Annotated in this window: 47 protein-coding genes (2 of these 47 cut by a window edge); 35 read left to right on the top strand and 12 right to left on the bottom strand. The window is 67.0% G+C overall.

What is annotated here, in order from left to right:
* Nucleotides 1-916, top strand: the 3' portion of a protein-coding gene (gene thrC / locus AC5P9F_RS06570; protein WP_049461202.1) for a threonine synthase. 371 nt of this gene lie to the left of the window's left edge; only the last 916 of its 1,287 coding nucleotides appear in the window; its start codon lies beyond the left edge, outside the window; the stop codon is at nt 914-916.
* Between the two features lie 102 nt (nt 917-1,018).
* On the opposite strand, the gene AC5P9F_RS06565 is transcribed toward thrC, so the two are convergent.
* The gene (locus AC5P9F_RS06565) at nt 1,019-1,771 is read right to left on the bottom strand and encodes a Crp/Fnr family transcriptional regulator (protein ID WP_005409422.1); all 753 of its coding nucleotides are present in this window, start codon (nt 1,769-1,771) and stop codon (nt 1,019-1,021) included.
* Between the two features lie 126 nt (nt 1,772-1,897).
* On the opposite strand from AC5P9F_RS06565, the gene hisS reads away from it, so the two are divergent.
* From hisS to cueR, 18 genes are all read left to right on the top strand, one after another.
* Complete coding sequence (hisS, locus tag AC5P9F_RS06560; protein WP_005413164.1) at nt 1,898-3,292, top strand: histidine--tRNA ligase; 1,395 nt, start codon at nt 1,898-1,900, stop codon at nt 3,290-3,292.
* A gap of 404 nt (nt 3,293-3,696) precedes the next feature.
* On the top strand, nt 3,697-4,005 hold the full coding sequence (locus AC5P9F_RS06555; protein WP_005416326.1) for a YerC/YecD family TrpR-related protein: 309 nt from the start codon (nt 3,697-3,699) through the stop codon (nt 4,003-4,005).
* 34 nt (nt 4,006-4,039) lie between these two features.
* A complete protein-coding gene (gene hisG / locus AC5P9F_RS06550) occupies nt 4,040-4,951 on the top strand; it encodes an ATP phosphoribosyltransferase (RefSeq protein ID WP_010482592.1) in 912 nt (303 codons plus the stop codon).
* Nucleotides 4,948-6,243: a histidinol dehydrogenase gene (hisD, locus tag AC5P9F_RS06545; protein WP_099497635.1), complete on the top strand. Its 1,296-nt coding sequence runs from the start codon at nt 4,948-4,950 to the stop codon at nt 6,241-6,243. Before hisG ends, hisD begins: the two co-directional genes overlap by 4 nt.
* Nucleotides 6,240-7,334: a histidinol-phosphate transaminase gene (gene hisC, locus AC5P9F_RS06540; RefSeq protein WP_099479038.1), complete on the top strand. Its 1,095-nt coding sequence runs from the start codon at nt 6,240-6,242 to the stop codon at nt 7,332-7,334. The genes hisD and hisC overlap by 4 nt, the downstream gene beginning before the upstream one ends.
* Nucleotides 7,331-8,404: a bifunctional histidinol-phosphatase/imidazoleglycerol-phosphate dehydratase HisB gene (gene hisB / locus AC5P9F_RS06535; RefSeq protein WP_099497636.1), complete on the top strand. Its 1,074-nt coding sequence runs from the start codon at nt 7,331-7,333 to the stop codon at nt 8,402-8,404. Before hisC ends, hisB begins: the two co-directional genes overlap by 4 nt.
* The gene (gene hisH / locus AC5P9F_RS06530; protein ID WP_164173555.1) at nt 8,401-9,003 is read left to right on the top strand and encodes an imidazole glycerol phosphate synthase subunit HisH; all 603 of its coding nucleotides are present in this window, start codon (nt 8,401-8,403) and stop codon (nt 9,001-9,003) included. Before hisB ends, hisH begins: the two co-directional genes overlap by 4 nt.
* Nucleotides 9,000-9,734, top strand: coding sequence for a 1-(5-phosphoribosyl)-5-[(5-phosphoribosylamino)methylideneamino]imidazole-4-carboxamide isomerase (gene hisA, locus AC5P9F_RS06525; RefSeq protein WP_005409430.1), 735 nt, complete (start codon nt 9,000-9,002; stop codon nt 9,732-9,734). Before hisH ends, hisA begins: the two co-directional genes overlap by 4 nt.
* Nucleotides 9,728-10,504: an imidazole glycerol phosphate synthase subunit HisF gene (gene hisF / locus AC5P9F_RS06520; RefSeq protein ID WP_005409431.1), complete on the top strand. Its 777-nt coding sequence runs from the start codon at nt 9,728-9,730 to the stop codon at nt 10,502-10,504. Before hisA ends, hisF begins: the two co-directional genes overlap by 7 nt.
* Nucleotides 10,494-11,114, top strand: a complete 621-nt coding sequence (hisIE, locus tag AC5P9F_RS06515) for a bifunctional phosphoribosyl-AMP cyclohydrolase/phosphoribosyl-ATP diphosphatase HisIE (RefSeq protein WP_005409432.1) — start codon at nt 10,494-10,496, stop codon at nt 11,112-11,114. Before hisF ends, hisIE begins: the two co-directional genes overlap by 11 nt.
* A 154-nt stretch (nt 11,115-11,268) precedes the next feature.
* Nucleotides 11,269-12,858 (top strand): calcineurin-like phosphoesterase C-terminal domain-containing protein, encoded by a 1,590-nt coding sequence (locus tag AC5P9F_RS06510; RefSeq protein ID WP_164173553.1) that lies wholly within the window; start codon nt 11,269-11,271, stop codon nt 12,856-12,858.
* Between the two features lie 35 nt (nt 12,859-12,893).
* Nucleotides 12,894-13,178 (top strand): hypothetical protein, encoded by a 285-nt coding sequence (locus tag AC5P9F_RS06505; protein WP_012480039.1) that lies wholly within the window; start codon nt 12,894-12,896, stop codon nt 13,176-13,178.
* Nucleotides 13,179-13,262: 84 nt separating this feature from the next.
* Nucleotides 13,263-14,285 (top strand): glucokinase family protein, encoded by a 1,023-nt coding sequence (locus AC5P9F_RS06500; protein WP_087803378.1) that lies wholly within the window; start codon nt 13,263-13,265, stop codon nt 14,283-14,285.
* Nucleotides 14,286-14,336: 51 nt separating this feature from the next.
* Complete coding sequence (locus AC5P9F_RS06495; protein WP_274850199.1) at nt 14,337-15,335, top strand: glycosylasparaginase; 999 nt, start codon at nt 14,337-14,339, stop codon at nt 15,333-15,335.
* Nucleotides 15,332-16,063: a copper homeostasis protein CutC gene (locus tag AC5P9F_RS06490; RefSeq protein ID WP_012480042.1), complete on the top strand. Its 732-nt coding sequence runs from the start codon at nt 15,332-15,334 to the stop codon at nt 16,061-16,063. Before AC5P9F_RS06495 ends, AC5P9F_RS06490 begins: the two co-directional genes overlap by 4 nt.
* A 400-nt stretch (nt 16,064-16,463) precedes the next feature.
* Nucleotides 16,464-19,421 carry a TonB-dependent receptor plug domain-containing protein gene (locus AC5P9F_RS06485; RefSeq protein WP_060381152.1) on the top strand — a complete coding sequence of 986 codons (2,958 nt, stop codon included), beginning with the start codon at nt 16,464-16,466 and terminating at the stop codon, nt 19,419-19,421.
* A 173-nt stretch (nt 19,422-19,594) separates the two neighbouring features.
* Complete coding sequence (locus tag AC5P9F_RS06480; protein ID WP_164173547.1) at nt 19,595-22,096, top strand: heavy metal translocating P-type ATPase; 2,502 nt, start codon at nt 19,595-19,597, stop codon at nt 22,094-22,096.
* Nucleotides 22,097-22,107: 11 nt separating this feature from the next.
* Nucleotides 22,108-22,563 (top strand): Cu(I)-responsive transcriptional regulator, encoded by a 456-nt coding sequence (gene cueR / locus AC5P9F_RS06475; RefSeq protein ID WP_043035085.1) that lies wholly within the window; start codon nt 22,108-22,110, stop codon nt 22,561-22,563.
* A 79-nt stretch (nt 22,564-22,642) separates the two neighbouring features.
* Here the strand turns inward: cueR and AC5P9F_RS06470 are convergent, their stop codons facing one another.
* Both AC5P9F_RS06470 and AC5P9F_RS06465 read right to left on the bottom strand, forming a co-directional pair.
* Nucleotides 22,643-22,837: a heavy-metal-associated domain-containing protein gene (locus AC5P9F_RS06470; protein WP_005409441.1), complete on the bottom strand. Its 195-nt coding sequence runs from the start codon at nt 22,835-22,837 to the stop codon at nt 22,643-22,645.
* 204 nt (nt 22,838-23,041) lie between these two features.
* Entirely contained in the window at nt 23,042-26,119 is a 3,078-nt protein-coding gene (locus tag AC5P9F_RS06465) for a TonB-dependent receptor (RefSeq protein WP_495231899.1), read from the bottom strand.
* 1,036 nt (nt 26,120-27,155) lie between these two features.
* Here AC5P9F_RS06465 and AC5P9F_RS06460 point away from each other — a divergent pair.
* The 6 genes from AC5P9F_RS06460 to AC5P9F_RS06435 all read left to right on the top strand — a co-directional run bounded on the left by AC5P9F_RS06460 (nt 27,156) and on the right by AC5P9F_RS06435 (nt 37,076).
* A complete protein-coding gene (locus tag AC5P9F_RS06460; protein WP_049459806.1) occupies nt 27,156-29,621 on the top strand; it encodes a GH92 family glycosyl hydrolase in 2,466 nt (821 codons plus the stop codon).
* A gap of 96 nt (nt 29,622-29,717) precedes the next feature.
* Nucleotides 29,718-30,767, top strand: coding sequence for a LacI family DNA-binding transcriptional regulator (locus AC5P9F_RS06455; protein ID WP_043035613.1), 1,050 nt, complete (start codon nt 29,718-29,720; stop codon nt 30,765-30,767).
* A gap of 60 nt (nt 30,768-30,827) precedes the next feature.
* Entirely contained in the window at nt 30,828-32,141 is a 1,314-nt protein-coding gene (gene fucP, locus AC5P9F_RS06450) for an L-fucose:H+ symporter permease (RefSeq protein ID WP_043035614.1), read from the top strand.
* A 7-nt stretch (nt 32,142-32,148) separates the two neighbouring features.
* Nucleotides 32,149-33,144 carry a carbohydrate kinase family protein gene (locus tag AC5P9F_RS06445; protein WP_005409447.1) on the top strand — a complete coding sequence of 332 codons (996 nt, stop codon included), beginning with the start codon at nt 32,149-32,151 and terminating at the stop codon, nt 33,142-33,144.
* Nucleotides 33,141-34,367: an AGE family epimerase/isomerase gene (locus AC5P9F_RS06440; RefSeq protein ID WP_099561859.1), complete on the top strand. Its 1,227-nt coding sequence runs from the start codon at nt 33,141-33,143 to the stop codon at nt 34,365-34,367. Before AC5P9F_RS06445 ends, AC5P9F_RS06440 begins: the two co-directional genes overlap by 4 nt.
* A 90-nt stretch (nt 34,368-34,457) precedes the next feature.
* Entirely contained in the window at nt 34,458-37,076 is a 2,619-nt protein-coding gene (locus AC5P9F_RS06435; protein WP_100438481.1) for a beta-mannosidase, read from the top strand.
* Between the two features lie 652 nt (nt 37,077-37,728).
* Here AC5P9F_RS06435 and mtnC read toward each other — a convergent pair.
* The 3 genes from mtnC to AC5P9F_RS06420 all read right to left on the bottom strand — a co-directional run bounded on the left by mtnC (nt 37,729) and on the right by AC5P9F_RS06420 (nt 39,719).
* The gene (gene mtnC / locus AC5P9F_RS06430; protein ID WP_033833463.1) at nt 37,729-38,424 is read right to left on the bottom strand and encodes an acireductone synthase; all 696 of its coding nucleotides are present in this window, start codon (nt 38,422-38,424) and stop codon (nt 37,729-37,731) included.
* Nucleotides 38,425-38,427: 3 nt separating this feature from the next.
* Nucleotides 38,428-38,985 carry a 1,2-dihydroxy-3-keto-5-methylthiopentene dioxygenase gene (locus tag AC5P9F_RS06425; RefSeq protein ID WP_005409451.1) on the bottom strand — a complete coding sequence of 186 codons (558 nt, stop codon included), beginning with the start codon at nt 38,983-38,985 and terminating at the stop codon, nt 38,428-38,430.
* A gap of 92 nt (nt 38,986-39,077) precedes the next feature.
* On the bottom strand, nt 39,078-39,719 hold the full coding sequence (locus tag AC5P9F_RS06420) for a methylthioribulose 1-phosphate dehydratase (RefSeq protein ID WP_032967162.1): 642 nt from the start codon (nt 39,717-39,719) through the stop codon (nt 39,078-39,080).
* Between the two features lie 252 nt (nt 39,720-39,971).
* Here AC5P9F_RS06420 and AC5P9F_RS06415 point away from each other — a divergent pair, with 252 nt between their 5' ends.
* Together AC5P9F_RS06415 and AC5P9F_RS06410 are read left to right on the top strand one after the other, a co-directional pair.
* Nucleotides 39,972-40,346, top strand: coding sequence for a hypothetical protein (locus AC5P9F_RS06415; protein WP_032957971.1), 375 nt, complete (start codon nt 39,972-39,974; stop codon nt 40,344-40,346).
* Between the two features lie 220 nt (nt 40,347-40,566).
* Nucleotides 40,567-40,926: a hypothetical protein gene (locus AC5P9F_RS06410; protein WP_099497671.1), complete on the top strand. Its 360-nt coding sequence runs from the start codon at nt 40,567-40,569 to the stop codon at nt 40,924-40,926.
* 269 nt (nt 40,927-41,195) lie between these two features.
* Here the strand turns inward: AC5P9F_RS06410 and AC5P9F_RS06405 are convergent, their stop codons facing one another.
* Both AC5P9F_RS06405 and AC5P9F_RS06400 read right to left on the bottom strand, forming a co-directional pair.
* On the bottom strand, nt 41,196-42,623 hold the full coding sequence (locus tag AC5P9F_RS06405) for an amino acid permease (protein ID WP_043035619.1): 1,428 nt from the start codon (nt 42,621-42,623) through the stop codon (nt 41,196-41,198).
* An 82-nt stretch (nt 42,624-42,705) separates the two neighbouring features.
* Nucleotides 42,706-44,181, bottom strand: coding sequence for an amino acid permease (locus AC5P9F_RS06400; protein WP_005409456.1), 1,476 nt, complete (start codon nt 44,179-44,181; stop codon nt 42,706-42,708).
* 133 nt (nt 44,182-44,314) lie between these two features.
* Here AC5P9F_RS06400 and AC5P9F_RS06395 point away from each other — a divergent pair, with 133 nt between their 5' ends.
* Nucleotides 44,315-44,929 (top strand): NUDIX hydrolase, encoded by a 615-nt coding sequence (locus tag AC5P9F_RS06395; protein WP_012480055.1) that lies wholly within the window; start codon nt 44,315-44,317, stop codon nt 44,927-44,929.
* A 79-nt stretch (nt 44,930-45,008) separates the two neighbouring features.
* Here AC5P9F_RS06395 and serA read toward each other — a convergent pair whose 3' ends face one another.
* On the bottom strand, nt 45,009-46,250 hold the full coding sequence (gene serA, locus AC5P9F_RS06390) for a phosphoglycerate dehydrogenase (protein WP_005409458.1): 1,242 nt from the start codon (nt 46,248-46,250) through the stop codon (nt 45,009-45,011).
* Between the two features lie 169 nt (nt 46,251-46,419).
* On the opposite strand from serA, the gene AC5P9F_RS06385 reads away from it, so the two are divergent.
* From AC5P9F_RS06385 to AC5P9F_RS06375, 3 genes are all read left to right on the top strand, one after another.
* On the top strand, nt 46,420-47,808 hold the full coding sequence (locus tag AC5P9F_RS06385; RefSeq protein WP_024958330.1) for an FAD-binding oxidoreductase: 1,389 nt from the start codon (nt 46,420-46,422) through the stop codon (nt 47,806-47,808).
* 62 nt (nt 47,809-47,870) lie between these two features.
* A complete protein-coding gene (locus tag AC5P9F_RS06380; protein WP_005409460.1) occupies nt 47,871-48,170 on the top strand; it encodes a DUF2388 domain-containing protein in 300 nt (99 codons plus the stop codon).
* A gap of 34 nt (nt 48,171-48,204) precedes the next feature.
* Nucleotides 48,205-50,001, top strand: a complete 1,797-nt coding sequence (locus AC5P9F_RS06375; protein ID WP_062605893.1) for an Lnb N-terminal periplasmic domain-containing protein — start codon at nt 48,205-48,207, stop codon at nt 49,999-50,001.
* On the opposite strand, the gene AC5P9F_RS06370 is transcribed toward AC5P9F_RS06375, so the two are convergent.
* A complete protein-coding gene (locus tag AC5P9F_RS06370) occupies nt 49,979-51,055 on the bottom strand; it encodes an ATP-binding protein (RefSeq protein WP_111105429.1) in 1,077 nt (358 codons plus the stop codon). The two genes, AC5P9F_RS06375 and AC5P9F_RS06370, sit on opposite strands and share 23 nt — an antisense overlap.
* Entirely contained in the window at nt 51,055-51,771 is a 717-nt protein-coding gene (locus tag AC5P9F_RS06365) for a response regulator (RefSeq protein WP_005413196.1), read from the bottom strand. Before AC5P9F_RS06365 ends, AC5P9F_RS06370 begins: the two co-directional genes overlap by 1 nt.
* Nucleotides 51,772-51,900: 129 nt before the next feature.
* On the opposite strand from AC5P9F_RS06365, the gene AC5P9F_RS06360 reads away from it, so the two are divergent.
* The 4 genes from AC5P9F_RS06360 (at nt 51,901) to AC5P9F_RS06345 (ending at nt 57,381) form a co-directional block, all read left to right on the top strand.
* Complete coding sequence (locus AC5P9F_RS06360) at nt 51,901-53,046, top strand: efflux RND transporter periplasmic adaptor subunit (protein WP_099523812.1); 1,146 nt, start codon at nt 51,901-51,903, stop codon at nt 53,044-53,046.
* A gap of 36 nt (nt 53,047-53,082) precedes the next feature.
* Entirely contained in the window at nt 53,083-56,232 is a 3,150-nt protein-coding gene (locus tag AC5P9F_RS06355; RefSeq protein ID WP_012480062.1) for a multidrug efflux RND transporter permease subunit, read from the top strand.
* A complete protein-coding gene (locus tag AC5P9F_RS06350) occupies nt 56,213-56,605 on the top strand; it encodes a nuclear transport factor 2 family protein (RefSeq protein ID WP_005413199.1) in 393 nt (130 codons plus the stop codon). Before AC5P9F_RS06355 ends, AC5P9F_RS06350 begins: the two co-directional genes overlap by 20 nt.
* An 83-nt stretch (nt 56,606-56,688) precedes the next feature.
* Nucleotides 56,689-57,381 (top strand): COG3650 family protein, encoded by a 693-nt coding sequence (locus tag AC5P9F_RS06345; protein WP_005413200.1) that lies wholly within the window; start codon nt 56,689-56,691, stop codon nt 57,379-57,381.
* Nucleotides 57,382-57,535: 154 nt separating this feature from the next.
* Here AC5P9F_RS06345 and yeiP read toward each other — a convergent pair whose 3' ends face one another.
* Nucleotides 57,536-57,671, bottom strand: the end of a protein-coding gene (yeiP, locus tag AC5P9F_RS06340; RefSeq protein WP_005409468.1) for an elongation factor P-like protein YeiP. Its footprint extends 431 nt past the window's final position; only the last 136 of its 567 coding nucleotides appear in the window; the start codon falls outside the window, past its right edge; the stop codon is at nt 57,536-57,538.

The following is a 57,671-nucleotide window of genomic DNA, read 5'->3' as shown; positions in this document are numbered from 1 at the left end:
CCTGACGATCGTTGTCGCCACCTCTGGCGATACCGGTGCCGCCGTGGCGGCAGCCTTCCACCGCCAGCCGGGCGTGCGTGTGGTGGTGCTGTACCCGGATGGCCGCGTGTCACCGCGCCAGGCGCATCAGCTTGGCTGCTTCGGCGACAACATCCAGGCGCTGCGTGTGGCCGGGGCGTTTGACGATTGCCAGGCCATGGTCAAGCAGGCGCTGGCCGACCGTGACCTGCAGGCGCAGGTGCCGCTCAGCTCGGCCAACAGCATCAGCCTGGGCCGGCTGCTGCCGCAGATGAGTTACTACGCACATGCGGCGTTGACCCATTACGCAGCGCATCGTCGTCGGCTCAACCTGGTGGTGCCGACCGGCAATCTGGGCAATGCGATGGCCGCAGTGCTGGCGCGCGCGCTGGGCGTTCCGATCGGGCAGATCGTGCTGGCGACCAATGCCAATGCGGTGCTGCCGGCGTACTTCAACGGTGGCGACTATCAGCCGCAGGCCAGTGTGGCCACGGTTGCCAACGCAATGGATGTGGGGGCGCCCAGCAACTTTGAACGCCTGCGCTGGCTTTACCTCGGAGATGACGCCGAGCTGCGCGCTGCGTTCCGCGCGTTCGCGGTGGATGACGTGACCATCCGCGCGACGATTGCGGCGGCGCATGCCAGCAACGGCGAACTGTTCTGCCCGCATACGGCCACAGCGGTGAAGGTGCTGCAGGACCTGCGTGCGCGCGGCGCCAAGGGCGACTGGGCGGTGGTGGCCACGGCGCACCCGGCTAAGTTCGAGGCCGTGGTCGAGCCGCTGATCGGCGAAACGGTGGCGGTGCCGCCTGCGCTGGATGCGTTGCTGCAGCGGCCCGCGCACGCGGAACCGTTGGCCGCGGAGTATGCGGCGTTGCGCGAGGTGTTGCTGCGTTGACCGGAGATGGACGTGGTTGCCGGCCAGCGGCCGGCACTACCCGTGCTGCGTCCACCTGGTAGTGCCGGCCGCTGGCCGGCAACCCAGCCAACCGCGATGCGGTCAGATCAACCCTTCACCGGCCAGCGTGCGCAACCCGTCCTCGTCGAGGATCTCCACCACGTTCAGGTGGGGCAGGGCGATCAACCCCTGCTGGCGCAGCTTGGTGAAGGTACGGCTGACCGTTTCCATGGTCAGGCCCAGATGGTCGGCGATGTCGCCACGCCCCATCGGTAGCGAGACGCGCAGGCCATCGCCACCCAGCTTGGCCTCGCGCGCGGCCAGGCGCAGCAGGAAGTCGGCCACTTTCTCGGCCGGCTGCAGCCGCGCCAGTGCCAGCGCGGCATCCTGGGCGGCGTCCAGCTCCTGGCAGGCACGCTGCAGCAGCTTGCGTTCCAGGTGCGGGAAACGGCTGCGAAGCGCCTTCATCTGCGGCAGCGCGACACGGCATACGCGGCTGTCTGCGATGGCCTCGATATCGTAGCGGTGGTGGTCACTGCCGCTCAGGCCCAGGTAGTCGCCAGGAAGCACGAAGCCATTGATCTGGCGGCGGCCATCGGCCAGGGTGCGCACCAGGCGCAGGGCACCGCCGGTCAATGTATAGACATGGTCGCGCTCTTCGCCGGTGCGGGCCAGGGTACTGCCCATGCTGACCTGCTGGGAAACGGTGACCTGTTCCAGTGCCTGCACTTCATCGGGCGACAGCGCCGAGCACACCGCAAGGTGGCGAACCGAGCAGTGCAGGCAGTCCAGCGTGTTGCAGGACGGCGAGGCGGGATCGTTGGTGGCGGGCGGAGCGCCGGAAGGCCGTGACATGTTGCGGGGGCGTATCGCGGGCGGGGAGGGCCTTATGATACTTCAAGCGGCCGTTCGACCCTGCCCGAGGCGGGGGCGCTAGAATGTCGCCCCCTCCCACGTCCCGTTCCAGCAGGAGTTCCGCCCGTGATCAAGCCCCGTACCCCGCCCGGCACCCTTGAACTGTTGCCGCGCGAGCAGATTGCGTTCCAGCGCATGCTGGACGTGATCCGTCGCAACTACGAGCGCTTCGGGTTCCTGCCGGTGGAGACGCCGGTGTTCGAGCTGTCCGACGTGCTGCTGACCAAGTCCGGTGGCGAGACCGAGCGCCAGGTGTATTTCGTGCAGTCCACCGGTGCGCTGGCCAACGCCGCCGAATCGGGTGACCGTTCGCTGCCGGAAATGGCGCTGCGCTTCGACCTGACCGTGCCGCTGGCGCGCTACGTGGCCGAGCACGAGCATGAACTGACCTTCCCGTTCCGTCGCTACCAGATGCAGCGGGTGTACCGCGGCGAGCGCGCCCAACGCGGCCGCTTCCGTGAGTTCTACCAGTGCGACATCGACGTGATCGGCAAGGACAGCCTGAGCGTGCGATACGACGCCGAAGTGCTGGCGGTCATCCACGCGGTGTTCTCGGAACTGCGCATCGGTGACTTCAGCATCCAGCTGAACAACCGCAAGTTGATGCGTGGCTTCTTCGAGAGCCTGGGCGTGGCCGAGGGCGAGCGCCAGCTGGCAGTGCTGCGCGAAGTGGACAAGCTGGACAAGCGCGGCGCCGATTACGTGCGCGAGACGCTGGTGGGCGAGGGCTTCGAGATTCCGGCCGAGCAGGTCGAGAAGATCCTGGCGTTCGTGGCCGTGCGTTCGCAGGGCCATGCCGATGCACTGGCGCAGCTGGCCACGCTTGAAGCCGACGCCGGTTCTTCGGAGATCCTGCGTACCGGCGTCGCCGAACTGCGCGAAGTGCTGCAGCTGGTGCAGGCGCTGGGCGTGCCGGAAACCGCGTACTGCCTGAATTTCTCCATTGCGCGCGGCCTGGACTACTACACCGGTACCGTCTACGAGACCACGCTGACCGACCACCCGCAGATCGGTTCGATCTGCTCGGGCGGCCGCTACGAAGACCTGGCCAGCCACTACAGCAAGTCGAAGCTGCCGGGCGTGGGCATCTCCATCGGCCTGTCGCGCCTGTTCTGGCAGCTGCGCGAAGCCGGCCTGATCGATGGCATCGAGGGCAGCAGCGTGCAGGCGCTGGTGGCGCTGATGGACGAGCAGGGCATGCCGCAGTCGCTGGACATCGCGCGCCGCCTTCGCGCCGGTGGCATCAACACCGAAGTGCAGATGGAGCCGAAGAAGATCGGCAAGCAGTTCCAGTACGCCGCCAAGGCCGGCATCCGCTTCGTGGTGCTGGCCGGTGAGGACGAGCTGGCGCGCGGCGTGGTGGCAGTGAAGGACCTGCTGCGCGAGCAGCAGTTCGAAGTCTCCCGCGACGAGCTGGCCAGCACCCTGCAGGTCGAGCTGGAGCAGTCGAAGGTGATGTAACGGCCGGTTGGCCGCACGCCGACACGCCACGAAACGCCCACCACCCGGTGGGCGTTTTCGTTTCCGGGCCGCGTTCCGGGGTCAGAGCCGTTTTCCTTCGGAAAACGGATCCGACCCCTTGCTGTTCCAACAGCTCGCAGGAAACTGTCGACGGCGGGGTGGGGCCGGAGGCAGGGGTGTCCGCGGCATGGATGCCGCGGACAAGCCCCCATGGACGGGTTTACGGCGTCCCCTGCCACCGGACCCACCCCGCCAACCCTCAGCCATCCAGCATTTGACGTCGCTTCGGCATCTAGCGGGTGCAGGGCGCAGCCCTGCCCACAAATCCCCCCAGATTTGACGCAGTGCGCAAGAATGCGCTAATGTACTAACGCGCTATTACATTGATGCATGGAAACGACCCCGTGAAAGCCCGCCCCGAAATTGCCGCCAAAGACCCGAAGGCCGACCTTGAGGCCCTGGCCCGGGCCTTTGCCGCCCTGCGCGAGCCGGAACAGGTCGAGGCCTTCCTGCGCGATCTGTGCACACCGGCCGAGCTGGAAGCCATGGCCGACCGCTGGAAGGTGGTGCCGCTGCTGCAGCAGGGCGTGCCGTACCGCGAGATCCACGAGCGCACCGGCGTCAGCGTGACCACCACCGGACGGGTGGCACGCACCCTTGAGCATGGCCATCGAGGCTATGCCGCCGCCATCGACCGCCTTGCCTCGCGCTGATCCGCGCCCCGTTCCGAACTTCGAGACCTCCCCCATGAGTGCAACCCAGGCAGCGCCGGCACGAGACCGGCTGCGTATCGCCATCCAGAAGAGTGGCCGGCTGGCCGAACCCGCGCGCAACCTGCTCAGCGCCTGCGGCCTGAGCTGGCGCGAGAGCCGCGACAAGCTGTTCTGCTACGGCGAATCGCTGCCGGTGGACCTGCTGCTGGTGCGCGACGACGACATCCCCGGCCTGATCGCCGACGGCGTCTGCGACCTCGGCATCGTCGGCCGCAACGAGCTGGACGAGCAGGCTGCGGCACGTCGCCAGATCGGCCTGCCGGATGCCTACCAGGCACTGCGCGGACTGGGCTTTGGCCAGTGCCGGCTGATGCTGGCGGTACCCGAGGAGTGGCAGTGGCAGGGACCGGCGCAGCTGGCCGGTACCCGCATCGCCACCAGCTACCCGGCCATCCTCAAGCAATGGCTGGCCGAACAGGGCGTGGACGCACAGGTGGTCGAGCTGTCCGGGTCGGTGGAAATCGCCCCGCGCCTGGGTACCGCCGACCTGATCTGCGACCTGGTCTCCAGTGGCGCCACGCTGCGCGCCAACCAGTTGACCCCGGTGCACAACCTGCTCGACAGCGAGGCGGTGCTGGCCGGTGCGGTGCGCGTGCCGGATGACGCACGTGCGTCGCTGCGCGCGATGCTGCTGCGCCGCCTCGACGGCGTGGTGCAGCGCCAGGATCGCAAGCTGTTGATGTTCCGCGCCAGCGAGGATCGCGTCGACGCGCTGGCGCAGCTGCTGGCCGATGCCGAGCCGCTGGTGCGGCTGCCGGCCGACGGCGGCGCACTGCGCCTGCAGACCATGTGCCCGGGCCCGCTGAGCTGGCAGCGCATGGAGGAACTCGAGCGCGCCGGCGCGCAGGGCTTGATGGTACTGAGCGTGGAGCGGTCGCTGGCATGAACCGTCTGATCTGGTCCCGACTTGATGAGACCGCGCGCAGCGCGGCGCTGACCCGCCCGGTGCAGACCGTGGCGCAGCAGACCCGCGACGCGGTGGCGACGCTGATTGCACAGGTGCGCACACAGGGCGACGACGCGCTGCGCGCGATCACCGCACGCTTCGATGGTGTCGAGCTGTCGTCCTTTGAAGTGAGCGAAGCCGAGTTTGCCGCGGCGGAAGCTGCGGTGCCGGCTGAGTTGCGCCAGGCCATGGTGGAAGCTGACGAACGCATCGCGCGCTTCCACGCCGCCGGCATGGGCCAGGGATACGTGGTGGAAACCGCCCCGGGCGTGGTCTGCGAACGCATGCTGCGCCCGATCGGCCGGGTGGGCCTGTACGTACCGGCCGGTAGCGCACCGCTGCCGTCCACCGCGCTGATGCTGGGTGTGCCAGCGCAGCTGGCCGGCTGCCCGCAGGTGGTGCTGTGCACGCCGCCGCGTGCCGATGGCAGCGCGGATCCGGCGGTGCTGGTGGCCGCACGCCTGACCGGCGTGCAGCGCGTGTTCAAGCTGGGCGGCGCCCAGGCCATCGCTGCGATGGCTTACGGCACGGCCAGCATTCCGGCCTGTGACAAGCTGTTCGGGCCGGGCAACAGCTTCGTCACCGAAGCCAAGCAGCAGGTCGCACAGGACGGCGCCGCCGCCATCGACATGCCGGCCGGTCCCTCCGAAGTGCTGGTGATTGCCGATGCAGGTGCAAACCCGGCGTTCGTTGCAGCCGACCTGCTGTCGCAGGCCGAGCACGGCCCGGATTCGCAGGTGCTGCTGCTGACCGACGATACCGCGATGCTGGCGGCGGTCGAGGCTGAAGTCGAGCGCCAGGTGGCCTTGCTGCCGCGCCAGCAGATCGCACGCCAGGCGCTGTCGGCCTCGCGGCTGATCCAGGTCGACTCGTTGGACGAAGCCTTCGCGATCAGCAACCGCTATGCACCGGAGCACCTGATCCTGGCATTGCGTGATCCGCGTGCGTGGCTGGACAAGGTGCAGGCGGCCGGCTCGGTGTTCCTGGGGGATTACACCCCCGAGGCACTGGGCGACTACTGCAGCGGCACCAACCACGTGCTGCCCACCGCGGGTGCCGCACGTGCCTACAGTGGTGTCAGTGTGGCCAGCTTCCAGAACCTGATCAGCGTGCAGAGCGCCAGCGCCGCCGGCCTGGCAGCGATTGGCGGCTGCGCGCGCATCATCGCCAGTGCCGAAGGCCTGGATGCACATGAACGTGCGGTCGCAGTGCGCATGGAGGTGGCAGCATGAACGCGGCTATCGATGATGTGCTGGCACTGGTTCGCCCGGATCTGCAGGCCTTCGCCGGCTACAGCTCGGCGCGCAGTGCGGCGGTGCAGGGCGAGGTCTGGTTGAACGCCAATGAATCGGCCTGGGCCAATCCCGCTGATGCCGCGGGCAGCAGCCGGCGCTATCCCGAACCGCAGCCGTTGGCATTGCGCGAGGGACTGGCGGCGCTGTACGGCGTGACGCCACAGCAGCTGCTGATCGGTCGCGGCAGCGACGAAGCCATTGATCTGCTGGTGCGTGCCCTGTGCGTGCCGGGCCGCGATGGCGTACTGGTCACGCCGCCGGTGTTCGGCATGTACGCCGTCTGCGCACGCCTGCAGGGCGCCGCATTGATTGAAGTGCCGCTGGTGGACAGCGAGGATGGCCTGCGCGCCGATCTGGATGCGGTGATCGACACCGCCAGGGCGCGCAATGCCAAGCTGGTGTTCCTGTGCGCACCGTCGAACCCGGCCGGCAGTGATATCGCCCTGGACGAGCTCGAACGGGTGGCGGTTGCGTTGCGCGGGCAGGCACTGGTGGTGGTGGACGAGGCCTATGTCGAGTACGCGCAGCGTCCGTCGGCGACCACGTTGCTGGCCGCGCACGCCAACCTGGCGGTGCTGCGCACGCTGTCGAAAGCACACGCACTCGCGGCCGCGCGCATTGGAACGCTGATCGCGGTCCCAGAGCTGATTGCCGTGCTGCGCCGCTGCCAGGCGCCGTATCCGGTGCCGACCCCGTGCGCGGAACTGGCCGTGCAGGCCCTGCAGCCGGCCGCGCTGGCACGCACCGCCGAGCGCGTGGCCACGGTCATCGCCGAGCGCGAACGCCTGCGAACGGCACTGGCCAGCCTGCCCGGTGTACGCCGGGTGTACGCCTCGTCCGGCAACTACCTGCTGGTCCGCTTCGCCGATGCGCAGGCGGCGTTCGATACGCTGCTTGCTGCAGGGGTGGTGGTGCGCGACCAGCGCGCCGCGCCGCAGCTGGGCGATGCGCTTCGCATCAGTATCGGCAGCCCGGAAGAGAATGACCGCGTGCTCGCGGCCCTGTCGGCGCGGAGGGCCGCAGCATGACCCCGATCCTGTTCATCGACCGCGACGGCACCCTCATCGAGGAGCCGGCCGACTTCCAGATCGATGCCTACGAGAAGCTGCGCTTCGTGCCGCAGGTGATCCCGGCGCTGCTGAAACTGCGGGATGCCGGCTACCAGTTCGTGATCGTCACCAACCAGGATGGCCTCGGCAGCGACAGCTACCCGCGTGCCAGCTTCGATGGCCCGAACGACCTGATGCTGCAGATCTTCGAGAGCCAGGGCATCACCTTCCGTGACGTGCTGATCGACTGCAGCTGGCCGCACGACAATGCGCCGACCCGCAAGCCGGGCATCGGACTGATGACGGCTTATCTGCAGGACCGCAGCATCGACTGGGCGCGTTCGGGCATGGTCGGCGATCGCATCACCGACCTGCAGTTTGCCGACAACCTCAACATCCGCGGTTTCCAGCTGCGCACCGCGCAGTTCGGTGGTCAGTGGGACTGGCCGGGCATTGCCCACGCGCTGGCCGACGCACCGCGCACCGCCGTGGTCCAGCGCGATACGAAAGAAACGAAGATCCGCGTGGAACTGGACCTGGACCGTGCCGCTGATGCACGCATCTCCACCGGATTGCCGTTCTTCGACCACATGCTGGAGCAGATCGGCAAGCATGGCGGCTTCGCGCTGGACATCCAGGCCGAGGGCGACCTGCACATCGATGAGCACCACACCATCGAAGACACCGGGCTGGCCCTGGGCCAGGCGCTGCGCGAGGCGCTGGGCGACAAGCGCGGCATCGGCCGCTACGGTTTCACGCTGCCGATGGATGAGACGCTGGCCAGCGCTGCGTTGGACTTCAGTGGCCGCCCGTACTTCGTGTTCGAGGGCGAGTTCAAGCGCGAGCGCGTGGGCGATATGCCGACCGAGCTGGTACCGCACTTCTTCCGCTCGCTGTGCGATGCCAGCGGCCTGAACCTCAACCTGCAGGTACGCGGCGACAACGATCACCACAAGGTGGAGGCCTGCTTCAAGGCGCTGGCGCGCGCATTGCGCCCGGCATTGGCCCGCCAGGGCACGGCGCTGCCTTCCACCAAGGGGGCGCTGTGAGCGACGTTGCGCTGATCGACGCCGGCGGCGCCAACCTGGGTTCGGTGCGCTACGCACTGGAGCGCCTGGGTGCGACTGTGCGGCTGGTGCGCGATGCGGACGGTCTGGTCGGTGCGCAGCGGGTGATCCTGCCCGGCGTCGGCGCCGCCGGTCCCGGCATGCAGCGCCTGCACGCGCAGGGCCTGGTGGAACCGCTGCGGCGACTGGAGGTGCCGCTGATGGGAATCTGCCTGGGCATGCAGCTGCTGTTCGAACGCTCCGAGGAGGCGGGTGTGGAGACACTGGGCCTGATTCCCGGCGTGGTGCGCAAGCTGGTGCCGGCCTGCGGCATCCGCGTGCCGCACATGGGCTGGAACCGCCTGCTGCCGCTGCGCGAATCGCTGCTGCTGCGCGGCGTGCCGGAGCGTGCCTGCGCCTACTTCGTGCACAGCTACGCGGCCCCCCTCAATACCCACACCGTCGCTGCCTGCGACCACGGCGGCCTGTTCACTGCCGTGGTGGAGCAGGGGCGCTACTACGGCGCACAGTTCCACCCCGAGCGCTCCGGCGAGACCGGCTCGCTGATGCTGCGCAATTTTCTCGAGGGCACTGCTGCATGAGTTTCATCGTCTACCCCGCGCTGGATATCCGCGACGGCCGCGTGGTGCGGCTGCGCCAGGGCGACTACGCGCAGGAAACCTCGTATGGCGACGATCCGTTGCCACGCGCGCAGGCCTTCGCCGCGCAGGGTGCGCAGTGGATGCATCTGGTCGATCTGGACGCTGCGCGCGCCGGTGGCTACACGCTGGCGCCGCTGCTGTCGTCGATCCGCGCGCAGACATCGCTGCAGGTGCAGACCGGCGGCGGCGTGCGCGGCCGCGACGATGTGGCGCGCATCCTCGATGCCGGCGCCGGTCGCGTGGTGGTCGGCTCGCTGGCGGTGCGTCGCCCCGATGAAGTGGTCGGCTGGCTGGAGGAATTCGGCGCCGAGCGCATCACGATTGCGCTGGACGCGCGCCAGGACGCACAGGGGCAGTGGCAGCTGCCGGTGCACGGCTGGACCGAGAATGCCGGGGTGACCCTGGATGAGCTGGCTCAGCGCTACGCGCGCGCCGGCATGCGCCACCTGCTGTGCACCGATATCGCTCGGGACGGCATGCTGGCCGGGCCCAACATCAGCCTCTACCAGCACCTGTCGGCGCTGCTGCCGGGCGTGGCCGTGCAGGCCTCCGGTGGCATCCGTGACGTGACCGATGTGGCCGAGGCGCGTGCCGCCGGCTGCGGCGGTGCGATTCTCGGCAAGGCACTGCTGGAGCAGCGCATGGACCTGGCGGAGGCACTGGCATGTTGAGCCGCCGCATCATTCCCTGCCTGGACGTGCGCGATGGCCGCGTGGTCAAGGGCGTGCGCTTCCGCGACCACGTCGACATGGGCGACATCGCCGAGTTGGCGCAGCGCTATCGCGACCAGGGGGCGGACGAGCTGGTGTTCTATGACATCGGCGCCAGCCCCGAGGCGCGTTCGGTCGACGTGGCGTGGATCGAGCGCATCGCACGCTTGATCGACATTCCGTTCTGCGTGGCCGGTGGCATCGACAGTGTGGAAACCGCGCGCCGCGTGCTGTTTGCCGGTGCCGACAAGGTGTCGATCAACTCGCCGGCGCTGGGGCGCCCGGAGCTGATCACCGAGCTGGCGGACGAGTTCGGCGTGCAGTGCGTGGTGGTGGGCGTCGATTCGGTGCGCGAGGCCGACGGGCAATGGCGGGTGCGTCGTTTCAGCGGCGATCCGGACAAGACCCAGGCGGTGCCGCTGCGCACCCTGGACTGGATCGTCGAAGCACAACGGCGTGGCGCGGGCGAGATCGTACTGAACTGCATGGACAGCGATGGCGTGCGCCGTGGCTACGATGTCGTGCAGCTGCAACAGGCGCGGGCACTGTGCCAGGTACCGTTGATCGCCTCGGGCGGTGCCGGTGCGATGGAGCACTTCGCCGAAGCCTTCGACCAGGCCGACGTCGACGGCGCGCTGGCCGCCAGCGTGTTCCACAGCGGCGCCATCGCCATTCCAGAATTGAAGCGCTACCTGCGCGGACAGCAGATCGAGGTGCGGGATGTCTATTGAAGTCAGGCCGTCGTTGGACGCATTGCAGGCGCTGGACTGGGCCAAGGGTGACGGCCTGCTGCCGGCGGTGGTTCAGGATGCCGATACCCTGCAGGTACTGATGCTCGGTTATGTCAGCGCCGAATCGCTGGCGGCCACGCTGGCCATCGGCCACATGACCTTCTTCAGCCGCAGCAAGCAACGGTTGTGGACCAAGGGCGAGCAGTCCGGCAACGTGCTGGTGGTGCAGTCGATCAGCGTCGACTGCGATGCCGATACTTTGCTGGTGATGGCACGGCCGGCGGGGCCAACCTGCCACACCGGTGCAGAGAGCTGCTTCGACCAGGCGCCGAAGGATTTCCTGGGCGGGCTGGGCCAGCTGGTGGCGATGCGTGAGGCGCAACGCCCGCCGGGCAGCTACACCACCAGCCTGTTCGAGGGCGGCATCCGCCGTATCGCACAGAAGGTGGGCGAGGAGGGCGTGGAGACCGCCCTGGCGGCGGTGGCGCAGGATGATGAGGCGTTGCTGGGCGAGGCCTCGGACCTGCTGTACCACCTGCTGGTGCTGCTGCGCGCGCGCGGGCTGTCGCTGGATGATGCGCGCGCGGTGCTGGAAAAACGCCATCGTTGACGTGTGGTAGTGCCAGCCGCTGGCCGGCAAGCCCCGGATGCCCGACGTTCATGAGGCTGCCGGCCAGCGGCCGGCACTACCGGCATGCGTCATCGCGTGCGCGATGTCATCAACGGAATCTACAATAGGCGGTCTTTCTTTACCCGGACCGCCCATGAAACTGCCTGCCGCCTGGCTGTGCTGCCTGTTGCTGACCTCGCCGGCCTGGGCCGCGGACACCGTGGTCACCGGCAAGGTCTATCTGGAGCGCGACGGCAAACCCGGCCGCGGTGCGACCGATCCGGGCCTGGCCGGCGTGCAGGTCTCCAACGGCGAGGCCATCGTCAAGACGGCTGCAGACGGCAGCTACAGCCTGCCGGTGCGTGATGGCCAGACCGTGTTCGTGATCAAGCCCGATGCGTATTCCTTCCCGAAAGCGGCCGACGGCCTGCCTTCGTTCTGGCGGCACTATCGCCCGAACGGTTCGCCGGCGTTGAAGTACGGCGGCATCGCCGCGACCAGCGACGTCACCCGCAACTGGGATTTCGCCCTGCAGTCGGATCGCCATGACAGTCGGCGCGGCTTCCAGATGCTGGTGTTCACCGATTCGCAGACCGCCAGCCTGAAGGATATCGGCTACTACCAGCAGTCGATCGTCGCGCCATTGGTGGGACAGACCAAGGCGCGCATGGGCACCACCCTGGGTGACATCGTCAACGACGACCTGACCCTGTATCCGGCGATCAACAAGGTCACCACCGGACTTGGCGTACCGTGGTTCCACGTGCCGGGCAACCACGATCTCGACTTCGATGCGGCCAGCGACGAACACTCGCTGGACAGCTGGCGCAACATCTACGGTCCGGACACCTACGCGGTGGAAGAGGGCGGCGCCAGTTTCGTGTTCCTGGACGACGTGGTGTACGACCCCAAGGCCAAGCCGAAGTACATCGGCGGCCTGCGCGAAGACCAGTTCGCCTTCCTCACCAGCTACCTGAAGGGCCTGCACAAGGATCGCCTGCTGGTGCTGGGCATGCACATCCCGCTGTTCGACGCGGCGCCGGGGCGCGAGACCTTCCGCCATGCCGACCGCCAGCGCCTGTTCGACCTGCTGAAGGACTTCCGCAACGTGCTGGTGCTCAGCGGCCACAGCCACACCCAGCAGCACGTCTACCATGGCAAGGCCGAGGGCTGGAACGGCGACAAGCCGCTGCACGAATACAACGTCGGTGCCAACTGCGGTGCGTTCTGGTCAGGCGTGAAGAATGCCGCCGGCGTGCCGGACAGCACCATGAGCGATGGCACGCCGAAGGGCTATGCGTTGCTCGACGTGGCCGGCAATGGCAGCTACAGACTGCAGTACCGCGTGGCGGGAAAACCGGCCAGCGAGCAGATCGGCCTGCATGCGCCGAAGGTGCTGCGCCGGGGCGCCTACCCGGCCTGGGGCATCTATGCCAACGTCTACATGGGTGAGGATGCCAGCGTGGTCGAGTACCGCGTCGATGGAGGCGCCTGGCAGCCGATGAAGCAGGTCAGCCAACCCGATCCGCGCCTGATGGTGGAGAACGTGGCCGACGATCTTGCAGACAACTTGCGTGGCTACGACCGCTCGCCGGAGGCCACCGCATCGCCGCACCTGTGGCGTGGCGCGCTGCCGACCGATCTGGCCGTGGGCAGCCACAAGGTCGAGGTGCGCTCCACCCAGCCCGACGGCGCGGTGTTCACCGCCAGCACCAGCTACAGCCTGCAGACTGCCCAGCCCTGACCCCGCACACCACCGCTCCAGCGAAAGGACCCCGCATGGATATCCGCTTCATGGCCGGCACCACGCCGGTGACCCTCAGCCGCCACTGGTTCACCGGCGCGATGCAGTTGCAGAGCGCCACCGAGACGGTCTGGGTGCAGCACCCGCTGCATCCGGGCACCCACTTCTCGTTCTCGCTGGTACAGTCGTGGCTGCGCCACATCGCCGGCCATGAAGTGCTGGTCGAGCGCACCCGGCCGCTGCTGTTCGCCGGCTTCCGCCCGCAGCGGCTGCGAGTGCTGGTGGATGGTGTGCAGGTGGCCGAACAGGAAGGCATGTAGGCCAACCTGAACCATCGGCGCGCTAGGCAAAGCCGCCCCGATGCCTGAGAATCGGGGCGATTCAATCGATCCAAGCAGGCCAGCGTGACCATCGCAGCAGCGTCCCCGGTTTCCTCCGACTCCGCCCGCGGCGGTCTTCCACGCCGCCTGGTCGTTGCCGATGTCGGCGGCACCTTCGCCCGCCTTGCGCTGGCTGAAACCCAACGCGGCCAGGCGCCGCTGCTGGGCAGCCATCGCACCTACGCCTGCGCCGAGCATCCCAGCCTGGCGGCAATCCTGGCCGATTTCACCGCAGGCCTTGGCCAGCCGGTGCAGACCGCGGTGGTGGCCATCGCCGGACTGCTTGATGGCGATGTGCTGATCAATTCCAACCTGCCGTGGACGGTCTTGCTGTCGACCACCCGCGCGCAGTCCGGGCTGCACGAGTTGCAGCTGATCAACGATTTCGAGGCGGTGGCGCTGGCCATCCCTTATCTGCAGCCGGACACGCTGGTGCCGCTGAACGGCGATGCTGATCCGGCGCAGGCATTCCCGGCGCTGGTGCTGGGTGCCGGTACCGGCCTGGGCGCCGCACTGCGCTTTGCCGACGGCGAGCGCCCGGTGCTGGCCAGCGAGATCGGCCATGCCGCGCTTGGCGCCGGCAACGCGCTGGAACTGCAGGTGCTGGGCAAGCTGCTGCAGCGTTGGGCGCACGTGGACAACGAACGCGTGCTGTCCGGCAGCGGCCTGATGAACCTGTATCCGTGCCTGTGCGAACTGCGCGGCGTCACCCCGGTGTGGACCAGCACCGAGGCACTGATCGGCGCCGCACGCAGCGGCGAGGATGCGCTGGCCGTGGAAACGCTGCAGGTGTTCTGTGCGTGGCTGGGCAGCCTGGCCGGCGACGCAGCGATCGCCGTCGGTGCGCGCTCGGTGTACCTCGCCGGAGGTATTTCCGCGCATGTGCAGGATTTCCTGGCCGATGGCCGCTTCCGTGAGCGCTTCCTCAACAAGGGCGTGCTGACCGAGGTGCTGCGCCAGGTGCCGGTATGGCGCGTGGAGCACGGCCAGTTGGGCGTGCTCGGCGCAGCGGTCTGGCACGCCGCACGGCAGCCCACGCACGACTGATCGGCAGGGTCGGCATCGGGCCGGCCGTGCATTGCAGACTGGGAGGGGAAGATGGTGGATCGCAGGCAGTTCCTGCAGGCCGGTGCACTGGCTGCAGGCATGGCGGCTTTGCCGGGCGTGCAGGCGCGCACGCAGGGTGGGGCCAAGGTGGTTTCGACCTGGGACTTCGGCGTACCGGCCAACCAGGCCGCGTGGAAGGTACTGGCGCAGGGCGGCAGCGCGCTGGATGCGGTGGAAGCAGGCGCACGCTGGGCCGAGAGCGAGCTCTGCAACCCCACCGTCGGCCATTGTGGCAACCCGGATCGCGACGGCGTGCTAAGCCTGGACGCGAGCATCATGGATGGCGATGGCCGTTGTGGCGCCGTGGCCGCGCTGGTCGACATCCTGCATCCGGTGTCGGTGGCCCGCAAAGTGATGGAGAACAGCCCACACGTGCTGCTGGTGGGCGAGGGCGCGCAGCAGTTCGCGATGCAGCAGGGTTTCGAGCGCAAGCACCTGCTGACGCCGCAGGCCGAAGCGGCCTGGCGCGAGTGGCTGAAGACGGAGAAGTATCAGCCGCAGATCAACGCCGAGCGCCGTGGTATTCCCGGCAACAGCGACAACCACGACACCATTGGCATGCTGGCGCTGGATGCCGAGGGCCACCTTGCCGGTGCCTGCACCACCAGCGGCATGGCCTGGAAGCTGCACGGCCGGGTCGGCGACAGCCCGATCATCGGTGCTGGCCTGTATGTCGACAACGAAGTGGGCGCGGCCACCGCCTCGGGCGTGGGTGAAGAGATGATCCGCAACGCTGCCTCGTTCCTGGTGGTCGAGCTGATGCGCCAGGGGCGCACGCCGGCACAGGCCTGCCGCGAAGCCATCGACCGCGTGGTGCGCAAGCGCCCGGAAGCTAGCAGAACGCTGCAGGTGTGCTTCCTGGCCATGAACAAGCAGGGCGAGGTGGGCGCCTACGCGTTGCATCGCGGCTTCGTCTACGCCGTGTGCGATGGGCAGCGCCAGGATGACCTGCGCGACTCGCCGTCGATCTACACGAGCACCCAGGCGTGAGCACGCGGCTGACCCTGGAGGTTGCCAGTAACTCGCTGGCCTCGGCGCTGGCCGCCCAGGCCGGCGGCGCCGACCGCATCGAGCTGTTCGACAACCTGGCCGAGGGTGGCACCACGCCGTCGTTCGCCACCATCGCGCTTGCCCGCGAACGCCTGTCGATTCCGCTGTTCGTGCTGGTGCGACCACGCCCGGGCGACTTCCACTACGACGCGCTGGAAACCGAACTGATGCTGCGTGACATCGCGCAGTGCCGCGCGCTCGGCTGCGATGGCGTGGTGATCGGTGCGCTGGATGTGCAGGGCGGCATCGACGTGGCGCTGTGCCGTGAACTGGTGCAGGCTGCCGGGCCGCTGCAGGTGACCTTCCATCGCGCCTTCGATGCCGCCCGCGATCTGCCGGCGGCACTGGAACAGGTGATCGAACTGGGTTGCCAGCGCGTGCTGACCTCGGGCGGCCAGGTCAGTGCCGAGGCCGGTGCCGATGTGCTGGCGGGCCTGGTCACCCAGGCGGCGGGACGTATCACGGTGATGGCCGGCGCCGGGCTGGGCCCGGCCAATGTCGCCGCCGTCGCACGACGCAGCGGCTGCACCGAACTGCACGCCTCGGCCAAAGGCCTGCGGCGCTCGGCCATGCAGTTCCAGAACCCGGACCTGCGTGGGCTGGACCCGGACTGGAGCCAGACCGCCACCGCGACCGTGGCCGCGCTGCGACAGGCGCTGGACGGCTGAGAGCTGCCCGGGGTCGGATCCCTTCGCAGAAGGGCTCTGACCCCACCCGACGCAATCGGGTCAGAGCCCTCTGCGAGGGGATCCGACCCCGGACGCTGGCTTGCGCCGGACAAATCCGTTCCGCGCGCGATTGTCGCGATCATGTCATTGACGTGTGCGCTGTTCTCTCAGCGATGTTTCGCAACCCTTTGATTGTTCTTGATTCCTGCGGCCGATAGCGGCATTGCACCGGGCATTGCTGCGTCGCCGCATGCCCGGCGTGGTTCAGCTGTGCTTTAGTTTGGATCGATCCACAGGGGAGGGCGTCGGGACGGTCTTGAACCGATCCAGGTGCCCGGATCAGCTGTAGTGCCGCGCCACCACCCGTCCGTGCGTCCACACTTTCGAAGAGCAACCACCCATGGCTCAGATCGTCCGCAAGCGTCGTCACCTGCTGTCCCAGGCCCTGGTCCTGGCCCTGTTGCCCCTGGCTGCCAGCGCGCAGGAGGCCGCCAGTTCATCCACCAAGGATCTCGACGCGGTCACCGTCACCGGCTCGCGCATCAAGCGCGCCAGCGTCGAAGGCCCGGCACCGGTCAACGTGATCACCGCCGCGCAGATCCAGAAGGAAGGCTTCGTCAGCGTGTACGACGCGCTGAAGACCCTCACCGAAGCGACCGGCACTGTTGAAGCCGCCTCGCAGTGGGGCTCGCACACGCCCAATGCCAGTGGCCTGAACCTGCGCGGGATGGGCCCGAACCGCTCGCTGCTGCTGGTCAACGGACGTCGCGTGGCCGACTACCCGCTGCCCTATGGCGGCGAAACCAACTTCTCCAACTACGGCAACATTCCCGCTGCCGCAGTCGAACGCATCGAAGTGCTGACCGGTGGCGCCTCGGCCATCTATGGGTCGGATGCGATCGCCGGCGTGGTCAACGTCATCCTGAAGACCAACTACGACGGCGACGAGGTGCGCGTGCGTGGCGGCACCTCCACCGAGGGTGGGCGCGACACCTGGGACCTGTCCTGGGCCGGCGGCAAGACCGGTGACAACTGGAGCGTGACCTACGCGTTGCAGTACACCAAGCGCGATCCGTTGTTCGGCCGTGACCGCCCGCAGATGGACGATGCCGATGATGCGCCGTACCCGTCCTGGAACATGGAACAACGCAAGGTCGGCTTCCGTCCTACCGCCGGACTGGCGTTGATCGATCCGACCACGGGCCAGCGCCTGGCGCCGCCCACCGGCACCTGCGAGAAGTTCGGCAGTGAGTACTACACCGCCGATCGACTGGTCTACAACTACGCCGCCAACACCATCACCAACACCGGCCGCCTGTGCGGCATGAGCGCCGACTACGCCAACTGGCTGCTCACCGGCGGTGCCGAGAACGTGTCCGGCAACCTGTATGCCACCTTCGATTTCAGCAACGACCTGCAGGCCTGGACCAATCTGGCGGTCTACCGTTCCGAAGCGATCTGGGGCACCAATCCGCCCGGCGTGTCGCTGATCGACGATGACAACGGCTACTACTGGGACGCCAACCGCAACCGTCCGATTCTTGGCGTGCGCCAGTTCACCCCGAATGAGGTTGGCGGGCTGGATACGTTGCGCAACACCAACCGCGAACTGTCCTGGGACTGGAGCGCCGGCCTGCGTGGCCGCCTCGCCGACCGCTTCGACTGGAGCGCCACGGTGGGGCGCTCGTACTACCGCGTGGAAGAACGGCAGAACGTGGTCGACAAGCAGAAGTCGTACAACTACTTCCTCGGCCCGAAGCTGGGCACCACGGCCGATGGCGAGGCGATCTACGCCTTGAACGAATCGCGCTGGTGGAATCCGCTGACGCCGGACCAGTACTGGCAGATGGGTACGGTGGCGAAGAACCGTGCGGCGTCCTGGGTCAACCAGGCCTCGGCGGATATCACCGGCGAACTGTTCCAGGGCTGGGCCGGCCCGATCTCGTTCGCCGCGGTGGCTGAAGTCGCGCAGCAGGGTTATCACCTCAGCCCCGACCCACGCGCAGGCATCGACTTCGACCTGCAGAACGTCGATCGCGGTGGCGGCGAGCGCACCCGCTATTCGGCCGGCGTCGAATTCAAGATTCCGCTGCTGGACAGCGTGACCGCCACTGCGGCCGCGCGCTATGACCGCTATGGCAACTACAAGGCCGACGACAGCAGCGAAGCACTGGACATCGGCAGCCAGAAGGAAACCACCTGGAACGTCGGCCTGGAATGGCGCCCGGTTGAATCGTTGCTGGTGCGTGGCTCCTATGCCACCAGCTTCCATGCGCCGGACATGCATTACCTGCTGGGCCAGCCGAGCAGCTCCGAAGTGCAGACCTATGACCGCCTGCGCTGCATCCAGAGTGGCGCGTACCTGGTCAACAACTGCGGCGTGGGCAACACCGATGTCTGGTACACCTTCGACGTGAACCGGCGTGGCACGCCGCTGCTGCGCTCGGAAACCGGTGATTCGTGGACGGTCGGTTTCGTCTGGGACGTGATGCCGAACCTGTCGGTCAGTGCCGACTACTGGGCGATCAAACTGGAAGACATGATCGTCGACGTCGGCGCCGATGAGGTGCTGGCCAGCGAGGCCGGCTGCCTGACCGGCAAGAACATCGATGGCACGCCATGGGCCAATCCGGCCGGTGGCGAATACTGCGCCGGCATCCTGGCCCGCGTGAACCGTGACAGCAGCGGCCGCCTGGTGTCGATCGAGCGCGGCCCGTTCAACCTGGCCAGCCGCGAAGTGCGTGGTGTCGACCTGACCGCACGCTATCGCCTGGAAACCGCGCAGTGGGGCAGCTTCCAGCTGGGCCTGAACTACACCAACCAGATCTCGACCAAGGAACAGCGCTACGCCAACGACCCGAATCCGGAACGCCGCGACCGCGACCTGCGCAGCAAGCTGCGCGCGAGCCTGGCCTGGCAGCGCGGCAACTGGAATGCCAATGTCTATGCCGACCGCGTGGGCTCGGTGCCGGGCGTGCGCTACCACTGGGGCACCGACCGCCTGGACAACCCCGGCGGCTGCCTGCCGTTCGCCGACGGCTACGTGCCCAGCGACAGCCCGTCGCTGAACTGCCTGGAGCCGGCGACACGTCCGGACGGCTCGCCGAACCCGAACCCCAATGCCGGGCAGCAGACGGCGCGCTACTACGGTCGAGTGGGGCCGTTCATCACCTGGAACTTCAACGTGGGCTACCAGGTGACCGAACACGCGAAGGTAAACGTGTACGTCAACAACGCCTTCAACTCTGCCAGCTGGAACCACAAGGACCCGTACAAGCTGGATTACGACTTCGCCCCGACCCGCCTGCTTGGCGCGGTCGGCCGCGAGTTCGCGTTGGAGTACGTGTTCACCTTCTGAGCAGACCCGCAGGGGGCGCCGGGCCTGATCCGCCTGGCGCCTCCGTCCGCTCAGCAGTTCCACGCCATGCGTGGATGAACCCCAGCATGAACCCCGGGGTGGCTGGATTTGACCTTCCCACGATGGCAAGGTTTAGCCTGTCCGCATCCAGAAGGAATCCCGGGAATCCGATCATGAGCACGCCGCGCACCGCTGCCGTCCCCGCCAGCCCCTCCACCATCAGCCTGCCCATCGAGGGCATGACCTGCGCCAGCTGTGTCGGCCGGGTCGAGGCGGCGCTGTCCAGGGTCGAAGGCGTGGGCAGTGTTTCGGTCAATCTGGCCACCGAGCGCGCGGATATCCGCCCGTCCGGTCCGGTCGATCGGGCCGCGTTGATCCAGGCGGTGGAGCGGGTGGGCTACGACGTGCCCCCCGCCACCGTTGAACTGGCCGTGGAAGGCATGACCTGCGCCTCCTGCGTGGGCCGCGTGGAGCGCGCGCTGCTGGCGGTGCCAGGCGTGAGCCAGGCCAGCGTGAACCTGGCCACGGAGCGTGCGACCGTGCGCGGCGTGACTGATACGGCCGCCTTGGTTGCGGCCATCGACAAGGTCGGCTACGCTGCCCGCCCGATCGAGGCCGGTGTGCAGTCCGATGATGAAGCCGCTGAAAAGAAGGATGCCGAGCGCGCCGAACTGAAGCGCGACCTGATCGTGGCGACCGCGCTGGCGCTGCCGGTGTTCGTGCTGGAGATGGGCTCGCACCTGATTCCCGGCATGCACGAATGGGTGATGGCCACCATCGGCATGCAGGCCAGCTGGTACCTGCAGTTCGTACTGACCCTGCTGGTGCTGGCCATTCCCGGCCGCCGTTTCTACCAGAAGGGGTTCCCGGCACTGCTGCGGCTGGCGCCGGACATGAATTCACTGGTAGCGGTGGGCACCGCCGCGGCGTTTGGCTACTCGGTGGTGGCGACTTTTGCGCCGCGGCTGCTGCCGCCGGGCACGGTGAACGTCTACTACGAAGCGGCAGCAGTCATCGTCGCGCTGATCCTGCTCGGCCGCTTCCTCGAGGCCCGCGCCAAGGGCCGTACCTCCGAAGTGATCAAGCGTCTGGTCAACCTGCAGGCCAAGGTCGCCCATGTGATCCGTGACGGCCGCACCGTCGACATCCCGGTCAATGAAGTGCAGAGCGGCGACATGGTGGAAGTGCGGCCGGGCGAGCGCGTGCCGGTCGATGGCGAGGTGGTTGAAGGCCGCAGCTACATCGACGAATCGATGATCAGCGGCGAGCCGATCCCGGTCCAGAAGCAGCCGGGCAGCAGCGTAGTGGGCGGTACGGTCAACCAGAAGGGCGCACTGACGGTACGTGCCACGGCGGTGGGCGCGCAGACCATGCTGGCGCAGATCATCCGCATGGTCGAACAGGCGCAGGGCTCGAAGCTGCCGATCCAGGCGGTGGTCGACAAGGTCACGCTGTGGTTCGTGCCGGCGGTGATGCTGGCCGCGCTGGCGACCTTCCTGGTCTGGTTGATCTTCGGCCCGTCACCGGCGCTGAGCTTCGCGCTGGTCAATGCGGTGGCGGTGCTGATCATTGCCTGCCCGTGCGCGATGGGGTTGGCGACGCCGACCTCGATCATGGTCGGGACCGGCCGTGGCGCCGAAATGGGCGTGCTGTTCCGCAAGGGCGAGGCGCTGCAGCTGCTGAAGGACGCGCAGGTGGTGGCGGTGGACAAGACCGGTACGCTGACCGAGGGCCGCCCGCGCTTGACCGATCTGGAGATCGCCAGCGGTTTTGATCACGGCACGGTGCTGGCGGCGGTGGCGGCGGTGGAGTCGCGCTCGGAGCATCCGATTGCCCGCGCCATCGTCGATGCAGCCACCGAGCAGGGCATCGCGCTGCCGTCGATGGTCGATTTCGCATCGGTCACCGGCATGGGCGTGCGTGCCAACGTTGATGGTGCGCGGGTGGAGGTCGGTGCCGATCGCTTCATGCGCGACCTGGGCGTGGACATCGCTTTGTTCGCGACGCTGGCGGCAGAGCTGGGCACCCAGGGCAAGTCGCCGCTGTATGCCGCCATCGACGGCCGCCTGGCCGCAATCATCGCGGTATCCGATCCGATCAAGCCGAGCACGCCGGCCGCAATCGCGGCACTGCATCAGCTTGGCCTGAAGGTGGCGATGATCACCGGTGACAACGCTGGTACCGCGCAGGCGATCGCGCGCCAGCTCGGCATCGACGAAGTGGTGGCCGAGGTGCTGCCGGAAGGCAAGGTCGAGGCGGTGCGCCGTTTGAAGGCCACGCATGGCCATGTCGCCTTCGTCGGCGACGGCATCAACGATGCGCCGGCACTGGCTGAAGCCGATGTCGGCCTGGCCATCGGGACCGGCACGGATATCGCAGTGGAATCGGCCGATGTGGTGCTGATGTCGGGCAACCTGCAGGGGGTGCCGAATGCCATCGCGCTGTCGAAGGCGACGCTGGGCAACATCCGGCAGAACCTGTTCTGGGCCTTCGCCTACAACACCGGGTTGATTCCGGTGGCCGCCGGCGTGCTGTACCCGGTCTGGGGCGTGCTGCTGTCACCGGTGTTCGCGGCCGGTGCAATGGCACTGTCCAGCGTGTTCGTACTGGGCAACGCGCTGCGCCTGCGCCGTTTCCAGCCACCGATGGCGGATGCCGCCGCAGCGACCCATTGAAGGAGATCCGCATGAACATCGGTGAAGCTGCCAAGGCCTCCAGCGTGTCGGCGAAGATGATCCGCTACTACGAACAGATCGGCCTGATTCCCGCAGCTGATAGAACCGAGTCGGGCTACCGGGCGTATTCGCAGGCGGACATCCACCGTCTGCGCTTCATTCGCCGCGCGCGCGATCTCGGCTTCCAGGTGGCCGAGATCACTGATCTTCTGGGCCTCTGGAATGACACCTCGCGGCACAGCGCCGACGTCAAGCATCTGGCCGAGCAGCACATCGTCGATCTGGAACAGCGCATCGAGCACATGCGGCAGATGGCCGACACGCTGAAGTCGCTGATCAATTGCTGCGCGGGCGACGAGCGCCCGGAGTGCCCGATCCTGCAGCGGCTGGGTGAGGACGATGAGACGCCGGTACCGGTCGATACCGCCAAGACCGGTGCGGTGCGGCGCCGTACGCACAAGCATTGACTCGATATCGCATGCATGAAAAAGCCCGCCGGGTGCAGCGGCACCGGGCGGGCTTTCCTGTGTGAGACGGGGCAGGGGATCAGGCAGTACGCGGCGGGAAGCCGGCGTCGTTCACTGCGGCGAAGACGTCTTCCTGCGATGCGGTGGTCTGCACCTTGACCAGGCCGGTCGGCGGGTCGGCGACCACGCTGGCGTTGGGATCGATCTGCTGGATCGCACGGGTCACGCTGCGCGCGCAGCCGCCGCAGGTCATGCCATCGACATGGAATTCCATCTGTAGCTCCTTCGGTGCTCTTGGGGTGGAGTCAGTGTGCACCTTCCAACGATGGCAGGGTCAAGCGCCGGGCTGAACGAAAGGCAAGGCGCCGACAGAAAAAAACGGCAGCCACCTGTACCAGCGCGGCTGCCGTGGAGGAACGTCCCCGCCAGGGCGGGGCGTGGGTTGCACCGGGGCACGCCCGGGCAACCCGGTGTTGCCTTAGAACTTCCAGGTAGCGCCGAAGTACAGCTGGCGGCCTGCATAGGTATTGGAGATCAGGCGTGACTTGGTGTCGCTTCCCAGGTGCACGCGCTGCTCGGACTTGGTGGCATTGATCACCGAGGCGGTCAGGGTCCAGTCCGGGGTCAGGTTGTAGGCAACGTTCAGGTCCAGCTGGTCATACGGCTCGGTGTAGACGGTGAGGCCATTGTTGAGCCCACCGACCACCTGGCCGCGACGGTTGAACGAGGCGCGCGCGAGGAACTTCTCGTTCTCGTAGAAGACCGTCACGTTGGCCTGGTTCTTGGCGCTGCCGACCAGCGGCGAGGAGCCGATTTCCTGCCCGTCCAGAACAATGGAAGCCAGGTTGGTGTCGTTGTAGGTGTAGTTGGCCTGCACGCCGAAGCCGAAATCGAAGGTGTACTGGCCATACAGCTCGACGCCCTGCGACACACCATCGCGGCCATTGGCCTGGGTCTCGTAGCGCTGCACGTTCACCGCTTCACCGTTGATGACCATGGGCGTGTCGCGCACCACCGGCAGGGTGAAGTTGTCCACGTTCTTGCGGAACAGGCTGACGCCGGCGACCGCGCCCGGCTGGAAGTACCACTCCAGGCCCAGGTCGAACTGGGTGGCCTTGAACGGCTCCAGCTGCTTGTTGCTGCCCTGGCCGACCCAGCCTGCGGTCGATGCGCCACCGGCAACGCGGCGATCATTGACGTACTCCTCGCTGTAGTAGCTCAGCGCGCCCGGTGCTGCGATATCGGTGTAGCCAGGGCGGGCGATCACCTTCGATGCGGCACCACGCAGCACCAGCGTGTCGGTGATGTCCCATGCAATGTTGAAACTCGGCAGCACGTCGGTGTAGGTGCGGTCCACGCCGATCAGGCTGTAGGTCTTGCTCTGCGCCAGGTCATGCGGCAGGCGCACGAAGCCGCTCTCGCAGCTGTAGGTCGGGTAGGCCGCAGCGGCGGGATCGGTGCACGCCATCGGCGCGCCGGACGCGTTGTCCAGGAAGTAGTCGTTGAACTTCTCGATCGAGTCGGAAGACTGCGCGAACTGCTTGGTGCGCACCACACGCACGCCGACATTGCCGCGCAGGCGCTCGGTGCGGAAGTTGGCCTGGAAGTAGCTGGAGTAGATCTTCTCGTTGACGTTGTAGACGAAGTCTTCCTCGGTACGGTTGTGCGAACCACCGTAGGTCTTGTTCAGATAGTCGATGTACGCCGGGTAGTTGATGCCCGGGAACACGTTGGCATTGAAGCCACCGGCAATGTTGCTGATCGGGTTCGACAGGAAGAAGCCGGGCTGCGCATCGCCGGCAGTCGGATCGCAGCCACTCTGGTAGCGGCTGTTGTCATAGTCGGCCGGGTCACGGCCCGGGCATACCCAGTAGGTGTTGCCGGTGTTGCGGTGGACCTTGCCATCACGGTACTTGGCACCGAACTGGATCGAATCCAGCCAACCGGACTCGAACAGCTTGGTCACGTCGGCCTGGAAGTAGTTCTGCTTGACCTCGGTGCGCTTCCACGACGAATCGGTCGAGCCGGTGTCGACTTCGGCGATGCCGTTCATCAGCTGCTGCTGCAGGTCGGGCGAGAAGGTGGCAGACGGCGTGCCGGTCAGGTCCCATGCGCTGTACTGGTTACCGGACAGGTAGTCGTTGCCGACCTTGCGGCGCGGCTTGGCCGACATGCGGAAGTTCATCGACGGACCACCTTCAGACCAGGTGCGGCCACCGGTGAACGAGGCCTTCCACAGCGGGCTGATGTCCCAGTCGATGGTCAGGTCGGCGGTCTGCGACAGCGCCTTTTCCTTGCTGTAGCCACCGGTCAGCTGCGGTGTCGGAATCGTGCAGTCGTCCGGGCCCCAGCCGCCGGGCTTGAGGCCGGCGGCCTTGGCCTGGTCTTCGCTGCAGTAGTAGGTCTTTCCGGCCAGCTTTTCGAACTGGGCACCGGTGACGGTGTTGCCGCTGGGGTCGAAATCCAGGCCGTTGAGCAGGCGGCCGCCGGCCCAGTTTCCATCGCCGTTGAAGCGGGCCATGCTCCATTCCGGAATCTTCAGCATGTTCTGGGTGTAGTCACCCTGCAGCTCGAAGCGGAAGTAGTTGGCGGTCATCGTGACGTTGTCGACCGGCTTGAACTGGAAGGTCAGCTGGCCGCCCTTGCGCTCGCGCTTTTCTTCCTTCACGGCGAAGTTGACCGAGGTCGGCATGAAGAAATCGCTGTAGTTGCCGCCGGTCTGGTTGTTGAAGCCGGACTTGCCCCACCAGTAGTGGATGCCATCCTGCTGCTGCACGTTGCCATAGGCGTCGCGTGCCTTGCCGGCGCCGTACCACTGGTAGTCCTCGGTGCTGGCTTCCATGGTACGGGTCGTGCGCTTCTGCTGCGTCACGCCGACCAGCACGCCGAAACGCTCATCTTTGCTGTGCCACGAATACAGGGCCGAGGCCTGCGGGTCGATATCGTGGTGGGTATCGGAGGAGGTGCCCTCGAGCGTGACGAAGCCCGAGTTGGACTCCATGTCCAGCGGACGGCGGGTGTGCAGGATGACCGTGCCGCCGATGCCGCCTTCGTCGATGCGTGCTTCCGGCGACTTGAACAGCTCGGCGCTGGACAGCATGTTCGACGGCAGCAGGGTGTAGTTGAACGAACGGGTGGCTTCGTCGTTGGTTTCCGACGTGGCCACGTAGTTGCCATTCAACTGGGTCAGGGTCAGGTCCGGCGCAAGGCCGCGCACGCTGACACTCTTGCCTTCACCACCGCTGCGGGTGATGACCACGCCGGGCACGCGCTGCAGTGCGTCGGCCACGTTCTTGTCGGGGAACTTGCCTACGTCGTCGGCGGTGATCACTTCGACCACGGCGTTGGCATCGCGCTTCTGTTCCAGGCTCTTTTCGATGGCATAGCGGTAGCCGGTGACCTGGACGCTGTCCAGAGTCGTGGCGTCCTGCGAGCCGGTGGTCGTGGCCTGCTGCGCGGCGGCGCCTGCCGGAATGACGGCGGCAGCCAAGGCCAGCGCGACGGCCAGCGACAATGCGTCCTGGCCATGCGTACGTGTTGAATGCTTCATTCCCATCTCTCCCTCTCTCCTGGATTGATCCGGTGACGTGGCACGGACAACTTGAATCGATCTAATTTGAAGTGACATTGTCGCTATCGCCATGCAGTGGCAGTTGCACCGTACGCGTGGCCTGGTACGTCCTGTTGCCGCTCCCCCAACTCCCGGCCATCGCAATGTCGTCTTGGATCGATCTAAGCGATGGGCGGGCGTTTTTTAGCATGGGTCGCCCGTGGGCGCATGCTGCTCCGCAATATGGTACTGGCGTGGCGAAGGGATGACGGTTTGCTGAAACCAGTGAAATCGTTTTCGTGCGCAGGGGAGGGTGGGTCGGGAGGGCTGCGCCCTGCACCTGCTCGACGCCAAGGCCAAAGCCAAAGCCAGAACGGCTCCGGTTTTCTGTGGGTTAGGCGGGGCGGTGTCGGATTGCGGGGACGCCGTAAACCCGTCCATGGGGGCTTGGCCGCGGCATCCATGCCGCGGACACCCCGCAATCCGACACCGCCCCGCCTTCGACAGTTTCCCGGTGACGGTTGGATTGATCCTGGAACGACATGGGGTGCTGGGGTCAGATCCGTTTTCCTTTGGAAAACGGATCTGACCCCAATCGATTTCGTTATCCGACAGAGATTCATCCACGCATGGCGTGGATCCACAGATCGCGGAAATCTGTCGAAGGCGGGGTGGGTCCGGTTGCGGGGGTGTCCGCGGCATGGATGCCGCGGCCAAGCCCCCAGGGACGGGTTTACGGCGTCCCCCGCAACCGGACCCACCCCGCCATCCCACGGATAGTCGGCTTTTGCTGTTGCTTCGGCTTCGGCTTCGGCTTCGGCAGGTGCAGGGCGCAGCCCTGCCGAACACCCCCTCTCATGCTGCGCCGCAGAATGCATTCGGCTGAAGCCGCATGCTCTACTTGAATCGATCTAAATCCACGGTCTGGTGGGTCGGGCGTCATTCCAGGGGGAGCTCTCTGCGGGTCAGGGCAGGGCTCAGCGGAACGGTGCCGGACGGCCCCGGCCGTCTGCCTCCGCGTCATCGACTACAGGAACCCGACATGCGTCCAGTGCCGTCCGCTCCCGCCGTCCCATTGTCCTCCCGCCCGCTGGCGCGCCTGGCCTGTCTGCTGGCGCTTTCGGCCATGCCGATGCTGCTGCAGGCCGCACCGGCGGCGCTGGAACGCGAGGTCAACACCTTCATCGGCAGCAAGGACGACGGCAATACCTTCCCCGGCGCATCGGCACCGTTCGGCCTGATCCAGGTCAGCCCGATCGGCAGCCACTATTCGGGCTGGCGCTACGACGACGAGAAGATCCGCGGTTTCGGCCACTCCTTCATCTCTGGCGCCGGTTGCTGGGAGCAGGGCGGGCAGGTGTCGATCCTGCCGGTCACCGGCAGCATCGGTCCGGGCGGCGATTTCGATACTGCTGACGCCAAGAACTTCAACCACAAGACCTATGCCGCTTCGTACACGCATGACGGCGAGATCGGCCAGGCCGGCTATTACAAGGTGCGCCTGACCAGCTACGGCGGCATCGATGCCGAGGCCACCGCGCGTACACGTGCCGCGGCCGAGCGCTACACCTTCAGCCAGCGCCAGGGCGAGGGCCACGTGCTGGTCAATGTTGGCCAAGCCAATGAGCGCCATTCGGTGATCGGCAGCGTGGTCGATGTGGTCGGCGACCGCGTGGTCGAGGGCAAGCTGGTGACCAAGAGTTTCTGCGGCGGCCATCAGTACACCACCTGGTTCCGCATCGAGTTCGACCGCCCGTTCAAGGCGCATGGCACCTGGGGCGAGGGCGGCGGCCTGCCGGGTGCGCGCCACAGCATGGAAGGCGAACAGAAGCCGAATGGTGCCTGGCTCAGCTTCGACCTCGCCAAGGGCCAGTCGGTAACGGCGATCAGCGCGATATCGCATGTGGATGCCGAAGGCGCGCGTACCAACCTGCGCGCGGAAGGCATGCAGGGCGGCGCGCTGCTCGGTTTCGACCGGATGCGTGCGCTGTCCCAGCAGTCGTGGCGCGAGCAGCTGGGCCGGGTGCGCGTGCAGGGCGGCACCGCCGACGACCGCGCCGTGTTCTACAGCGCGGTCTACCACGCGCTGCTGCAGCCGATGACCGGCAACGACGCCGACGGCCGCTACCGCGGCTATGACGATGGCATCCACCGTGCCGACGGCTGGACCTACTACGAGTACTTCTCGCTGTGGGATACCTACCGCGCGCAGAACCAGTGGCTGGCGCTGACCCGCCCGGACGTGGCGCGCGACATCGGCCGTACCCTGCTGGCGATTGACGAGCAGGGCGGCTGGCTGCCGCGCTGGGGCTATGCCAACTTCGAGACCAACATCATGACCGGCGATCCGGTCACCCCGTTCATGGTCGACCTGTGGCGCTTTGGTGCGCTCAAGGGCCGTGAATCGCAGGCCTGGGATGCGCTGCGCCGCAATGCCTTCGGCACGCCGCCGCTGAACTCACGCATGGCCGGCCGTTCCGGCAACCCGACCTACCTGGACAAGGGCTATGTGGTCTACGACCGCGCGTTCCCGTCCAAGGGCATGGACGTCGATCCGCACCACGGCGGTTCGGCTACCTTGGAATACGCACTGGCCGACTGTGCGCTTTCGCAGATGGCCGATGGCCTCGGCCATGCGCAGGACGCGGCGACGCTGCGTGAGCGCGGCCGCAACTGGCGCAAGGTGTGGGACCCGCAGGTGCGCGACGCCGAGACCGGCTTTACCGGTTTCCCGCGCCCGCGCACCGAGGACGGCCAGTGGTACACCCCGGCCGATGGCCACTACAGCCCGCGCTCGCACCACGGTTTCCATGAGGGCACGGCGTGGCAGTACCAGTGGCTGGCGCAGCAGGACGTGCCGGGGCTGGTCGAAGCGATGCAGGGCCGCGAACAGGCCGGCCGCCGCCTCGACGCGTTCTTCGCCATGGACGCGCTGCAGGCCGATCCGCTCAATGCCGCCCGCAAGGAGTGGGTGGTCGGGCCGTACAGCTACTACAACCAGTTCCGCTACAACCCGAACAACGAGCCTGACCTGCACTCGCCGTGGCTGTACACGCTGATCGGCCAGCCGTGGAAGACCGCGGCCGTGGTGCGTGCCGCGCAGCAGTTGTTCACCAATGCGCCCAATGGCGTGACCGGCAACGACGACCTCGGCACGATGTCGGCCTGGTATCTCTTCAGCGCCATCGGCGTGTATCCGGCGGTGCCGGGCAGCGGCCAGTTCCTGCTGCACACCCCGCGCTTCAGCAAGGTGGAACTGGACATGGGCAATGGCCGGACGCTGCGCATCGACGCGCCGGGTGCCGATGGCCGCCGCCTGCAGTACGTTCAGGGCGTGCAGGTCGATGGCCAGGCGCATGCGCCGGTCTGGCTGGACTGGAACCAGCTGCAGCAGGGCCCGCGCCTGCAGTTCGCGCTTGACGCGAAGGCGCCGGAGCAGGGCTGGGGTACGGCGGTGAAGGACCTGCCGGTGTCCTGGTGCGCGGCACCGGGCAGCCAGCTGCGCTGAGCCGGACTGTGCCGTTCGCGGTGACCCAGCGAACGGCACGGCACGACACGGCCCTGATCCATTAGGCTTGAGCCTCCAGCGGAGTCCGGGAAGACGATGAACGACAACGGCAGCAGTCCCAGCAAGCGCGCCGGCAAGGCAGTGACGGTGACCGACATCGCGCGTGCCATCGGCGTGTCACGGGCGACCGTGTCGCTGGTGTTGCGCGGCAGCCCGCTGGTCAACGTCGATACCCGTGCCAAGGTCGAGGCCGAGCTGCGCCGGCAGCGCTATGTCTACAACCGCGCTGCCGCCAACCTGCGCCGGCGTACCTCGTCGAGCATCGCGCTGGTGATCAACGATCTTTCCAACCCGTTCTTCGCCGAATTCGCGTCCGGCGTGGACGAGGCGCTGGGCGGACGCGGCTACGTGACCCTGCTCGGCAGCACTGGCGAATCGCCGGAGCGCCAGCAGGCGGTGCTGTCCACGTTGATGGAGCACACCCCGGCCGGCCTGATCCTGTCGCCGGCCGAGGGCAGCGATACCGTGCAGTTGCGACAGACACTGGGTGCCAATGCCAACGTGCTGCTGTTCAACCGCGAACTGGAAGGCGCTGACTGGGATTTCCTGACCCTGGACAACCAGCACGGTGCCTATCTGGCCACGCGCCACCTGATCGAACGCGGCCATCGCCAGATCGCTTTCTTTGGCGGCCACGCCGCATCGAGCTCGTGCCACCAGCGCCGTGCCGGTTTCCAGCAGGCGCTGGCCGAAGCGGGCCTGTCGCTGCCGCCGGGCTGGATGATCGAGTCGGCGCCGAACCGCCTGGAAGCCGCGGCGCGCACCGATGAGCTGTTTGCCGACGGCCATCGCCCGAGTGCGGCGGTCTGCTACAACGACACCGTCGCGCTGGGCCTGATGCTGGGCTTGAATTCACGGGGCATCCGTCCGGGAGGTGACTTTGCCGTTACCGGCTTCGACGATATTTCCGAGGCTGCGGTGGCGGTGCCGCCGTTGACCACGCTCACCGCCGATCCGCGCGAGCGGGGCCGGCAAGCTGCGGCGCTGCTGCTGCAACGACTGGACGAACCGGACGCGCCGCCACGGCGCACGGTCGCGCCGGTGCAGTTGCGCATCCGCGAAAGCAGTGCCGCACGACCGAACTGATTTATTCCATACACCCCTTCCACGCAACAACGACCTTCCGCGCATCGAGGCGCGTACCGCATGCCGATCTCCGCAACGCCCCGTCCAACGGGATCTTCGGGCAACGCACCTGCCGTCACCAACGGCAAGGCGCTGGCCGTGGTCACCACGATCTTCTTCATGTGGGGCTTCCTGACCTGCCTCAATGACATCCTGATCCCGCACCTGAAGGCGGTGTTCGAGCTGAACTACGCCAAGGCGATGCTGGTGCAGTTCACCTTCTTCGGCACCTATTTCCTGATGTCGCTGCCGGCGGGTCGGCTGGTGGCGGCGCTGGGCTACAAGAAGGGCATCGTGGCCGGCCTGGTGATTGCCGGTATCGGTGCGCTGGGCTTCTGGCCGGCGGCCGAGCTGCGCGTTTATGGCGCCTTCCTGGGCGCACTGTTCGTTCTGGCCACCGGCATCACCGTGCTGCAGGTTGCTGCCAATCCCTACGTCGCGCTGCTGGGCCCGGAGCAGACCAGCTCCAGCCGCCTGACCCTGGCGCAGGCGCTGAACTCGCTGGGCACGGCCATCGCCCCGATCTTCGGCGGCATGCTGATCCTGTCCAACACGGTGAAGAGTGCCGATGACATCGCGGCACTGCCGGCCGCCGAACAGCTGGCCTACCGTGCCGCCGAGGCGCAGGCCGTGCAGGGCCCGTACGTGGGGCTGGCCGTTGCGCTGGTGCTGCTGGCGCTGTTCGTATACCTGTTCCGCCTGCCGGCACTGAGCGACGCCACCGAGCAGGCCGACCAGGGCCACCACCACAGCTACCTGGATGCGCTGCGCAAGCGCCACCTGCTGCTGGGTGTGCTGGGCGTCTTCTTCTACGTCGGTGCCGAAGTTTCGATCGGCAGCTTCCTGGTCAACTACCTGTCGATGCCCAACATCGGCGGCTTCAGCGAGCAGGAAGCCACGCATTACGTGTCGGCCTACTGGACGATGGCGATGATCGGCCGCTTCGCCGGCTCGGCGCTGCTGGCGCGCTTCTCGCCCAGCCGCCTGCTGGCGATCTTCGCGCTGGTCAACGTGGGGCTGCTGGTCACGACCATGCTGACCTCCGGCAACATCGCGCTGTACTCGGTGGTGGCGATCGGCCTGTTCAATTCGATCATGTTCCCGACCATCTTCGCGCTGAGCATCGAGCGCCTGGGCCCGCTGACCAACAAGGGTTCCAGCCTGCTGATCATGGCCATCGTCGGCGGTGCGGTGGTGCCGTACCTGCAGGGCGTGCTGGCCGACCACATCGGTGTGCAGGCCAGCTTCATCCTGCCGCTGCTGTGCTACGGCTACATCATTTTCTACGGACTGGTCGGCGCACGTACGCCGGCTTCCGCAACGCAGGGAGGCTGAGTCCGGAATGGGTTCCATCGTTTGCTTCGGCGAAATTTTGATCGATCTACTAGCGCAGCCGCCGGCCTCGGCCGATACGCCGCGGGCGTTCCTGCAGTACGCCGGCGGGGCGCCGGCCAACGTTGCCGTGGCCGCTGCGCGGCTGGGCGCGAAGACGCAGTTCGTCGGCATGCTCGGCCGTGACATGTTCGGTGACTTCCTGGCCGACAGCCTGGTCGAGCACGGCGTGGGCACGGATTACATCGTGCGTACCGATGCGGCGAAGACCGCGCTGGCCTTCGTCGCCCTCGACGCCAGTGGCGAGCGCAGCTTCAGCTTCTACCGCCCGCCAGCGGCAGACCTGCTGTTCCGTGACAGCGATTTCCAGGCCGCCTGCCTCGACAGCGCGCAGTGCTTCCACGTCTGCTCCAACAGCCTGACCGAGCCGGGCATCGCCGAGGCGACCTTTGCCGGCATGGACCGTGCACGTGCGGCCGGCGCGGTGGTCAGCCTCGATCTGAACCTGCGTCCCGCGCTGTGGCCGGCGAACGAGGATCCGACGCCGCGCCTGTGGCAGGCGCTGGAACGCGCCGATCTGGTGAAGCTGTCGCGCGAGGAACTGGACTACCTGGCCGCGCCGCTGGGCAGTGACGGCGAGGCGACGGTGCTGCGGCGCCTGCTGGCCGCGCAGGCGCGCTGGGTCATCGTCACCGACGGTGCTGCCACGCTGCACTGGTACACCCGCGACAACCACGGCACGGTCACCAGTTTCCGCGTGGCCACGGTCGACACCACGGCTGCTGGCGATGCCTTCGTCGGCGGCGTGCTGGTCGGCCTGCTGGAGCGCGGTGGGGCGGGCGCTGGTTTCGCTGCGTTCTGCCAGGACCCGGAGGCGATCACCGCCACGCTGCGTTTCGGCGCCGCCGTGGGGGCGCTGGCTGTTACCCGCAAGGGCGCGTTCGCCGCAATGCCCTCGCTCGATGAAGTGCAGCAGCTGCTGCAGGCACAGGACATTACCGCATGAGCACCTCGCCCGATTTCCGTTCGCCCGCGTTCCTGCGCGCGCACATCGCCGATACCATGGCGTTCTACCATCCGCGCTGCATCGATCCGGACGGCGGCTTCTTTCACTACTTCCGGGATGACGGCAGCGTCTACGATGCCAGCCACCGCCACCTGGTGAGCAGCACGCGCTTCGTCTTCAACTACGCGATGGCCTACCGCGAATTCGGCAATGCCGAGTACCGCGAGGCGGTCGAGCACGGCGTGCGCTACCTGCGCGAGGTGCACCGCAACCCGGCCACCGGTGGCTACGCCTGGACTCTGCGTGATGGCAAGGTCGAGGACGACATGAACCACTGCTACGGCGTGGCGTTCGTGCTGCTGGCCTACAGTTGCGCGCTGAAGGCCGGTGTCGAGCAGGCCCGCGAGTGGATGGACGAAACCTGGCAGCTGCTGGAAGCGCGCTTCTGGGAGCCACAGCACGGCCTGTACAAGGACGAGGCCGATGGCCAGTGGAACTTCACCGGCTATCGCGGCCAGAACGCCAACATGCACATGTGCGAGGCGATGCTGGCGGCGTTCGAGGCCAGTGGTGAGCAGCGCTATGTCGAGCGTGCGCTGCAGCTGGCCGACAACATGACCCGCCGCCAGGCGGCCAAGGCCGGCGGGCTGGTCTGGGAGCACTACGATGAGAACTGGGAGATCGACTGGGACTACAACCTGGACGACCCCAAGCACCTGTTCCGCCCGTGGGGCTTCCAGCCCGGCCACCAGACCGAATGGGCCAAGCTGTTGCTGATCCTCGATCGCCACGTGCAGGCCGACTGGCTGGTGCCGACCGCGCAGCACCTGTTCGATGTGGCTGTGGCGCGCAGCTGGGACGAGGCGCGCGGTGGCTTGTACTACGGTTTCGCACCGGAAACGCGCCGACAGGCGGGCATGGACGGTGCCCCGATCGGCGGCGACAGCTTCGTCTGCGACGACGACAAGTATTTCTGGGTGCAGGCCGAAACGCTGGCCACCGCCGCACTGATGGCCAAGTGCACCGGTGATGACCGCTACTGGCAGTGGTACGAGCGCATCTGGGCGTACTCGTGGGAGCACTTCGTCGACCATCAGTACGGCGCCTGGTTCCGCATCCTCGATGCCGACAACCGCAAGTACAGCGACGAGAAGAGCCCGGCCGGCAAGGTGGATTACCACACCATGGGTGCGTGCTACGAAGTGTTGAACGTGGTGCGTTGAAGATCGTTTGAATGCAGTAGTGCCAGGCCATGCCTGGCAATCCGGAATCGGTAGCGCCGGGCGACGCCCGGCGGAAAACAGGAGCTCCGCGTGCATCGTCTTTCCCTCGTTGTCCGTCTGCTCCTGCTGCTGATCGCAGTCTCCGCCTTCCCGGCAACTGCAGCCCCGCTGCAGGCGCGATGGGAATTCCGCATGCTGCCCGGCGATGCGCAGGGCGCCGCCCACCCGGGCCTGCAGCAGTGGCGTGCGGCGAAGGTGCCGGGCAGCGTGCACACCGACCTGCTCGCCCACGCGCTGATCCGCGATCCGTACGTCGGTGCGCCTGAGGCAGAGCTGCAATGGATCGGGCTGGCTGCCTGGGAGTACCGCGCCCGCTTCGACGTGGATGCGGCGACACTGGCCAAGCCCAATGCCGAGCTGCGCTTCGATGGGCTGGATACCTATGCCGAAGTCAGCCTCAACGGCAGGCCGCTGCTGCGCGCGGACAATGCGCACCGCACCTGGCGTGCGCGCGTGGAAGGGCGCCTGCGCGCGAGCGGCAATGAACTGCAGATCGTGTTCCGCTCACCGATCCGCACGCTGTTGCCGGGTGTGCAGGCGATGCCGCACAAGATCGCTGGCAATTACCCGTCGCCGTATGGCGATGAGCCGAAGGAAGCGATGGTCGGCAACTTCGCGCGCAAGCCGGCCTACCATTTCGGCTGGGACTGGGGCCCGCGCTATGTCACCGCCGGCCTGTGGCGCGGGGTCGACCTGCAGGCCTGGGATGCGCACCGCCTGACCGATCTTGCCGTGCGTACCGATGCGTTGAGCGCGGAGCAGGCGAGGCTGGCGGTATTGCTGCAGGTGGAGCAGGGTAACGCTGCCGGTTCTGCGGTGGTCCATGTCGATGTGCGCGATCCGCAGGGTCGCAGCGTGGCCCAGGTGCAGCGCACGGTGCTGCTGAAGCCCGGCCAGAACGCTGTCGAAGTACCGGTCGAACTGGCCAAGCCGCAGCGCTGGTGGCCGGTCGGCCACGGTGCACAGGACCGCTACACCGTGCAGGCCCGCCTGGACGGTGGCGCCGATGCAGCGCTGGTGCGCGAGCAGCGTATCGGCCTGCGCACGGTTGAACTGCGCCGCGAGGAAGACGGTAAGGGCGGGCAGGGCTTCGCTTTCGTCATCAACGGCGTGGAGATCTTCGCAAAGGGCGCCAACGTCATTCCGTTCGATGCCTTCCCCGCACGCGTCGATGCCGCGCGCCTGCGCCAGGTGCTGACCGCCGCACGCGACGCCAACATGAACATGCTGCGCAACTGGGGTGGCGGCTACTACGAGGACGATGCCTTCTTCGACATCGCCGACGAACTGGGCCTGCTGGTCTGGCAGGACTTCATGTTCGGTGGTGGCATGCAGCCGGGCTACGATCCGGCCTTCCGTGCCAGCGTGGTGGCCGAGGCACGCGACAATGTGCGCCGGCTGCGCCATCACCCCAGCATCGTGCTGTGGTGTGGCAACAACGAGGAAGAAACCGCCTGGAAGGACTGGGGCCACGGCCGCGACCTGAAGGCGGCCGACCCGGCGTTTGCCGAGAAGGTCTGGCAGGGCTATGTCGACCTGTTCGGCAATGATCTGCGTCAGGTAGTGAGTGAGGAGGGCCTGGGCGTGCCGTACTGGTCCAGCTCGCCCAGCAACGACCTTGACGAAAAGGCGAACGACTCGACCCGTGGCGACAAGCACTACTGGCAGGTCTGGGGCAATCCGGCGCTGCCGGTGCAGGCTTACCTGCGCGAGACGCCGCGCTTCATGTCCGAGTACGGCCTGCAGGCATGGCCGCCGTTGGCCACCGTGGACCAGATCGCCACCCGCGCCGAGCAGCGCATCGACAGCCCGGTGATCCGCGCGCACCAGAAATTCATGGCCGGCGAGGGCAACAGCCGCCTGCTGCACTACATCGAACTGGGCTACGGCACGCCGAAGGACTTCGAGGACTTCGTCTACCTCAGCCAGGTGATGCAGGCCGATGGCATCGCGCTGGCCGCGTTGCACCATCGCGCTTCGCGGCCGTACACCATGGGCTCGCTGTACTGGCAGCTCAACGACGTCTGGCCGGGTGCTTCATGGTCCAGCGTGGACTACTTCGGTCGCTGGAAGGCATTGCATTTTGCCGCGCGGCGCTTCTTCGCGCCGGTCACGCTGGCGGCATTGCGTGATGAGGGTAGTACGCGGGTGCGCCTGATCAATGATGGCGCTGCCGCAGATGCACGCTGGCGGCTGCGGGTGATGGATGTGGATGGCAAGGTGCTGCGTCGTCGCGAGGACGCGGTGACGTTGACGGCGGCGGGCGTCACCTCGATTGGTGATTTCCGCGATGCCGAGCTGCTGGCCAGTGCCGATCCGAAGCGCACGGTGGCCGTGTTCGAGCTGCTGCAGAACGGGGCGGTCAGTGCCCGCCAGATCGTCGGATTCGTCGAAGCCAAGGACCAGGTGTTGCCGCGGCAGAAGCTGAAGGCCACCTTGTCCATCGAAGGCGATCACTACCGTCTGCGCCTGGAAAGCGCGACTTACGTGCGCGCGACGTGGATCGATTTCGGCGCGCTGGATGTGCAGATCGAAGACAACCTGCTGGACCTGCTGCCGGGCGAGACCCGGGACATTGCGGTGCGCGGCCCGGTGGACCTGACTGCCCTGCGCGAAGCAATGAAGCTGAAGACCCTCAACGATCGTTGAGGGCGGCGTATCCCGCATTGGCAGGTGCCAACCTTGGTTGGCACACCCCGAACATGCCAACCAAGGCAGGCATCTACCAGAAGCGGAGACGGGTAGGTGCGGACCGTTGGTCCGCCCACCTCGATCGTTGAGGGCGGCACATCCTGTTTTGGTAGGTGCCAACCTTGGTTGGCACACCCCGAACATGCCAACCAAAGTTGGCATCTACCAGAAGCGGAGACGGGTAGGTGCGGACCGTTGGTCCGCACACCTCGATCGTTGAGGGCGGCACATCCTGTTTTGGTAGGTGCCAACCTTGGTTGGCACACACCGAACATGCCAACCAAGGTTGGCATCTACCAGAAGCGGAGACGGGCAGCTGCGGACCGTTGGTCCGCACACCTTGATCGTTGAGGGCGGCACATCCTGTTTTGGTAGGTGCCAACCTTGGTTGGCACACCCCGAACATGCCAACCAAGGTTGGCATCTACCAGACGCGGAGACGGGTAGGTGCGGACCGTTGGTCCGCACACCTCGATCGTTGAGGGCGGCGTATCCCGCATTGGCAGGTGCCAACCTTGGTTGGCACACACCGAACATGCCAACCAAGGTTGGCATCCACCAGACGCGGAGACGGGTAGGTGCGGACCGTTGGTCCGCACACATCTCTTCTTTACAGCTGGATCTGCTGGAAGTTCTCGACCCGCTCGTGGCCGTTGGCGGCCTGGCCGATGCGCGGCATCGGGTAATCATCCAGGCGATCGATCAGGCGGGTCTGCAGGCCGGCTTCGCGGGCGGCGTCCAATTCCTCCACCACATCGGACAGGAACAGGATCTCGCCGGCCGGCACGCCGATCGCCTGCACGATGCGGCGGTAGCTGTCGGCCTCGCGCTTGCCACCGATCTCGGTATCGAACCAGCCCGACACCAGCGGGCTGAGGTCACCGGCATCGCTGAAACCGAAGAACAGCTTCTGCGCCGGCACCGAGCCGGAGGAGTACACGTACAGCGGTAGGCCGGCGGCATGCCAGCCTTTCAGCACCGGCGCCACTTCCGGGTAGAAGTGCGCGGTGTAGTCGCCGCGGCGGTAGCCTTCATCCCAGATCAGGCCCTGCAGCGCCTTCAGCGCGGTGTGCTTGCGGTCCTGGTCGATCCAGCCCTGCAGCGTCTCGGCCACCAGGCTGTCCTGGCAGGCGCCGCCGATCTCGGTAGCCACCGCGTCCAGCCAGCGGCGGACCTCCGGCTGCTGGCCATGTTCGGCGACGAACGCCGGCAAGGCCTTGCGGGCATAGGGGAACAGCACGTTCTTGACGAACGAGATGCTGCTGGTAGTGCCTTCGATGTCGGTCAGGATGACGCGGGGCTGCATGGATCAGGACGCCTGGGTAGGTACGTAACGGGGGAACTTCTGCGCGATGTCGGTGCCGGTGAAATGACCCACCCAGCCGTCCGGCTCGGTGAAGAAGCGGATCGCCACGAAGCTCGGTTCATCGCCCATGTCGAACCAGTGGGTGGTGCCATCGGGCACGGCGATCAGGTCGTCCTTCACGCACTCGATCTCATAGACCTTGTCACCCACGTGCAGGGTGAACAGGCCGGAGCCTGCGACGAAGAAGCGCACCTCGTCTTCCTTGTGGAAGTGTTCGTCGAGGAACTTCTTCCGCAGCTCGGCGCGGTTCGGGTTGTCCGGGGCGATCGAGGCCACGTCCACGCTCTTGAAGCCGCGCTCGGCGACCAGGCGGTCGATGTCCGCGCGGTAGGCGGCGAACACTTCCTCCTGGCTGGCGCCGGGCGCAACCGGTGCGGTGGCCTGCCAGCGCTCGAAGGTGACGCCGATCTTCTGCAGTTCGGCAGCGATGACCGCGCCGTCCTGGGTGTCCAGCAGCGGCGATTCGGGGCGGGTGTCGTCGTAGATGCGCAGTCGGCTCATGGCGGCAGCTTGAACGTCTCGGGGGGAAGACAGGGTATCAGGGTGGGGGCGAGGTGCAGATTCCGGATCGGCATCTGCACCTGCGCGCGGGTTCAGCCGCGCAGCCTGCGCAGTTCCAGTTCGCAGTGGAACAGGAATTCGAAGGCTTCCAGATGACGGCGCGCCTCGGCCATGTCACGGCCCCAGGCGTACAGGCCGTGGCCGTCGATCAGGTAGCCCCACAGGTTCTGGCGGTCGAGCAGATCATCGACCTGCTTCGAAAGCACGTTCATGTCCTGGGTGTTGGCGAACACCGGTACGTTGATGGCCATCTCGTGGGTGCTGTTGCCGGCGAAGGCCTTCAGCAGTTCGTAGCCTTCCAGGTGCACATGACCCTGCGGCGCGTACAGGCGCGAGGCAATGGTCTGCACCGGCGAATGGGTGTGCAGTACGCAGCCGATTTCCGGGAAGCGGCGGTACAGCTGGGTGTGCAGCAGGGTCTCGGCGGAGGGGCGCAGCGGGCGGCCCACGGCCTTGCCATCGAAGTCCACCACCATGATGTCGTCCTCGATCAGGCGGCCCTTGTCCTTGCCCGAGACGGTGATCGCGGCGTGGCGGTCATCCAGGCGGTGGGAGAAGTTGCTGCTGGTGGCCGGGGTCCAGCCGGCCTGGGCCAGTTCGCGGACGTTGTCGATCAGCAGCTGGGCCAGTTCGCCCAGGCGGGCGGTGTCGTAGGGGAAGGTGGTGGTGTCCATGGACGGCATTTTACGTGATCCGGCCCGATGCTGGGCCCGCGCGGCGACCGCCTGCCTGCTGCGTGGGCAACGCGAAGCGGCGTGCTGGCAGGCGGCGCGCAGGGGGTGGATCGAGGCAAGCACAGCGCTGGCTGAATGGGGAGGGCAGCGCTCCCGCTGGAAGCGATTCCGGTCGTGGACAGCCCTCTTGCCGCGAAACATCATCGGATTGCCGCAGAAGTTCCGGCGAGCGCCAAGGAAAGGAGTACTTCGATGATCGCGCGCGCGATGGGGATGATGGGGGCGATTGGCATCATGCTTGCCAGCAGTGGCTGCACGATGGAATGGGTGAAGATGGATGCGGGTGCGCGGTCATTCGGCCCCGCCCATTCGAGTTGCAGGGCGCAGGCCGACGATCACTGGCCGGTCAGGAATGAAGTGGCCACGCGCACCGTCTACGAAGACCGCAAGGTGCCCTGCAGGCTTGATGAAGTCTGCGCCATTGACGGCAAGTACAACATGGTACCCATGCCGAAAGAGGAGAGTTACATCGTGGACGTCAACGCGTCCGACCGCAGCAGCGAGTTCAATGCCTGCATGGCCGGTGCCGGCTGGCAGCAGCAGCTCATCTGGTTCAATCGCCGCTAGGCGGGGCCGGCGCAGCGGACGACAGCGGCTCGACCGGTTGCTGCTCAACGGACTCGAGGCAACAGTGGCCAGCGGAGAATGACCTAGCTATGCGAACCGTTCAGGGGTTGAGGCTGGAGACGAGCAGGGGGGCAGGACAAGAACACGTACGACGTGGACGGAAAGTACGAGCGCGTGCTGCGACCGGAAATCGAGAAGGATGATGGAGATGGCTACGTGTATGCGACTGGCCGTGGCTGCGGGGCTTGCGCTGTTGACCAGAGGTTGTGCGACCGAATGGGCACGCTTCAGTGATCATGCTGATCCGCTGGAAGAGTCGCGGTGGCGCTGCAGGGCAGAGGCCAACGAGAAGTGGCCGGATAAGATGGACGTTGTCGAGCGCACCGAGGAGATCGAGGTGCTGACGGTCTGCAAGGAAGGCGAGACATGCGACGTGGATGGCAAATACAAGAAGATGCTGATGCCAAAGACCGAGCGCTACACCGTGGACGTCAACTCCAACGGTAACCATGAGTACTTCATGGGTTGCATGGGCGGCGCCGGTTGGATACAGAAGACCATCTGGTTTGGTCGCAGGTGATTCTCATCCGATCGCCGGCACAATCACGGTACAGATGATATCCACGCATGGCGTGGATCCACCGGACGCGCCGGGAGAGTGTCGAAGGTGGGGAGGGGTGAGGTTGCGGGGGCGTGAGCCGCATGGATGCGGCGACCGAGCTTACAGGGATGTACTTGCAGCGCCCCCCGCAATCTCGCCCCTCCCCGCCAAACCCTCAGACCCGCTGTTGCCGTTGCCGTTGCTCCGGCTTCAAAGGCGGGTGCAGGGCCGCAGGCCCTGCAATCCCTTTACTTCACCCGCAGGCGGCTGTGCCGGAACCCGTAGCAGAAATAGATCACGAAACCGACGAACGTCCACACCCCCATCAGCATCCAGTTGTGCATCGTCATCGCCGACAGCAGGGCAAGGCAACTCAGCACGCCCAGGCTGCAGATCAGCCACGCCATCGGCATGCGGAACGGGCGAGGCAGGTCCGGCTGGGTACGGCGCAGGATCAGCACGCCGGCGCAGACTGCGGCGAACGCGATCAGCGTGCCCATCGAGGTCAGCTCGCCGAGGATGTCCAGCGGGAACAGCGCCGCCAGCAGCGCGATGCCGATGCCGGTGATCACGGTGTTGATGTGCGGAGTGCGGTACTTCGGGTGGATCCTGGTGAACACCGGCGGCAGCAGGCCGTCGCGGCCCATGATCATGAAGATGCGCGGCTGGCCGATGATCATCACCAGCACCACCGAGGACAGGCCGACCAGCGCGCCGACCTCGACCACCCAGCGCAGCCAGCCCAGCTGCGGATGCGCGGCCACGGCAGTCACCACCGGCTCGTCGGTGCCGAGCAGCTGGAACGGCACCAGGCCGGTCATCACCGCAGCCATCGCGATGTAGAGCACGGTGCAGATCACCAGCGACAGCATCATGCCGAACGGCATGTCACGCTGCGGATTCTTCGATTCCTGCGCCGCCACCGACACCGCTTCGAAACCGATGTAGGCGAAGAACACCATCGCCGCGCCACGCAGCACGCCTTCCATGCCGTACTTGCCGGGGCCTTCGTTGGCCGGGATGAAGGGCGTCCAGTTGCTGGTGTCCACGTACTTCCAGCCGACCACGATGACCAGCAGGATCAGGCCGGTCTTCAGCACGACCATTGCCATGTTCATCGCCGAGGACTTGCTGATGCCGACGTAGCACAGCCAGGTCAGCAGCAGTACCAGCGCGGCGGCCGGCAGGTTGGCGATCGCGCCGGTGGGGCGCAGCTGTGCATCGAGCGGGGCGCTGACCAGCGCCGCCGGTAGATGGATGTCGAACTGGCTGAGCAGGCTGAGGAAATAGCCGGTCCAGCTGACTGCGACCGCCGAGGCGGACACGCCGTACTCGAGCACCAGCATCCAGCCGATGAACCAGGCCGAGAGCTCGCCGAAGGTGGCGTAGGTGTAGGTGTAGGCGCTGCCGGAGACCGGCACCATCGAGGCGAATTCGGCATAGGCCAGCGCGCAGAAGGCGCAGCAGATGGCGGCCAGTACGAAGGACAGCATGATGGCCGGGCCGGCGTGGTTGGCGGCGGCCTGGCCGGTGATGACGAAGATGCCGCCGCCGATCACCGCGCCGATACCGAGGGCAGTCAGGCCCCAGGGGCCGAGGTGGCGGCGCAGGCTCAGGCCGTTGGCCTCTTCATGGGCGGCATGCGGGTGCTTGGTGGCCCACAGTTGCTTGAACATGTGTGGTGGTCTTGTCGAAGCGCGCCACGGGCGGCGCGCGGGGAAAACGGACGGGCCGGCGCGAGGCCGGCCCGTAGGCGGATCAGGGCGACTTGGCAAGCTTGCTGTTGCGGATGCCGTAGCCCAGGTAGATCAGCAGGCCGAGCAGGGTCCAGCCAACGAACAGGTGCCAATGCACCACGAACGCCTGCCAGAACAGGAACAGGCAGGTGGCAGCGCCGAGCGGGCAGATGATCCAGACCATCGGCACGCGGAACGGGCGGTGCAGGTCCGGCTTGGTATAGCGCAGCACCAGCACGCCGACGCAGACGGTGGCGAAGGCCAGCAGGGTGCCCATCGAGACGAGTTCGCCGAGCACGTTCAGCGGCACCAGGCCGGCCAGCGCGGCAGCGATCACGCCGACCACGATGGTGGCGACGTACGGGGTGCGGAAGCGGGCGTGGACCTTGCCGAAGAACTTCGGCAGCAGGCCGTCGCGGGAGATGGTGTAGGCGATGCGGGTCTGGCCCATCATCATCACCAGCACCACCGAGGACAGGCCGGCGATGGCGCCGATTTCCACGAACGTCTTCAGCCAGGACAGGGTCGGGTAGGGCTCCAGCGCGGTGGCCACCGGCTTGTCGGTGCCCAGCAGGTGGTACGGCATCATGCCGGTCAGTACCGCGCAGACGATGATGTAGACGATCGTGCACACCGCCAGCGAGCCGAGCAGGCCGATCGGCATGTTGCGCTGTGGGTCCTTGGTTTCACCGGCGGCGGTGGAGACCGCGTCGAAGCCGATGTAGGCGAAGAACACGATGGTGGCGGCGCGGAAGATGCCGCTCCAGCCGAACTCACCCGGCACGCCGGTGTTTTCCGGGATGAACGGCTGCCAGTTGGCCGGGTCGATATGGGCCGCGCCGATGCCGATGAACAGGCAGATGACGGTGACCTTGATTGCCACGATGATGGCGTTGACGAAGGCCGACTGGGTCACGCCCACGTACAGCAGGCCGGACACCGCCGCCACGATCAGCACCGCCGGCAGGTTGAACAGCTTGCCGGAGGAGACGAACTCGCTGCCGGTCCAGGCGATGGGCGCGGCGCTGAGCAGGTCCGGGAACGGCATGTGCAAGGTGGTGGTGATGAAGCTGATCAGGTACGCCGACCAGCCCACCGCGACCGAGGCCGAGGCGAACAGGTACTCCAGCACCAGGCACCAGCCGATGAACCAGGCCATGCCTTCGCCCAGGGTGGCGTAGGAGTACGAGTAGGCACTGCCGGAGACCGGCATCATCGCCGCGAACTCGGCGTAGCACAGGCCCGCCAGGGCACAGGCGAAACCGGCCAGCACGAACGAAAGCATCACCGCCGGGCCGGCATGGTTGGCCGCGGCCTGGCCGGTCAGCACGAAGATACCAGCGCCGATCACCGCACCCACGCCAAGCAGGATGAGGTGTTTAGCCGTGAGGGTCCGTTTCAGCGTGGCTTCGCCGTCCAGGCTGCCTTCGATGGGTTCGCCGGCATCGACGTGCCCGGCCGGTTCAACCGGCTTGACCCTCAACAGAGCTTTCAGCATGCAGTACTTCCTAGTGATCGGATGGGGTGGGCCGCCGATACGTTGCCGGCAACCCTGGAATGGTGAAGGCCGCGCGAACGGCCCGCTGTACCTTAGCCAAAGCTGAAGCCAACGCACAAGCGCAATCGCAACAATGAACGGCGATAATGAGCAGTATTTTTCCAGACCGCCCCCATTCATGCGCCAGACCGCCGAAACCCTTGCCGTGCTTGACGATCGCTTGCGTGGCCTGCTGCGGGACTATGCCCGCCGTGAGCCTGCCCACGACGCACTGGCTGCCGAATTCGGCACATTGCTGGACGATCCGGAAGATCCGTTCCGCCGCGAGCGCCTGGCCGGCCACTTCACCGCCAGCTGCTGGCTGGTCAGTGCCGATGGCCAGCGCCTGCTGCTGACCCACCACCGCAAGCTGCAACGCTGGCTGCAGCTGGGCGGCCACGCCGACGGCGACCGTGACCTGGCCCAGGTGGCGCTGAAGGAGGCCGAAGAGGAGTCGGGCCTGAGCGGCCTGGTGCTGGAAGACCCGGCGATCTTCGATCTGGACAAGCACTGGATCCCGGAGCGCAAGGACGTGCCGGGGCACTGGCACTACGACGTGCGTTTCGTAATCCGCGCGCTGGGTGGCGAAGCCTTCGTGCTCAGCGAGGAGTCACTTGACCTGGCATGGCGGCCGGTGACCGAAGTCGTGTCCGATCCGGAATCGGACGAGTCCATGCAGCGCATGGCGCGCCGGTGGCTGGCACGTTGAGGTAAAAAGGGGACGGAGGGGATTAAGTCGTTTATAGCGCATGTGCCGCAAACGACTTAATCCCCTCCGTCCCCTTTTTTCAATACAGGATGCGCGTCCGCAGCGTGCCCGGAATCGCGGCCAGTTCGTCGCGCACGGCGGCGGCCTGTGCCTCGCTGGCGGTGATGTCGATCACCACGTAGCCCACCTTCGGGTCGGTGCGCAGGAACTGGCCGTCGATGTTGACGTTGTGTCGCGAGAAGATCTCGTTGACCTTGGACAGCACGCCCGGCACGTTCTGGTGGATGTGCAGCAGGCGCAGGCTGTCTTCGTGTTCGGGCAGGGTCACTTCCGGGAAGTTGACCGCCGACAGGGTGCTGCCGTTGTCGCTGTAGCGCACCAGCTTGGCCGCCACCTCCACGCCGATGTTGTCCTGCGCCTCCAGCGTGCTGCCGCCCACGTGCGGGGTCAGGATCACATTGTCGTGGCGGGTCAGCGGCGATTCGAAGATATCGCCATTGCCCTTCGGCTCGACCGGGAACACGTCCAGCGCGGCGCCACCGACGTGGCCGCTGGCCAGCGCCGCGTCCAGCGCATCGATGTCGACCACGGTGCCGCGCGCGGCGTTGATCAGGTGCGCGCCCTTGCGCATCTTCGCCAGCTCGGTGCTGCCGATCATCCACTGCGTGGCCGGGGTCTCCGGCACATGCAGGGTGACGATGTCGGCGCGGGCCAGCAGGTCGTCCAGGCTGGCCGCAGCACGCGCATTGCCCAGCGCCAGCTTGGTTTCCACGTCGTGGAAGATCACCTGCATGCCCAGCGATTCGGCCAGCACGCCGACCTGGGTGCCGATGTGGCCATAGCCGATGATGCCCAGGGTCTTGCCACGCACCTCATGGCTGCCGCTGGCCGACTTCGACCAGCCGCCGCGATGGCACTCGGCATTCTTCTGCGGAATGCCACGGGTCAGCATGATCGCCTCGGCAATGACCAGCTCGGCCACGCTGCGGGTGTTGGAATAGGGCGCGTTGAACACCGGGATGCCGGCCAGCTCGGCCGCGTCCAGGTCGACCTGGTTGGTGCCGATGCAGAAGCAGCCCACCGCGATCAGGCGCTTGGCCTCGGCCAGCACCTCGGCGCTGAGCTGGGTGCGCGAGCGGATGCCGACGATGTGCGCCTCGGCGATGCGCGCCTTCAGTTCGTCCTCGGGCAGCGCCTTGGTGTGCGCCTCGATCTGGCTGTAGCCGGCGGCGCTGAACACCTCCACGGCGGTCTGGCTGACCCCCTCCAGCAACAGCACGCGGATATCCTGCTTGGGGAACGAGGTCTTCTTCGGCGACATGGGGCGACACGGCCAGTGGGACAGGGGCTGACCACTATGCCAGATCGAAGCGCCCATGGTGCAGTGCGCAATTGGTTGCATCCGTAGCTATCTGCAGCGCGGCGGGGCTGGACGCTGGCGCGTGCCGCTGGCACGCTTGCCCGTTCTTCACGCCCCGCGCTGGACCGTCATGACCGATTCCCGCATTGCCTCGCTGCAGCAGGCCTGTCCCGGCCTGAAGCTGAAGACCGACCCGGCCGACCTGGAGCACTACGGGCGCGACTGGACCCGGCGCTGGACGCCGGCGCCGCTGGCGATCGCACTGCCGGCCACGGTCGAGGAAGTGCAGGCGGTGATGCGCTGGAGTGCAGGCGAGGGCGTGGCCGTGGTGCCGTCCGGCGGCCGTACCGGCCTCTCCGGTGGCGCGGTGGCTGCCAACGGCGAGCTGGTGCTCAGCCTGGAACGGATGAACAAGGCGCTGGCCTACGACGCGGTCGATCGCACCCTGGTGGTGCAGGCCGGCATGCCGCTGGAGGCCGTGCACAACGCCGCGCTGGACCACGGCCTGATCTACCCGGTGGATTTCGCCGCGCGTGGTTCCTGCACGATCGGCGGCAACATCGCCACCAATGCCGGTGGCATCCGCGTGATCCGTTACGGCAACACCCGCGAGTGGATCGCCGGGCTGAAGGTGGTCACCGCCAGTGGCGAGTTGCTGGAGCTCAACAAGGGCCTGATCAAGAACTCCAGCGGCTATGACTTCCGCCAGCTGCTGATCGGTTCGGAAGGCACGCTGGGCGTGATCGTCGAAGCGACGGTGAAGCTGACCGATCCGCCGCCGGCCAGCAACGTGATGCTGCTGGCGCTGCCCAGCTTCGAAGTGCTGATGCAGGTATTCGCCGCGTTCCGCGCACGGCTGCAGCTGCAGGCCTTCGAATTCTTCACTGATCGCGCGCTGGAGCACGTGCTGGCGCATGGTGCGCAGGCACCGTTCGACGAGGTGCACCCGTATTACGTGGTCACCGAGTTCGCCGCCAACGACGAAGCGCAGGAAGCGGCGGCGATGGCGGCCTTCGAGGACTGCATGGGCAACGGCTGGGTCAGCGACGGCGTGATCAGTGCCAGCGATGCCCAGGCCGCCCAGTTGTGGCGCCTGCGCGAAGGCATCACCGAATCGCTGGCGCGCTACAAGCCCTACAAGAACGACGTCTCGGTGCGGATCTCGGCGATGCCGGCGTTCCTGGCCGAGACCCAGGCATTGATCGGGCAGGCCTACCCGCACTTCGATGTGGTGTGGTTCGGTCATATCGGTGACGGCAACCTGCACATCAACGTGCTCAAGCCCGATGACACCAGCGACGCCGATTTCGTGGCGCAGTGCGAGCATGTGACCAAGCTGCTGGCGCAGGTGCTGGCCCGGTTCGATGGCAGCATCTCGGCTGAACACGGCATCGGCCTGGTCAAGAAGGGCTACCTGGACAGCACCCGCGGCCCGGCCGAGATCGCCCTGATGAAGGCGGTCAAACGTGCGTTCGATCCCCAAGCGCGGCTGAATCCCGGCAAGCTGTTCGACGTTTGAGCCGGGCAAATCCTTCACGCACCCGTTACGCTCCACGCATCCTCACAACCGGCTTCGAACCGATGACCCGTCCGCTTCTGCTGCTCGCCCTGCTGTCCCTGCCGCTGGCCGGCTTCGCTTCCAGCTTCGCCGGCACCTCGGCCGGTTCCGCCACCGGTGCATCGTCGGGCTCTTCGGCCAGCAGCTCGGGCGACGACAAGGTGGTGCAGGCCGCACGCGACGATGCCGCCGCGTTCATCGCCAGCGACGGCCAGATCCGTGGCGCCCGCCTGCAGGCCGCGCTGGTCCACCTGCGTGAGCAGAGCGCTGCCGCGCAGCAGCAGAGCGACCTGGAACTGGCCCGCGCGCTGCTGGCGCGTTGATCCCGGGTAGTGCCGGCCGCTGGCTGGCAACGCCATGACATCTGCACGGAACGCAGCCAGGCATGGCCTGGCTCTACTGCTGGCCGTTCCGGCCGCACATGCCAGCAGCGACCTGCGCCTGGATCCGGAAGGGCTGAGCCCTGCACAGCAGCAGGTGGCGATGCAGACCCTGGCCGACGTGCAGTCCCTGCTGCCAGATGGCCTGCTGCGCTCACTGCCAGCACACGTGCAGGTGCGCTGGAGCGACCACCTGCCGGCCGATGTGCACGGTCGCGCTTTCGCCGGCCGCATCGACCTGCGTCGCGAGCTGCTGGATGATGCCGTGCCCGGCGCACGCCGTGCACGACGCAGCGCGCTGGTGCATGAACTGACCCATGTTGCAGACCGTAGCGGCGCGAACTGGTCGCGCAGTGCGCGCTGGCGCGACCTGGCCGGATGGCAGCGCAAGCCCTGGCATCTCGGCCGTGGTGGCAACGACTTCCGTGACCGTAGTCCGGATGCCTATGAACTGAAGGATCCGGCCGAGTACCTGGCAGTGAACGCCGAGCATTTCGTGCTCGACAGCGAGTTTGCCTGCCGGCGCCCGGCGCTGGCGCAGTGGTACCAGGCCCATTTCGGAACCCCGCCATCGCTGCCGCAGTCGCACTGCGCGGCCACGTTGCCATTGCTGCAGGCCGAATCGGAAGAGGGTGCGGCATCGCTGCTGCAGCTCGATCCTTCGCGCGTCTACGCCGTGGACTACCTGTTCGCCGAAGGCAGTGCGCAGCCGATGAGCCGCTGGGGGCACAGCATGCTGCGGCTGGTGATCTGCCGGCCGGGCCGTGCGCCGGGGCCGGACTGCCGCCTGGACCTGGAGCACCACCGCGTGCTGTCGTTCCGCGCATTCGTGGGTGATGTGCAGATTTCCAACTGGCGTGGCCTGACCGGCGGCTATCCCTCGCGGCTGTTCGTGCTGCCGCTGCAGCAGGTGGTGGACGAGTACACCAAGGTGGAACTGCGTGGGTTGCAGTCGCTGCCGTTGCAGTTGTCGCCCGGCGAGATCGCCGGCCTGCTCGAGCGCACTGCACAGGTGCACTGGAGCTACGACGGGCGCTATTACTTCGTCAGCAACAACTGCGCGGTGGAAACCGCAAAGCTGCTGCAGGCGGGCGTGCCGCGCCTGGGGGAGGCCGGGCTGGCCCAGCTGAGTCCGCGCGGGTTGAAGCGTCGGCTGGCGCGATTGCAGGTACTGGATGAGCAGGTGCTGGCTGATCGGGATTCCGCGCAGGCGCAGGGCTACTACTTCGCCTCGGCACGCGACCATTACCAGCAGTTGTTCGATGTGGCGGCTTCGCAGCTGGATCTGCCGGTGCGCGATGTGCGCGCCTGGCTGAAGCTGCCCGCACAGCAGCGTGCGCCCTGGCTGCTGCAGGGTGACCTGCGTGCCAGCGCCGGGCTGCTGCTGCTGGAACAGGCTGCGCAACGCCGCGCCGAACTGCGCGCGCGCGATGTGCTGAAACGGCGCCTGCTGGCGGCACCGGACAGTGCCGAGACGCGCGGCCTGCGCCAGCTGCTGGAGCAGGGTGGGCAATGGCTGCGCCCGGGTACGCTGCTGGTCGACGATGGCTACGGGTTGCCGCTTGCCGATGAGCAGGCGCTGTTGTCCGAGGTCGTGGCCACCGCCAGTGCGCAGGCGGTGCCGGCGTGGCAGGCGCTGCGCGTACAGCTGCGCCAGACGCTGCCGGCGCCGCAGCGCGACGAAATGGATGCGATCGACGCCAATCTGACCACACTCGGCGCGCACCTGCGCGAACAGGCCAGGCTGCCGGCTACTGGCGCGGAAGCTCGATGACGAAGCGGCTGCCGCCGGCGCTGCCGGGCGTGCAGTAGACGCGCCCGCCATGTGCATCGGCGATGGCCTTGACCACCGCCAGGCCCAGCCCGCTGCCGCCGCCCTGGCGCGAGCGCGAGCCGTCGGCGCGCATGAACGGAGTGAAGATGTCGGTGTGAAGTTCCGGGTCGATGCCCGGGCCTTCGTCCTCGATCGCCACCTGCACGTGTCCGGGCGTGTCGTGCACGGCAATCCGCACCTTGCCCGGGCTGGCGTAGCGACGCGCATTCTCCAGCAGTGCCAGCAGGGCCTGGCGCAAGCGTGTCGGGTCACAGTGCGCGTTGTGTTCCTCGCGGCTGGTTTCCAGCTCCAGCACGAAGCCGGCGGCGCGGAACTGCGGGTCGACCAGGGTCATCACCGAATGCACTTCGGCCACCACGTCGGTGCGCGCGCGGCGTACGTCCAACCGCGCGTTGTCGGACAGGCTCAACACGCGCAGATCCTCGATCAGGCGTGAGAGGCCTTCGACCTGTGCCAGCAGGCTGCGGAACTGGGATTCGTCTGGCTGGAACACGCCCTCGGCCAGCCCCTGCAGGCGACCACGCAGGATCGTCACCGGAGTCCTTAGTTCATGGGCAATGGCCGCATGCCACATCGCGCGCTCGCTCTCCATGTGCTGCAGGCGGCGCGCCATCGCATTGAAATCCTCGACCAGGGTGGCCACTTCGCCGGGCGAGTTTTCCTGGGCGCTGGCGCGCGCACCGAGGTCGCCGCCGGCAAGCGCGCGCACGCTGTCGACCAGCGAATTCAACGGCGACAGGATGCGGTGGGCAAGGCGGAACGAGGCGGCGATGGCCAGTGCCAGGCCGGTCAGGATCACCCCGACCATCCATGCCAGCTCCGGCCCGGTCGGCAGCCAGCTTTCCGGCTCTTCGGCACTGCCGGGGAAGAACTCGACCAGCACCGCGTACAGCAGCCACGATGACAGGATCATCATCACGATGACGCCGATCACCATCAGCGACATCGAGACGATGATGTGGCGACTGAGCCCGGAGCGGCGCAGGCCGGCCATCAGCGGTCGGCCATCAACCGGTAGCCGACACCGCGCACGCTGGCCGGAACATTGACCATGCCCACTTCATCCAGCTTGCGGCGCAGCTTGCTGACATGGCTGTCGACCGTGCGCTCCAGCGCCTCGCTTTCCGGCAGGCATTCGTGCATCAGTTCGCTGCGGCTGAAGATGCGGGTCGGCGCCAGCGCCATGCAGTGCAGCAGCTTGAACTCGGTGAGGGTGAGCAGCACTTCGTGGCTGTAGCCGTCGCCTTCCACATGCACGGCATGGGTGGCCGAGTCGATCAGCAACGGGCCCGCGCGCAGTGCGGTCGGTGCGTCCACGCGCGAGCCACGCAGCGTACGCCGCAGCACGGCGCGCACGCGCGCTGCCACTTCGGCTGGATTGAACGGCTTGACCACGTAGTCGTCGGCGCCCATGCGCAGCGCAGTCAGCTTGTCCAGGTCCTGGTCCAGCGCGGTCAGCATGATCACCGGCGTTTCGCCGCGCTGGCGCAGCTGGGTCAGTACGCTCCAGCCATCCAGCCGCGGCAGTTGTACGTCGAGCAGGACCAGGTCGGGGCGGGCGCTGCGGTGCAGGTCCAGTGCACTGTGGCCATCGGCGGCACGCAGGGTGCGTAGTCCTTCGCGTTCCAGGTAGGCGGTAAGAATATCGGCGATCTCGGCCTCATCCTCGACGATCAGGACGAGGGCGGCGAGGGCAGGGGAGGCATGCATGCAGGGGCGGGGCCTTAAGGTGCTTGCCTCCATCGTATCTCCACAGTTCCTCCATCGAAACCCCATCATCGCCCCGCAGACTGCACGCTTCAGAACCTATCAGCCGCCCGCGCGGCATTGTGCACAGCAATGAGAACCTTCAGGACTCCGGTCGCGTTGATCGCGGCCCTCGCCCTGGCCATGACGGCCTGCTCCGCCCCCGAAGCCACGCCCGAAGCGACACCGCGCGTCAGCGTGGTCACGGTCGGCCCGCAGGTCGTACAGCGCGATGACGAACTGCCCGGCCGCGTGGCCGCCGTACGCACCGCACAGATCCGTGCCCAGGTGGGCGGCATCGTGCAGCGCCGGCTGTTTGAGCAGGGTGCGGAAGTGCGCGCCGGCCAGGCCCTGTTCCAGATCGATCCGGCGGCGTTCCGTGCCGATGTCGACTCGGCACTGGCCGCGCTGCAGCGCAGTGAGGCCGCCTTGGGCCGCAGCCGCGTGCAGTCGCAGCGCCTGCATGCGCTGGCGGCCGCGCAGGCGGTCAGCCAGCAGCACCGCGACGATGCCAGTGCCGAGTACGAACAGGCCCGTGCCGCGGTGAACGAGGCGCGCGCGATCCTGGCCCGCCGCCAGCTCGACCTGCGCTATGCCACGGTCAGTGCACCGATTGCCGGTCGCATCGACCAAGCGCTGGTGACCGAAGGTGCACTGGTCGGCGTGGCCGATGCCGAGCCGATGGCGGTGGTGCAGCAGATCGACCAGGTCTACGTCGATGTGCGCCAGCCAGCGGCGCAGCTCGAGTCGCTGCAACGCAGTGCCGGTGGCGGCGAGCTGCCGGTGACGATCATCGGTGCGGCCGGCAAGCCGCTGCCCGAACGTGGCCAGATGCTGTTCTCCGGTATCAATGTCGATGCGCGCACCGGTGATGTGATCCTGCGCATCCTGGTCGACAACCCGCAGCGCCAGCTGCTGCCCGGCATGTACGTGCGCGCGAAGGTGCCGCGGGGTGCGCCGGCCAGCGCACTGACCGTGCCGCAGCAGGCCGTGCTGCGCAGTGCCGGTGGCCAGGCCTATGCCTGGGTGATCGGTGGCGATGGCAAGGCGGTGATCCGCACGCTGGAAGTGGACGGTAGTGTCGATCGCCAATGGCTGGTGCGCACCGGCCTGAAGGCGGGCGAAAAGGTGGTGGTCGAAGGCCAGGAACGCCTGCAGGAAGGCGTGGTGGTCGATGCGCGCGATTGGCAGATGCCGGTCGCCAGCGCCGGCGCGGTGCAGGCCGGCAGCAAGGGCTGAGCCTCTACCGGGCCGGTCCCTCCAGGAAAATCCAACATGGCACGTTTCTTCATCGATCGCCCGGTGTTCGCCTGGGTGCTGGCGATCTTCATCATCCTGGCCGGTGTGCTGGCGATCCCGCGGCTGGCGGTGGAGCGCTATCCGGCGGTTGCCCCGCCCAGCGTCAGCATCTATGCCAGTTACCCGGGTGCGAGCCCGCAGACGCTGAATGACGCGGTGGTCGGCCTGATCGAGCGCGAGCTGTCCAGCGTCAAGCACCTGCTGTACTTCGAGTCGTCGGTGGACACGTCCGGCGAAGCCTCGATCACCGCCACCTTCAAGCCGGGCACCAACCCGGAGCTGGCGCAGGTGGACGTGCAGAACCGGATCAAGGCGATCGAGCCGCGCCTGCCGCGCAGCGTGCGCCAGAACGGCCTGTTCGTGGAGGCCGCCGATTCCGGCTTCCTGATGCTGGTCGGCCTGCGTTCGCCGGATGCCAGCGTCAGCGAGGCCGCACTGGGCGACTTCATGGCGCGCAACATCATCGAGGAGCTGCGCCGCATCGATGGCGTCGGCCGCGTGCAGCTGTTCGGTGCCGAGCAGGCGATGCGCGTGTGGCTGGACCCGACCCGGCTGACCGGCTATGGGCTGACCATGGGTGACGTGGCCGCTGCCATCGAGCAGCAGAACCTGGAGATCTCGCCGGGGCGCATCGGCGATTCTCCGGGTGTTCCGGGCCAGCGCATCACCGTGCCGCTGAGTGCCGATGGCCAGCTGTCCACGCCGGAGCAGTTCGCTGCCATCGTGCTGCGCGCCGGGGCCGACGGCTCGCGGGTGGTGCTGGGCGATGTCGCCCGCGTCGAGCTGGGCGCGCAGAGCTATGCCTGGGGCACCCGCGAGGATGGCCATCCGGCCACCGCCGCCGGCGTGCAGCTGCGTCCTGGCGCGAACGCGGTTCGCACCGCGTCGGCGGTGCGCGAGCGCATGGCCGAGCTGGCGCCGCTGCTGCCGCGCGGCGTGGAATCGAGCATTCCGTTCGACACCGCACCGTTCGTCAAGATCTCGATCCAGAAGGTGGTGCAGACGCTGCTGGAGGCGATGCTGCTGGTGTTCGCAGTGATGTACCTGTTTCTGCAGAACTGGCGCTACACGCTGATTCCGGCACTGGTCGCACCGATCGCGTTGCTGGGCACCTTCGCGGTGATGCTGGCGCTAGGCTTCTCGATCAATGTGCTGACCATGTTCGGCATGGTGCTGGCAATCGGCATCATCGTCGACGACGCCATCGTGGTGGTCGAGGGCGTGGAACGGATCATGGCCGAGGAAGGCCTGCCGCCGCGCGAGGCCACCATCAAGGCGATGCGCGAACTGACCGGTGCGGTGATCGGCATCACCCTGGTGCTGACTGCGGTGTTCATTCCGATGGCGCTGGCCAGCGGCTCGGTGGGTGCGATCTACCGCCAGTTCACCGTGGCGATGGCGGTGTCGATCCTGTTCTCGGCGCTGCTGGCATTGAGCCTGACGCCGGCGCTGTGCGCGACCCTGCTGCGCCCGAACACCCATGGCCACCATGGTCGGGGCGGTCTGTTCGGCGCCTTCAATCGTGGCTTCGAACGGATGACCGGGCGCTACCAGCGTGGCGTGGCGTCGGTGCTGCAGCGGAGCGGGCGGGTCATGGGCGTGTTCGCCGCGCTGGTGGCGGCGCTGCTGCTGGGCCTGCACTGGCTGCCGGGCGCCTTCCTGCCGGAAGAGGACCAGGGCTACTTCATGACCTCGATCCAGCTGCCGGCCGAAGCCACCGCCGAACGCACGCTGGCCGTGGTCGAAGCCTACGAACGGCACGTGGCGTCACGCCCGGGCATCGGCTCCAACCAGTCGATCCTCGGCTACAGCTTCTCCGGTTCCGGCCCGAGCGCGGCGCTGACCTACACGATGCTGAAGGACTGGGGCGAGCGTGCAGGGGCCACCGCGGCCGGCGAAGTGGAGGCCGCGCAGAAGGCGATGGCGACGATTGCCGAGGGCGAGGTGATGAGCGTAATGCCGCCGGCGATCGACAGCCTGGGCCGTTCGTCCGGCTTCTCGCTGGCCCTGCAGGCGCGTACCGGGCAGAGCCAGGCCGAACTGCGTGCGGCCCTGCAGCAGCTGCTGAAGCTGGCCGAGGCCAGCCCGCTGCTGTCGGAGGTGCATGCCGATGGCCTGCCGGCAGGTACCAGCGTGCGGCTGGACATCGACCGCGCCAAGGCCGAGGCGATGGGCGTGGGGTTCGAGCAGATCAGCAGCACGCTGTCGGCGGCGATGGGCTCGCAGTACGTCAACGACTTCCCCAACAAGGGGCGGCTGCAGCAGGTGATCCTGCAGGCCGATGCACCCCATCGGATGGAGCTGGAGGACGTGCTGAAGCTGTACGTGCGCAACAGCGAAGGCGGCATGGTGGCGTTGTCGGAGCTGGTGACGCCGCACTGGACCGAGGCGCCGCTGCAGCTGCAGCGCTATCTCGGCTTCCCGGCGCTGAACCTGTCCGGTGCACCGGCCTCCGGCGTGTCGACCGGCCAGGCCATGGCGGAGATGGAGCGGTTGGCGGAGAAGCTGCCGTCCGGTTTTGCCCTGCAGTGGACCAGCCAGTCGCTGCAAGAGCGGGAGTCCGGTGCGCAGGCGCCGTGGTTGCTGCTGTTGTCGATGCTGGTGGTGTTCCTGGTGCTGGCGGCACTGTACGAGAGCTGGTCGATCCCGCTGGCGGTGATGCTGGTGGTGCCGCTGGGCCTGCTCGGTGCGGTTGCTGCGGTGCTGTTGCGCGGCATGCCCAACGACGTGTTCTTCAAGGTCGGCATGATCACCGTGATCGGGCTGTCGGCGAAGAACGCGATCCTCATCGTCGAGTTCGCGCGCCAGCTGCAGCAGCAGGGTCGCGGCCTGGTTGAAGCGGCGCTGGAGGCGGCGCGGCTGCGCCTGCGGCCGATCGTGATGACCTCGTTGGCATTCGCGCTGGGCGTGGTGCCGCTGATGCTGGCGCAGGGCGCGTCGAAGGAAACCCAGCAGGCGATTGGAACCGGTGTGTTCGGCGGCATGGTCAGTGCGACGGTGCTGGCGGTGTTCTTCGTGCCGGTCTTCTATGTAGTGGTGCAGGGCGCGCGGCAGTGGATCGCGCAACGCCTGCGCAGGCGCCGGCCGATGCCGGAAGGATCCGTGGATGGAACGGGACATCGTTGAAGACCTGCATGAGCGGCAGTTGGCAGCGCTGGAACAGCGCCTGCGGCAGGCATTGCTGGATGACGACCACGATGCGCTGACCGCGCTGGTATCGCCGGCATTGTTCATGATGGACGGGCAGGGCGGACGCTTGCTCGACCTGCCGTGGCTGGGCGACTGGCTGGCCGGAAACCTGCACGTGCGCAGCCTGCAGTCGTACGCGGTGGAAACGCTGCTGTGCGGACGCCTGGCATTGTTGTCCAGCGACGTGCGCTTGTCGGTGCGCGGGCAGGGCCAGGAGCGCGAGCTGAAACTGCGCCTGCTGCGGGTGTGGACCTGCAGTTCCGGCGAAAGCGGCGCGCAGCTGTTGTCGATGGCGGTACTGGCCGCATGAGTGCGGTCAGGCCGCTTTCAGGCCCCGCTCACCGACAGGTGGTAGGGTCGAGCCTCTCTGTAGTGTCGACAAGGAGTCGAGCCATGCGTGTAGTTCCCAGTCTGTTGGCAGCCTCCCTCGGGTTGGTGCTGGCCGCGTGCCAGCCGGCCCAGCCGCCCGCCGCAGGCGGCAATGACGCCCCGCCTGCCGCGCCGCAGCCGAGCGCCAGCACCGAAGGTGGCAGCGAGACCACGTACCAGTGTGGTGATCTGAGCGTGCGCGCGACCTTCAATGGCGAGGATGCGGCCACGGTGGTGATCGGCGAACGCACCTTCGCCATGAGCTCCGAGCGTGCGGCGTCGGGTGCCAAGTACGGCGATGGCAAGGGCAACAGCTTCTGGACCAAGGGCAGCGATGACGGCCTGTTGAGCCTGAAGGGCGAAGCCGATCGCGAGTGCCATGCGGTCGAAGCCACTGAAGGCGATGGCAGCGCCGGCAATGCCGCGTTCCGTGCCACCGGCAATGAGCCGGGCTGGCTGGCGGTTGTCGACGGCGACACGCCGGGCCTGCAGGTGGAAGTGGATTACGGTGAGCGTCGTTTCGATGTCGCCCAGCCCACCGCAGGTGCTGACGGCTGGAGTGGCAAGGCGTCCGATGGCACCGACGTCAAGCTCAGCTTCCAGCGCACGACCTGCCAGGACGACATGAGTGGCGAGGCGTTCGATGCCAAGGTGAACCTGACCATCGGCACCCGCCAGTACCACGGCTGCGGCAATTTCGGCGCGAAGCAGCCGTAAGCTACCTGTAGAGCCGAGCCACGCTCGGCTGCAGTCCCTGTCCAACGCACAGCAGCCGAGCGTGGGCTCGGTGCTACACGACTGCTACATCCGATGGCCTGCCTGCGGCGAATGCGCCGCAGGCAGGGACAGGCAGCCGATCAGCGCGAGGCGATTAGTCGGCACGGCCCGCGAATTCGCCGGTGGCGGTGTTCACCAGCACGCGTTCGCCGTTGACGATGTACTCCGGCACCATGATCTCGATGCCGGTGTTGAGCTTGGCCGGCTTCGGGCGCTTGGTGGCGGTGCCA

The sequence above is a fragment of the Stenotrophomonas sp. YJH_SMC_4 genome (assembly GCF_059371575.1).
The sequence above is the reverse complement of the archived record's forward strand: the minus strand, read 5'-3'. Positions and strand labels throughout refer to the sequence as shown.

Excerpts from the sequence above, each read along its gene's own strand:
- AC5P9F_RS06565 (WP_005409422.1), bottom strand. The coding sequence starts at position 1,771 with ATGTCACGGCCTTCCGGCGCTCCGCCCGCCACCAACGATCCCGCCTCG.
- hisG (WP_010482592.1), top strand. The coding sequence starts at position 4,040 with ATGAGTGCAACCCAGGCAGCGCCGGCACGAGACCGGCTGCGTATCGCC.
- hisD (WP_099497635.1), top strand. The coding sequence starts at position 4,948 with ATGAACCGTCTGATCTGGTCCCGACTTGATGAGACCGCGCGCAGCGCG.
- hisC (WP_099479038.1), top strand. The coding sequence starts at position 6,240 with ATGAACGCGGCTATCGATGATGTGCTGGCACTGGTTCGCCCGGATCTG.
- hisB (WP_099497636.1), top strand. The coding sequence starts at position 7,331 with ATGACCCCGATCCTGTTCATCGACCGCGACGGCACCCTCATCGAGGAG.
- hisA (WP_005409430.1), top strand. The coding sequence starts at position 9,000 with ATGAGTTTCATCGTCTACCCCGCGCTGGATATCCGCGACGGCCGCGTG.
- hisF (WP_005409431.1), top strand. The coding sequence starts at position 9,728 with ATGTTGAGCCGCCGCATCATTCCCTGCCTGGACGTGCGCGATGGCCGC.
- hisIE (WP_005409432.1), top strand. The coding sequence starts at position 10,494 with ATGTCTATTGAAGTCAGGCCGTCGTTGGACGCATTGCAGGCGCTGGAC.
- AC5P9F_RS06510 (WP_164173553.1), top strand. The coding sequence starts at position 11,269 with ATGAAACTGCCTGCCGCCTGGCTGTGCTGCCTGTTGCTGACCTCGCCG.
- AC5P9F_RS06505 (WP_012480039.1), top strand. The coding sequence starts at position 12,894 with ATGGATATCCGCTTCATGGCCGGCACCACGCCGGTGACCCTCAGCCGC.
- AC5P9F_RS06495 (WP_274850199.1), top strand. The coding sequence starts at position 14,337 with ATGGTGGATCGCAGGCAGTTCCTGCAGGCCGGTGCACTGGCTGCAGGC.
- AC5P9F_RS06485 (WP_060381152.1), top strand. The coding sequence starts at position 16,464 with ATGGCTCAGATCGTCCGCAAGCGTCGTCACCTGCTGTCCCAGGCCCTG.
- AC5P9F_RS06480 (WP_164173547.1), top strand. The coding sequence starts at position 19,595 with ATGAGCACGCCGCGCACCGCTGCCGTCCCCGCCAGCCCCTCCACCATC.
- cueR (WP_043035085.1), top strand. The coding sequence starts at position 22,108 with ATGAACATCGGTGAAGCTGCCAAGGCCTCCAGCGTGTCGGCGAAGATG.
- AC5P9F_RS06470 (WP_005409441.1), bottom strand. The coding sequence starts at position 22,837 with ATGGAATTCCATGTCGATGGCATGACCTGCGGCGGCTGCGCGCGCAGC.
- AC5P9F_RS06465 (WP_495231899.1), bottom strand. The coding sequence starts at position 26,119 with ATGGGAATGAAGCATTCAACACGTACGCATGGCCAGGACGCATTGTCG.
- AC5P9F_RS06460 (WP_049459806.1), top strand. The coding sequence starts at position 27,156 with ATGCGTCCAGTGCCGTCCGCTCCCGCCGTCCCATTGTCCTCCCGCCCG.
- AC5P9F_RS06455 (WP_043035613.1), top strand. The coding sequence starts at position 29,718 with ATGAACGACAACGGCAGCAGTCCCAGCAAGCGCGCCGGCAAGGCAGTG.
- fucP (WP_043035614.1), top strand. The coding sequence starts at position 30,828 with ATGCCGATCTCCGCAACGCCCCGTCCAACGGGATCTTCGGGCAACGCA.
- AC5P9F_RS06445 (WP_005409447.1), top strand. The coding sequence starts at position 32,149 with ATGGGTTCCATCGTTTGCTTCGGCGAAATTTTGATCGATCTACTAGCG.
- AC5P9F_RS06440 (WP_099561859.1), top strand. The coding sequence starts at position 33,141 with ATGAGCACCTCGCCCGATTTCCGTTCGCCCGCGTTCCTGCGCGCGCAC.
- mtnC (WP_033833463.1), bottom strand. The coding sequence starts at position 38,424 with ATGCAGCCCCGCGTCATCCTGACCGACATCGAAGGCACTACCAGCAGC.
- AC5P9F_RS06425 (WP_005409451.1), bottom strand. The coding sequence starts at position 38,985 with ATGAGCCGACTGCGCATCTACGACGACACCCGCCCCGAATCGCCGCTG.
- AC5P9F_RS06420 (WP_032967162.1), bottom strand. The coding sequence starts at position 39,719 with ATGGACACCACCACCTTCCCCTACGACACCGCCCGCCTGGGCGAACTG.
- AC5P9F_RS06415 (WP_032957971.1), top strand. The coding sequence starts at position 39,972 with ATGATCGCGCGCGCGATGGGGATGATGGGGGCGATTGGCATCATGCTT.
- AC5P9F_RS06410 (WP_099497671.1), top strand. The coding sequence starts at position 40,567 with ATGCGACTGGCCGTGGCTGCGGGGCTTGCGCTGTTGACCAGAGGTTGT.
- AC5P9F_RS06405 (WP_043035619.1), bottom strand. The coding sequence starts at position 42,623 with ATGTTCAAGCAACTGTGGGCCACCAAGCACCCGCATGCCGCCCATGAA.
- AC5P9F_RS06400 (WP_005409456.1), bottom strand. The coding sequence starts at position 44,181 with ATGCTGAAAGCTCTGTTGAGGGTCAAGCCGGTTGAACCGGCCGGGCAC.
- AC5P9F_RS06395 (WP_012480055.1), top strand. The coding sequence starts at position 44,315 with ATGAACGGCGATAATGAGCAGTATTTTTCCAGACCGCCCCCATTCATG.
- serA (WP_005409458.1), bottom strand. The coding sequence starts at position 46,250 with ATGTCGCCGAAGAAGACCTCGTTCCCCAAGCAGGATATCCGCGTGCTG.
- AC5P9F_RS06385 (WP_024958330.1), top strand. The coding sequence starts at position 46,420 with ATGACCGATTCCCGCATTGCCTCGCTGCAGCAGGCCTGTCCCGGCCTG.
- AC5P9F_RS06380 (WP_005409460.1), top strand. The coding sequence starts at position 47,871 with ATGACCCGTCCGCTTCTGCTGCTCGCCCTGCTGTCCCTGCCGCTGGCC.
- AC5P9F_RS06375 (WP_062605893.1), top strand. The coding sequence starts at position 48,205 with ATGACATCTGCACGGAACGCAGCCAGGCATGGCCTGGCTCTACTGCTG.
- AC5P9F_RS06370 (WP_111105429.1), bottom strand. The coding sequence starts at position 51,055 with ATGGCCGGCCTGCGCCGCTCCGGGCTCAGTCGCCACATCATCGTCTCG.
- AC5P9F_RS06365 (WP_005413196.1), bottom strand. The coding sequence starts at position 51,771 with ATGCATGCCTCCCCTGCCCTCGCCGCCCTCGTCCTGATCGTCGAGGAT.
- AC5P9F_RS06360 (WP_099523812.1), top strand. The coding sequence starts at position 51,901 with ATGAGAACCTTCAGGACTCCGGTCGCGTTGATCGCGGCCCTCGCCCTG.
- AC5P9F_RS06355 (WP_012480062.1), top strand. The coding sequence starts at position 53,083 with ATGGCACGTTTCTTCATCGATCGCCCGGTGTTCGCCTGGGTGCTGGCG.
- AC5P9F_RS06350 (WP_005413199.1), top strand. The coding sequence starts at position 56,213 with ATGGAACGGGACATCGTTGAAGACCTGCATGAGCGGCAGTTGGCAGCG.
- AC5P9F_RS06345 (WP_005413200.1), top strand. The coding sequence starts at position 56,689 with ATGCGTGTAGTTCCCAGTCTGTTGGCAGCCTCCCTCGGGTTGGTGCTG.